Raw genomic sequence first — 54692 nt, 5'->3', positions numbered from 1 at the left:
GGACGCCCGACGGGAAGTGTTGCAGCCACGGCAGTTCCGTCGCCCGGAGCCGATTCGACCACCAGTGTTCCTCCTAACAGTGCAAGACGATCGCGCATCGCCCGCAGCCCGAATCCGCCGGCCTCGCGTTCGTCGAATCCGATGCCGTCGTCGACGATGTCGAGACGTACCTCGTCGGTGGCGTACGTCAGGGTCAGCCGCACGCGCCGAGCATGCGAGTGCAGGCGCACGTTCGCAAGAGCGCTCTGCCCCACCCGCAACAACGCGACATCGTAGTCCATCGGCAGCGGGACCGGATCGCCGTCGGTGAACAGTTCTCCGACGATCCCGGTGTGCTGTTCCAGCTGCTCCAGCTGTCGCCGCAGCGCCGACTCGAGCGGCGCGGACTCGAGATCCGACGGCCGCAGCGCATCCACCACCCGTCGCGCCTCCACCAGGTTCTGCTGTGCCGTGTCGGCGATCTGGGTGAAGGTCGGGGCCGTATCGGTGCCACGCAGGCCCGCACGAGCCAGCAGAAGGATCGACGAAAAACCCTGTGCCAATGTGTCGTGGATGTCGCGGGCCAGGCGCGCGCGCTCGGCGACGGCGCCGGACTCGCGCTGCAACGCGACCAGTTCGTCCTGTGCATCGAGCAGCTCGCGGTGCGCGTCGGTGAGCTCGTCGACCAACTGCTGACGCTGCGCCGCCTCACGGGCCAACTGCTGGTACACCATCGCCATGCCCGCGGCCACAGCCGAACCGAAGGTCGGACCGAGGATGGACGCCACCGTGTTGCTGTCGCCGTGCAGCAGACTCGCGGCGATCGAGACGACCGTGAGCACCACGGTCGTGATCAGCGCCACCGGGACCGACAGCAGGTGGAAGCACAGGAAGAACAGTGCGAAGACGACCCACACGAAGTTGGGATTCGACGCCACCAGAGCCAGCCAGCCCGCCACCAGCACCGCCAGCCAGACCTGGCCCGTCGAGCGCTGCACGACACCGCGGCGGCGCACGAACGACACGCCGCCGATGTACCAGGCGAGCTCCGCGAGCGCTAGCACCAGAATCCAGGCCTCGTGCGCGCCCTGCGACACGAGGACCCGGCCGATACCCACCGCGAGAAGCAGAACGAACAGGACGTGGGCGCCGATCTGCATCGCGCGCAACACCGGCGCGACGCCACCGGGAAGGGACACGTCGTGGGTCTGCATTGCATTCACGCTAACACCGCGGCACCACCCGCCGCCGCCGTGAACCGCTGTCTCCAACTTTCGATGGACCGGCGAAGTCAACCGATGCGCGATGCCCCAACCACCCCCTTCACGCGAAGCTGGATGACATGTTCCTCAGCATTCGAGATCTCCGCTTCGCCAAGGGCCGATTCACCCTGATGAGTTCGGCGCTGTTCCTGATCTCCCTGATGGTCGTGATGCTGTCGGGGCTCACCACGGGACTGGGCAACCAATCGATCGCCGCGGTCAAGCACCTCGGCGCCGACAACTTCGCGTTCGGCGAGCCGGCCGACGGGCAGTCCCTGTCTTTCGGGGAGTCCACCGTAACCGAGCAGCAGCGCGACGCCCTCGCCGCGACCGCCGGTGTCGACGAGGCCGCCGTCATCGGAATCGCCCCCGTCCGGATCTCCGCGGGAGACCGTGAGGTCGCGGCCTCGGCGTTCGGTGTGGACGGACACTCGTTCGCCGCCCCCGTGCCGCTCGACGCCGCCTCGGTCGCGGTCGACGCCGACCTGGCGAAGGACAACGGCTGGGGCGTCGGGAGCCAGATCACCATCGGCGCCGACACCTTGACCATCAGCGCCCTCGTCGACGACTCTCTCTACAGTCACCAGCCGGTCGTGTGGATGAACCACGACGTGTGGACACAGCTCCCGGCCGCAGGCGGCAGCGACGGCACCGTGATCGCGATGCGCACCTCCGGCGGCTTCGACGCCGACAGTGCGGCAGCCGCCACCGGCACGTCGATCACCGACGAGGGCGGCGCCCTCAACGCGATCGGCTCCTACACGTCGGAGCGCGGATCCCTGCTGCTGATGCAGGCGATGCTGATGACAGTCAGCGCCCTCGTCGTCGGCGCCTTCTTCACCGTCTGGACCATCCAACGCAGCCAGGACCTCGCCATCCTCAAGGCTGTCGGCGCCTCCACGAAGTACCTGCTCAAGGACGCCCTCGGGCAGTCCCTCATCGTCCTGACGCTCGGCGCCGGCCTCGGCAGCCTGGCCGCCCTGGGACTGGGCACGATCGCATCGAAGTTCGTGCCGTTCACGCTGACCGTCTCGGGCACGCTCGTCCCGTTCGTCGCACTGATCGTGATGGGCATGATCGGCGCCACGGCAGCACTGGCCCGGATCGTCTCGATCGATCCGCTGACCGCGCTCGCGAACGCGCGCTGAGCCCGGCGTCCGACAGAACTCGAAAGGACCTCCCATGAGCATCTCGCTCCGCAACGCCGTACTGACCTACCCCGACGGAGACACCCGCCTGCGCGCCCTCGACGACGTCGACCTGGACGTGAACCGCGGCGAACTGGTCGCCGTCACCGGGCCATCGGGCTCGGGAAAGTCGAGCCTGCTCGCGGTGGCCGGACTGCTGATCTCGCCCGAGTCGGGCACCGTCGCGATCGACGGCACCGACGTCACGGGCCTCGATCGCGCAGCGCGCACCGACATGCGCCGGGAGAAGCTCGGCTTCGTCTTCCAGCAGTCGAACCTGCTGCCGTCGCTCACCGCGACCGAGCAGCTGCAGATGATCACGCACCTGAACGGCGGTTCGGTGCGCGAAAGCCGCAAGCGGGCCCGGGAACTCCTGTGCAGCCTCGGACTCGAGGGCCAGCTCGACCGACGCCCGAACCAGCTCTCCGGCGGCCAGCGTCAGCGCGTCGCGATCGCCCGGTCGATCGTGAACGATCCCGCGGTCCTGTTGGTCGACGAGCCGACGTCGGCGCTGGACGAGGAACGCAGCCGCGAGATCGTCGCGCTGCTCGCCGAGCTGAGCCGCGAGCGTTCGGTCGCGACGGTGATGGTGACGCACGATCTCAGCCAGTTGGACCTGGTGGATGCCGCCTACGAGATGCACAGCGGTGCATTGCGTCCCCGCGGCGCTGGGATCGCTACAGCTACAGCTACAGCTACAGCTACAGCTACAGCAGCTTACTGAACTGGTCGTTCGCCTTCTGCATCACGAACTCGTACGGCGGAGCGAACTTTCGCGCCCACCAGTAGCCGAATCGGATGTCGTTGGACGTGTACACCAGATACCGGTTCTTCTCGATTCCGGCGATGATGCAGTCGGCGACCTTCTCCGGAGTCACGGCGCGCTTCTCGAATCGGTGCGTGAGCTTACGGATGCGGGGATCGTCGCGGTCCACACCGGCAATCTGCACAGTGCCCACCAACGGCGTCTTCACGCCACCGGGCACCACCAGGCTCACGCCGATACCGTGCCGCTTGAGATCGAACCGCAGGACCTCGGACACCCCGCGTAGACCGAACTTGCTGGCGCTGTAAGCCGCGTGCCACGGCAGCGCCAGCAGGCCGGCGGCCGACGACACGTTCACGAGGTGTCCGCCGCGCCCGGCCGCGATCATCGGGGGCACGAACCGCTCGATGATGTGAATCGGGCCCATCAGGTTCACGTCCACCATCGACTTCCAGTGGCGATGCTCGAGATTCTCGACGGTGCCCCAGGCCGAGATGCCCGCGATGTTCATGACGACGTCGAGGCTGCCGAACTGTTCGTGGATTTCGTCGGCGAACGCGGTGACCGCGTCGAAGTCGGACACGTCGAGGGCCCGCGAACACTCGATGGTGCCGCCGGCGTGCTCGCAGAGGCCGACGGTCTCCTCGAGTCCCACCGCGTCGATGTCGGTGAGGAACAACCGGGCACCTTCCGCGGCCGCCGCGAGAGCCGTGGCCCGACCGATTCCGCTGGCCGCCCCGGTGATCAGGCACTTCTTACCGTCGAGCGTCTTGATCGCCATCGCCTGCAGTTCCCCGCCTTCGATCGGTTCAGGTTCAGTCCGTTTCGGCAGTGTACGTGGCGCACACCGGAATCGGCGCCGGACGATCTGCGGCGCCGATTCGGGCAGGTTCGGTGGAGCCGCGTCAGAGACGCTGCGCCATCTCGTCCTGGTAGTCGCGGATGGTCTTCTCGAGCCCCTCCGCGTCCTCGGGACGACCGTGGCTGCGGGCCTCGTCGGCCCGGTCACGCAGCACGTGAATCGCCCGGCGCAATTCGTTGTCGCTCATTCTGCGGTCCATGCCTCCCAGTTTCCCCGTCGCGGGCGCCATTTTCCAGGCGTCGCGCGCTGGTGGTAGCGATTCGAGACCAAGCGGTTGGCCGTGAGCTACCACAAGGTTATTCGTATGCCAAGGCAGCGTTCCACCGTCCCGAACGGCGCCACGGCGGCAGGTTTCGAACGATTGATCAATCAATACATTCGAGCTACCCGCCGGTTATCTCCGGTGTTAAGATCGTCGCGATGTCTGACTTCGCCGCACGGCTCAACAAGCTCTTCGAAACCGTCCATCCACCGGGCCGGAAGCCGCATACCAATGCGGAAGTGGCGAACGCCCTCATCGCGGACGGCCACAAGATATCCAAGCCGTACATATCGCAGCTGCGCTCCGGCCAGAGAAGCAATCCCTCGGACGAGACCGTCGCGGCCTTCGCGAAGTTCTTCAAAGTGAAGCCGGCGTACTTCTTCAACGACATCTACGCCTCGAAGGTCGACCATGACCTCGAACTGGTCACGCAGCTCCAGGGCTACGGGCTGCGGCGGCTGGCGACCCGGGCATTCGATCTGTCCGAGGAATCGCAGACGCTGCTGACCACGCTCGCGGAGAAGCTGCGGGCGGCGGAAGGCCTGCCCGAGATCCCGCCGGACGCCTCGCGCTGACGGAACCTGCGGTACGCGACACGAGAAGTACCGGAACACGAAAGAGGCCCTCTCCCGAAGGAGAGGGCCTCTTCATTGTGGAGCTGAGGGGAATCGAACCCCTGACCTCTTCGATGCGAACGAAGCGCGCTACCAACTGCGCCACARCCCCGAACCACGATCCGCTTTCGCTGACCGCTCGGCAACTCTAACAGGACATGCTCCGAGATAACGAATCGCCTGGCCAGCGGCAAAAAATGGTCGAAAACGGCAGGGCGCCCGATCACCGTGGTGATCGGGCGCCCTGAAGCCGGAAGGGGAATTTGCCGGGAAATCACTGCCCGGACGCGCGCCTCATACCGTCGTCGCGGTAGGACACCTCGTAGTCGTCGTGCCGGCCACGGTCGCCACGCTCGACGAACTCCGCGTCGTAGTGGTCGAGATGATCGAACGCCGGGTCACCGTCGTCGACCTCGAGAACCACAGCGCCGGGCCGGCGCAGCCGCGCCGGGACCAGTCGCAGCTCCTCGTCGGAGTCCGATTCGACGCCCAGTCGCGAACGACCGAGGCGGGCCATGCGGCGACCGCGGATCTCCTGCTCGAGATGGACCTGCCGACGCAGGTAGGCGAGATAGCCCACGAGGGCGACCACCGAGAAGGCGGAGACCCACCACATCACGGGGGTCAACGCCACGGCGAGCGCGGCCGTCAGGATCGTCGCGAATATCAACCCGAGCACCGTGCGCTGACGGAACTGGTACCGGGCCGCGCTGGCGATCGCGTCGGCCTCGGGATCGAATCCACCCCGGCCGCGCCGATTCGGGACGTAGTCCCGGGCTGTGCCGCGCGTGCGGTCGATCGCATCGTCCATCATGCTCTCGTCGGCGTGAGCGTCCATTCGATCCTCCGCATCCGTGCCGTATGAGTCGTCGCCGTAGGTGTCACCGCGCAGCCGTACCGACGCCGGGCGCCAGTTCGGATCGCTCCGATGTCCGGCCGCGGGCCCGCGTGCCGGGCGTTCCGCGTCGCCACGATGCAGCACTCGAGTCGCGAGCGCCGCATCCGTCGTCTGCCGGATCCGGGGCCGCTTGCTGACAAGCATCGGAACAAGGACGAACAGCCAGACGGCAACCAGCGCGATCCAGATGATCGAGGAACTCGGCATACCGACGACCTCCTCCCATTCGTCTACCAGCACTGATGACGCCAATGACCTGCTCAGGCTAGTGGCATCCGCACCGTTGCCGTCGCAGGCGCGCCGACTCAGGTTTCGCAGGTGTCACACCCGTCACTCGATTATCACCTCTCGAGAAGGAAATTGCAGCCTCGAGATTCAAGTGAGCCCAAGACCACTCCCCGCATACCCGCGTCGCCGCCGGCACTCGGCCGCCTGCGACGCCGCCCGATACGGACCCCGGCGACCGACTGCGCCCGGCGCCCGAACCGGGCCGGCGCGTGGGCACACACCCGGACCCGCCTTTTCCCGACCGTTCACGCGAAAGTGATAACAGCGACAATTCGCCGTCGAAACAGAATCGTTAGCGTCTCTTTATCAAATTTGAGAAAACAAGTCGCCAAAACCTTACGGATCAGTGACAGAGAACCAATACTGCAACCGGGCGTCCACGATTGTCGTAGTCGTCCCGAACTCTGCCCGAGGCCGGCGCGCTCCGGTCGCGAACAATCGAAGACGAGGAATTCCCATGCACGTGAATCACCGGTCTTTTCTTCGCCGCAGGCTTACGCGATCCGCTTCTGCCGTCATTGCCGGAGCAGCCGCCGTGATGCTCACGGTTTCCGTCGGTTCCGCGGGCGCCGAAGCCACATTCCAGCAGGACACCTCCGCCCACGCCGTCAGTTTCGACGGCTGGGAGCTCCACATCGACCAGACCGGTCAATCGCTCAACAGCGTCGCCCCGCTGTCCGGCAATCAGTTCACGCGCGACATCTTCGCGAGCGGACGAGCGCTCGCGACTGTCAGCGGTAACGGCGGCTCCCCCTACACCGGCGGCGTGCTCGAGGTGGGATACCAGATCGGCTACCAGGCCGACGTCTCCAACGGTGCCGTCATCACCGGCAATGCCGGGCTGACCCCGGGCGTGGTCTACATCCCGGAACAGGCGGAGACCGTGCACCTCACCGCGGACCCCAACATCCCGCCGGTCGTCGACCTGTTCAACGGTCAGGCACTCGAGCTGGGTATCGAGACCCCGGTCGAGGGCAACCTGTCCACGCAGGTCGCGCCAGGCACCATCGCGACGGTTCCGGTGCAGAAGAAGGAGTGCAAGTCCACCCAGTGCGCCATCACGCTGCGTGATGTCCATCTCGAGGTCAACCACGCCCTCGGCTCGGTGTCGGTCCGCTCCTACGCCATCTTCACGGCATCCACCGATGTCGCGGACGACGTCGTCGTCAGCTACGGTCCGCCGGTCATCGTGTGACCTGTGGCCGAACGGCCTCGTCGGGCTCGGGCCCCGGCGGGGCCGTTCGGCTGTCCGGGCGCTCGCCCATCAGCTCCAGGTGGCCCGTCCGGCCCGCACCAGACGATCGGACACCGAACCGGGTACCTCCTCGACGGTCATCGCGACCAGCAGATGATCGCGCCACTGACCGTCGACGTCGAGGTACCGCCGCAGCAGTCCCTCCTCGCGGAAACCTGCATGCCGCAGTACCGCCTGACTCGCCAGATTCTCCGGACGAACGGTGGCCTCCACCCGGTGCAACCCCATCGGACCGAAGCAATGGTCGAGCCCCAGCGCGAGTGCAGCCGTCGCGATGCCCTGCCCGCCCACGTCCTTCGAGACCCAGTAACCGATCCACGCGGACGACAGCGCACCGCGGACGATGTTGCCGACGGTGATCTGACCGCACATGCTGCCGTTCAACTCGATGGCCATCGGCAGCATGCGACCTTTGCGGGCCTCCGAGCGAAGACTCGAACACAACCCCGGCCACGCCGTGATGTGATGCCGGTCCGCCCAGGGAGCCTGACCGGTCGGCTCCCACGGCTCGAGGTGTTCCTGGTTGGCGATGCGGAGCCGACTCCACACGGCAGCATCCCGCAGACGAACGGGCCGCACCGTCACGCGACCGCCGACAACCCCCAACGGTCCGAGCCGAGCCGGCCACCCCGGATGCACAGACACGGTTCTTTCAGCCCCGCTGCGCAAGGAAAGCGACTTCCACCTCTTCACCGGCGCGAACCTCAGTGACGTCCGGTTCGACGAGAACGAGGCAGTTGGCCTCGGCGAGCGTCGCAAGCAGGTGTGACGACGCTCCGGGCGCTCCGCCGAGCGCCTGCACGAGGTACTCCCCCGTCGACTCGTCACGCATCAGCTGGCCGCGCAGGAATCCCTTGCGATTGGCGATGGATGTGATCGGAGCGACCGTGCGGGCGGTGACGATCCGGCGCATGGGCTGACGGCGCCCCAGCGCGATCCGGATGAGCGGCCGCACCATCACCTCGAACACGACGAGCGCGCTCACCGGATTGGACGGCAGCAGGAAGGTCGGGACCTCGTCGCGCCCCAGCTGCCCGAAACCCTGGACCGAACCCGGGTGCATGGCGACCCGCTCGACCTCGAGGTCACCGAGATCGGCCAGCGCGTCCCGGACCTCGTCCGACGCCCCACCACCGACCGCGCCCGCGATGACGACGATCTCGGACCGGATCAGCTGGCCCTCGACGACCTCTCGCAGTCGGCGCGGATCCATCGTCGCGATGCCGACCCGGTTGACGTCGGCGCCGGCGTCACGCGCCGCGGCCGCGAGCGCGTACGAATTGACGTCGTAGACCTGGCCCGGTCCCGGGGTGCGGTCGATGTCGACCAGTTCCCCGCCCACCGAGATCACCGACAGACGCGGCCGCGGATGCACCAGGACCTTGTCGCGGCCCACCGCGGCCAGCAGGCCCACCTGCGCGGCGCCGATGATGGTGCCCGCCCGCACCGCGACATCGCCCGGCTGGACGTCGTCACCGGCCCGGCGGACGTAGTCACCGGAGCGGACCGGCTTGTAGACCTTGACTCGGGCGTGGCCGCCGTCGGTGCGGTCCATCGGCAGGACCGCGTCGGCGAGGGTCGGCAGCGGAGCACCGGTGTCGACTCGGACGGCCTGACGCGGCTGCAGCCGGATCGGCTGACGCGAACCCGCCGTCACCTCCCCGACCACGGGAAGGGTGAGTTCGGTGGGCTCGCCGTCCTCGCCGCGGATATCGGTACCCGCGGCGAGAACGTCGACACTTCGAACTGCGTAGCCGTCGATCGCGGCCTGGTCGAAGCCTGGCAGTGGCCGTTCGGTCACCACTTCTTCGGCGCACAGCAATCCCTGTGCCTCGGAGATCGCCACCCGGACCGGCCGGGGCGCCACCGCGGCAGCAGTCACTCTCGACTGCTGCTCCTCAACCGAGCGCATGTGGTTCCTCGTCCTCCCGACCCTGTCGACCCGACCGCGTACTGCTGACGTCTACTCGCCGGCCGGCTTCAGCCGCTCGACCAGCCATTCGCGCAGCGAGGGGCCGTACTCCTCGCTGTTCAACGCAAAGTCAACCGCAGCACGCAGGTAGCCGCCGGGATTTCCCAGATCGTGTCGAGATCCGCGGTGGACGACGACATGCACCGGGTGTCCCTCGGCGATCAGCAATGCGATCGCATCGGTGAGCTGCAACTCACCACCCGCACCGGGAGTGATCCGGCGCAGCGCGTCGAAGATCGCACGATCGAGCAGGTAGCGACCGGCCGCGGCGAACGTGGAGGGAGCGTCCTCCATCGCAGGCTTCTCCACCATGCCGACGACCTTCAGGACATCCGGGTTGGTGGCATCCGGGACGGTCTCGACGTCGAACACGCCGTAGGCGCTGACCTGGTCCTTCGGTACGTCGATCGCGCACAGCACCGAACCACCGCGCTTCGCACGAACCCGCGACATCGTCTCGAGTACGCCGCGCGGCATCACGAGATCGTCGGGCAGCAGGACGGCGATCGCATCCTCGTCGTCGTCGAGGACGGCCTCGGCACACCCGACGGCATGCCCGAGCCCGAGCGGCTCCTCCTGCACGACGGAATCGACCTCGAGCAGGCCCGGAGCCTTCCGCACCTTCTCGAGCAGGTGGTACTTGCCACTGGCTTCGAGCTTGCTCTCGAGCACCAGGTCCTCGACGAAGTGAGCAACGACACCGTCCTTGCCCGGCGAGGTCACGATGACCAGTCGGTTCGCTCCGGAGTCGGCCGCCTCCCCCGCCACCAATTCGATGCCCGGGGTGTCGACCACCGGGAGTAACTCCTTCGGAACAGTCTTCGTGGCAGGTAGGAACCGCGTTCCCATCCCTGCAGCGGGCACAACCGCCGTCCGAAAGCACCTGTTGTCGTTGGTGACGGCATCTGTCATAACTCACCACCCTATCCACCGGCCCCCGCGGCCGGTCGCACGATCCTATGGTGRCGATCATGAAATCGCTGTCCAAGACCGAATGGCGGAGCCACATCCTCCGGGAACGCCGAGCTGTGGACGACCGAACCCGAGTCTCGGAGGACGCGTCCTTGGTCTCGTTCGTCACATCCGCCGTGTCGACTCTGGCAGGGGCACGACCCGATCTCACGGTGTGCGCGTATGTCCCCGTCGGCACGGAGCCCGGGTCCGTCGACATGCTCGAGGCCCTCCGGCAGGCGGGATCGCGAGTGCTGGTGCCGGTTACCGGCGACCCCGGCCCCCTTGCGTGGGCCGAGTTCACCGGCCGCGACCACCTCGTCGCGGCCGGCTACGGGCTCCGCGAACCGAACGGCCCCGTTCTGCCGTCGGCCGAGGTCGGCGCCGCTTCGGTGGTGTTCATACCGGCGTTGGCAGTGGACGAGCACGGTGTCCGACTCGGTCGCGGGGCCGGCTTCTACGACCGGACGCTCGGGCTCGCGGATCCCACGGCGGCGTTGGTCGCCGTGGTCCGGGACAGCGAACTGGTGGCCGGACTGCCCGCCGATCCGCACGATGTCGCGATGGGGTGGGCGCTCACGCCGGGGCGTGGCCTGGTGCGCCTCGCCGCGCGCGATACCGAGGATCCGGGGGCTGCGCAGGAATAGGCATCTGGTTCGCACTGTTGGCACTGTCGACTGTAGAGTGCCAACACCTGCGGTTTGACTACACAATGCGGAGGAACCCAGTGCCCACCTATTCGTACGCCTGCACCGAATGCGACAACCGGTTCGACATCGTGCAGTCGTTCACCGACGACACCCTGACCGTGTGCCCGGAGTGCTCCGGCAAGCTCCGCAAGCTGTTCAACTCGGTCGGCATCGTCTTCAAGGGCAGTGGCTTCTACCGCACGGACAGCCGCGGCGGATCGAGCACGGCGAGCGAGCCCGCAAAGAAGTCCGAGTCTTCCTCGTCTTCCTCGACTTCGTCGTCCTCGGCTGCACCCGCGCCGTCCAGCGCCCCCGCCGCCGCCAGCTGACCAGGGGTCGGTCTGTCCACAGCCCGCCGCTCATCCACAGGCGGGTTCGCGTCGCCGTCGTGACGGGATCGGGTCTCCGCACCCCGGCCTAGCCTTCCCGTCATGCTGACCATCCCGTTTCGCCGACGCGTGTCCGACCGCAACGGACCGCTGGCCCCGACGCTCGGTGACCGACTCGGCCGGATGACGCGTCCGGGCTGGGCACGAACCGACGCCGCGCGGCGCACCACCGCGGTGGTGCTCGTCGTCGCCGCGGGGATACTCCTGGTCCGGGGCAATCCCGATGATGTCGGTGAACCTGTCGTCGTCGCTGCCCGGGACCTCACACCCGGCCAAGTCCTGTCCGACGACGACCTGCGCACGGTCGATCGCCCCGGAGCCGACACCCCTGCAGGCTCCGTCCCCGCACCAGATGCCGCACTCGGACGCACGGTGTCGTCGCCCGTCCGGGAGGGCGAGATCCTCACCGATGTCCGACTCCTGGGTCCCCGCCTCGCGGAGGCCGCCGTCGGATCCGCCGACGCACGGATCGTGCCCGTGCGACTGTCCGACTCCGGACTCGCCGCGCTCATCCGTGAAGGCGACCGGGTGGACGTCCTCACCGTCGACCAGTCGCGGCAGACCACCGACTCACGACCACCCTCGGCAGAGATCCTGGCCTCCGGCGCCACCGTCGTCCTGGTGTCCCCGGAGCGGTCATCGGGAACCGAGCGACGGGATCGCGTCGTGATGCTGGCGCTTCCGGCCCCCGCGGCGGGCGCGGTTGCCGCGGCGTCGCTGACCGATGCGATCACCGTGACGCTGCACTAGAGGCGCACGGCGCGCCGGTCCCGGCCTCTCTGAACTAGTCTCGACACGACCTCGAGACACCGACATCAGAGGGGATCCATATGCTGAAGGGGTTCAAGGACTTCCTGCTCCGAGGAAACGTTCTGGATCTTGCCGTCGCCGTTGTCGTCGGCGCGGCTTTCACGGCGATCGTGACCGCGTTCACCAACAACATCATCAATCCGCTCGTGGCCGCAGTCGGCGGATCCGACGAACTGGGCTGGGGCTTCCCGGTGATTCCAGGCAACGACGCGACGTTCGTCGACGTCGGCGCCGTGGTGACCGCGATCATCAACTTCGTCATCATCGCCGCCGTCGTGTACTTCGTGCTGATCGTGCCGGCGAACGCCGTCAAGGCTCGCTTCGCGACGGAGAAAGAGGACACGAAGGCCAGCGAGGCCGATCTCCTCATCCAGATCCGCGACATCCTCGCCGAGGGACGGATCGGCGAGGCAGCCGACTCGATCGATCCGGACGGCAAGCACTCCCGCGTCCCGGAATAGCCCGTTCCGACCCCGTTCCGTCCTGTTTCCCTGGGAAACGCGACAGCAACATCATCACCACTCGAGCCCGCCCGGTAATAACCGGGCGGGCTCGAGTGCTGTCAGCGAACCCCGTTGGAAGTCAGGCGATTCGGAGTGCTCAGAGAACCAAGGGCTTGCCGAACGTGGTGACGACGTCGCCGGCGGCGCTCTTGACCGTCACGTACGGCCGGATCGTCACCGGACCGACGACGCCCGTGGCACTGCCGTGAGCATTCGCGAACTGGATCTCGGTGGCCGCGCCGTCGAACTTGCCCTTGGCAACCTCGACGGTCTTCACTCCCCCGCCCGGCGCGAGCTCGAGATCCAGGCTCGGACCGAACGCGACCGACACGCCCGCACCACTCGCCTCGAGCTTGGGGACGAAGTTCATCTCGAGCTTGCCGCCCAGCGAGACCGGGTACGCGACCTGGTAGCCGGCGACGATCTCGCTGCCCTTGTACTTGTCGGCGCCGGAACCCTCGATCTTTTCGGCGGCCCTAAATCCGAACGGCCACCGGGATCACTCCAATTGCGCCGAAAGCACTCGGACTTCGGCATTTCCGAGCGGATCCCGGCCGAGATTGGACGGACCGGTCGCCCGGCCGCCAGACGCCAGTTCCCGTCGAAACGGGTTCACCATACGAACATTTGAACCGGTCAGTTTGTAAAGGCAGTTCGACGGCGTAGCCAATCCCTTCGGACCAAGATCGCTATGGTGCATCACACCCCCTCAACTGGGAAGGGGCCGAAATCACGCTGCGCATTGCGTGTGAGCTGATCCGGCGGCCGACGACCGATGCAACGCGGAACGCTCACCGCGCACACGAGAATGCGCCGGGTATGCGTGATGAATCACACATACCCGGCGCATTCCGGACTATTCCGAAAACAATCTATTGATTGAACTGAAGGTGGCGCGTCAGCCGTGGTGAGGGGGTACCTGACGCCGCAGCCATTCGTCCTGACCACCACTCGACGTCGAGGCCCCGTCGGAGGACCGTTCGTCCGAAGTCTGCTCGGGCAGCACGGTACCGAAGATGGCCTCGAGTCGGGCCCGGTCGACTCGCGACCGCCCACGAGGCCCCGACGTGGCCTTCGCCTCCGACGTCGACCCGGTATCCGTCTCGTCCGACATGGCTGGGGTGTGCACCCTTCCTACTCGTCGATGCTCGACAGCTGCCCGATGACGTGGCTAGCCAACGGAGTCAGCGTCGCCATCCCGTCGCGCACCGCGGCCCGCGAGGACGCGAGATTGACCACGAGGGTGCTGCCGGAGATCCCGACGAGTCCCCGCGAGATGACCGCATCCACAGCGCCCGCCGCGAGCCCGGAAGACCGCAGCGCCTCACTGATTCCCGGCAGCTCCCGGTCGAGGACCTCGGCGGTGGCGTCCGGCGTCACGTCACGCGGCGAGACGCCCGTCCCGCCGACCGAGATCACCAGGTCGACACCACCGATCACCGCGGTGTTGAGAGCGTTGCGGATCTCCACCTCGTCGGCGGTCACGGCAATCGTGGCATCCACCAGGAATCCGGCTTCGGTGAGCAGTTCGGTGACGAGCGGCCCCGTCGAGTCGACATCGCCGTGTGCGGTCCGATCGTCGACGATCACGACCAGCGCTCGTCCGGCCAACGGTGCTTCGAGTTCCATGGTCCCTACCGTAATGGCCGCATCCGAGTCAGTCGGGACCCGGCGGAGAATCCGTGTCAGCACCGGACGGTTTCCGGTCATCATCATCGTCCACCCGTGGTCGGCGCGGTGCCGAGCTGGACGTCGACCGTCTTCGAGTTACCCGAGGCGTCCTGATACGTCACGGTCACCTTGTCACCGGGCGCGTGGGAGCGGATCGCCGCGATCAGCGAGTCGCCACTCGTGATGATCCGGTCGTCGACCTTGGTGACGACGACACCCTTGGGGATGCCCGCCTTCTCGGCCGGGCCGCCCGCGGTGACGTCGACGACAGTCGCGCCGCCCGTGGACTCCTTGGCCGAGACCTGCACGCCGATGATCGCCTGCGTGGCCTTGCCCGTCTTGACCAGTTCGTCCGCGATAYGGCGCGCCTGGTCGACGGGGATCGCGAAGCCGAGGCCGATCGAGCCACCCTGGCCGCCGGCGGTCGCGATCGCGGTGTTGATGCCGACGAGCTGGCCGTCCATGTTCACGAGCGCGCCGCCCGAGTTGCCGGGGTTGATCGCGGCGTCGGTCTGGATGGCGTCGATGACGGTGTTCTGGTTGCCCGTCTCACCGGTGGTCGACACCGGCCGGTCGAGCGCCGAGACGATACCGGAGGTGACGGTGCCCGCGAGTCCGAGCGGCGAACCGATCGCGACGACCTGCTCACCCACCTGAATGTTCTCGGAGGTGCCCAGTTCGACGGGGGTCAGACCCGACTTGCCGTCCGCCTTGATGACCGCGATGTCCGAGGTCGGGTCGGTGCCGACCAGCGTGGCCGGCGCGGTGGTCCCGTCGGCGAACGCGACCAGCAGCTTGCCGTCCGGCCCGCCACCGGCAACCACGTGGTTGTTGGTCATGATCAGGCCGTCGGACGAGATGACGACGCCCGAGCCCTCGCCCTCGCCGCGGGTTCCGGCCACCTGGATCTGCACCACGCTCGGCAGCACCTTGTTCGCGACCGCCTCGACCGAACCCGCCGGCGCATTGGACGCCGGACTGGTCTCGGGCTTGGGGACGTCGAGCGCATTCGAGACCGGAGCATTGCTGCCACCGTTCGACGACGTGGCGATCGATCCGACCGCCCCGCCGATGCCGCCGCTCACCAGCGCGAGGGCGATTGCGCCGGCGACCAGCGCGGACCGACCCGACTTGCGCGGCTCGGTGTGCGACGGCGCCCCGGTCGTGGGCAGCGTGCCCGTCGTGCCGATGCCCGGAATCTGCTCGGTGGGCTGGTAACCGGCCTGGTATCCGCGCTGGGGGTAGCCCGAGCCGGGTTGTCCTGCGCCCTGGTAGCCCTGGTTCTGGGGGTTCTGGGAGTAGTAGCCGCCACCCGAACGCCACTGGTCCTGCGGGCCGGGCTGGTGTCCGGCCTGGTAGGGCGCACCCTGCTGGGGATCGCCGTGTCGGGGAGTTCCCTGGTTGGGATTGGGGTCGCCGTGGGGGTTACGGTCGTCGGTCATCGCACCGCCTTCATTCGTGACCGCCGGGGATGGGGCGGTCGCAGTGTCTCGATCGGTGGTCGATCCGCTGCCGCAGAAGCCGAGAAACTGCAGCGGCGATCCGACTCACCGAGATCCCGGATCCGGTCCGGTCGCTGAATCCAGATTGCCCGGCACGGCTGAGAAGCCGCTGAGACGCTGCTTTCAGTTTCCCGTGTTCCTGACGAAGTGGCCAGGATCACATCCCGGACGTTCGGATCAGCGGCTGTCGGCCTCGGGTTCGCCCGGCAGGACGATTCGGATACGGGCACCGCCTCGGTCGGACGTCTCCACCGCGATGGTGCCGCCGTGTTTGACGACCACCTGCCGGACGATCGCCAGGCCGAGACCCGATCCGGGCATCGAACGTGACACCGTCGACCGATAGAACCGTTCGAAGACCAACTCCCGATCCTCGAACGGGATGCCGGGGCCAGCGTCGTCGACGACGAGTTCGAGCAGGCGGTCACCGATCTGTCGCATCGTGACCTGCACACGCTCCCCCGTCGGACTCCACTTCGCGGCGTTGTCCAGGACGTTGAGGACGGCCCGCGAGAGCCCGGCCTGGTCGCCGTAGATGAACCACGGAGTGGTGACGGCTTCGAAGTCGATCTCGTTCCGTCGGCGACGGGCCTTCTCCAGGGACCGCTCCACGACCTCGCTGAGATCGACCAGCTCGAAGACGGTCTCGGGGGCATCCTCGCGCGCGAGATCCACCAGGTCCCCGACGAGCGTGGAGAGCTCCTCGATCTGGRCTACGACGTCGGCGCGCAGGTCCGCCATGTCCTCGGCCGGAATGCTCGGAGCCCCCGGGCGACTCGATGCGATGAGCAGTTCCATGTTGGTCCGCAACGAGGTGAGCGGGGTACGCAGCTCGTGTCCGGCGTCGGCCACGAGCCGACTCTGCCGGACCCGTGATTCCGCGAGGGCGCGCAGCATCGTGTTGAAACTGGTTGTCAGGCGAGCCAGTTCGTCGTTGCCGGTGACCGGAATCGGGGTGAGATCGTCGGTGCGGGCCACGCGTTCGGTCGCTGCGGTCAGTCGTCCGATGGGTCTCAGACCCGTTCGGCCCACTGTCGTGCCGGCCGCCGCGGCGAGGACGACGCCGCATCCACCCACCACGAACAGCACCCAGGCGAGCCGGTCCAGCACGTCCTCGGTCGGCTCGAGCCGCTGCGCGATCACCAGGGTGCTGCCGTCACGCGTGCGCTCGGCGAGCACCCGGTTGCCCTCGACGGTGCGCAGCGAGAAGTCGCGCTGTCCTCGGGCAACCGCCATCTCGGCCGGGCCGATCGGAACCACCGAGCCGGGCGGGATGTACTTGTTCAGGTCCGGAAAGATCAGCGCCACACTGATATCGCTGGTGTATAGCGTCGCGCCGGCGATGTACCGCGGGTCGAAGGTGATGAGGTCGTTGTCGACGATCGCGGATGCCCGCGAACGCAGCTGGTTGTCGACGTCGGCGTACAGGGCGCGCGAGACCACGGCATACGCCGCCAGCGCCATGACGGCGACCGCGACGGCCACGACGGACGCCGCGAGCAACGTCACGCGCCACCGCAGGGACACCGACCGGGTGAGCGGCATCGGTGGCCGCATCTCGTGCCGGGGTGGGGGCATGGGACCGATCTGCGGACCGGTCGGGTTCGGGTCGGCGCCCGCGCGCCCGAAGGGGGTGACCATCACGGAGGAGTCTCCCGCAGCACGTATCCGACGCCGCGGACCGTGTGGATCAGTCGGGGCTCGCCCTCGGCTTCGGTCTTCCGACGCAGGTAACCGACGTACACCTCGAGCGCGTTCCCCGACGTCGGGAAGTCGTATCCCCACACCTCTTCCAGGATGCGGCTGCGGGAGAGCACCCGCCGGGGGTTCGCCATGAGCATCTCGAGGAGCGCGAACTCGGTGCGCGTGAGACTGATCGACCGACCGGCGCGGGTCACCTCGCGGGTGACGGGGTCCAGGGTCAGATCCTCGAACGTCATCGCCTCGGAATCCTCACCGGCAGCCGGGGACGCGCGGCGCAGCAGGGCCCGCAGCCGAGCCAGCAACTCCTCGAGCGCGAACGGCTTGGGCAGGTAGTCGTCGGCACCCGCGTCGAGGCCGGCCACCCGCTCCGACACCGAATCGCGCGCCGTGAGAACGAGAATCGGAAGATCGTCACCCGTGCTTCGCAGGCGCCGGCACACTTCCAATCCGTCGAGTCTCGGCATCATGACGTCGAGCACCAGGGCGTCGGGACGCGATGCGGACACCTTCTCGAGCGCATCCACGCCGTCGACGGCGAGATCGACCGTGTACCCGTTGAAGCTCAGGGAACGCCGCAGTGACTCCCGAACAGCCCGGTCGTCGTCGACCACCAAAATGCGCATGCGGCCATTTTGGCCCCACCGACTGAGATCCCGCTGAGAGGATCCCGTTCACCAGACCGGCGTGTCGCGTCAGTCACGCGGCAGCCTCGGTCCCGGCAGGCTCCAGTGCCGCCACAACGCTGCCAACCGAACGGTCGTCGCGACCACGGTGCCGACCACCAACGCGGTGTTGCCGGTCAGGCCCGCCTCGGACCCGGCGACCACCAGCGTCGCACCGAGCAGCGCGGGAATCGCGTAGAAGTCGCGGTGCAGCAGCAACGGCACCTCGTTGACGAGCACGTCGCGCAGGATGCCGCCGCCGATGGCCGCGGTCGCACCGATCAGCACGGATGCGAGGGCACCGGCGCCCGCCCCGAGCGCGATCGTCGCACCCGTGCTCGCGAACAGTCCCATCCCCAGCGCGTCGAGCACGAGGATCTCGCGTCGCAGCCGCCCGATCGCCGAATGCACGAAGAACACGATCACTGACGTCGCCGCCGCGGTCCCGAACAGCGGCCAACTCGTGAGTGACGTCGGCGGGTGGATGCCGAGCAGCACGTCGCGCACGATGCCGCCGCCGATGCCGGTGAACACGCCGACGACACAGACCCCGAAGACATCGAACCGCTTGGTGACCCCGACCAGCGCGCCGGACGCGGCGAACACGGCGATGCCCGCGAGCTCGAGGATCTTCAGCAGCACGCGGACAGCGTCGCACGGACCGGCGCGCCAGGGGTCACAGTCGGCCGGGATCGATCCGGCCGAGCCGGACCGCACGGACCAGACGTCGGGGGACGCGATGAGTCCGGCCGTCGACGGTCACCGTCACCAGGTCCGGGGCGATCGCCTTCCACCGGGACCGTCGGCTGCGGGTGTTGGCACGCGACATGCGCCGCTTGGGTACCGCCATCGTTCAGCCCTCCCGGGGTCCGCGGCCGACACGGCGGCCGAACCGCCGCTCGAACTTCTCGACCCGCCCCTGCCGATCGACCAGACGACTCGTCCCGGTCCAGAAGGGATGCGAATCGCTCGTGACGTCGACGACGACGAGCGGCCGGACGGTGCCGTCGACCCATTCGACGGTGTGGTCGGTCGCCGCAGTCGATCGGGTGAGGAAGGCATGCCCGGTCGTCGAGTCCTGGAAGACCACCGGCCGGTACTCGGGGTGGATACCTGGTTTCATCGCTTCGTTTCTCCGTTCGTGTTTCGGTTTTCGGCGCTTCGTTGTTCGGTTCCGAGGCCCGCGCCGGCGATCCGACCGACCGGATCGGGGTCCGCGCACGGGTCCTCGTGGAACTCCCCGAACGGGTCTTCCCACGTGGACCATGCCGACTCGTCGGCCAGCTCCCGCTCGGTGAGCAGCGCCCAGTCGAGGGCGCCCGTCACCGCGTCCGGGTCGGCGTCGTGTACGAGCACCACGAGCGAGGTGTCCCGGTCGCCGAACCGCTCGTCCCAGCCCAGCGCCGCCATCGCACGCCGTTCGTCGTCGGCGGCCGCGAGTTCGTCCTCCGTCATCGCAGCCAGCCAACGGTCCGCACTCGCCACGCGCAGGCCCCCACCGGCGGATTCGAGCCAGAGCGCGACGTCGGATCGGGTCGCGAGCCACATGCGCCCACGCGCCGTGACGACACCGTCGAGCAGGACGTCGATCGCCTCGTGCAGCCGCCCGGGATGAAAGGGACGTCGGGCTGTGAACTCGACGAGTGACACCCCGTGCTCGGCGTGCAGTGGCGGGCCACCCCGCAACAGCGGCGCGTGCGTGCCGAAGATCCGGCCGCGTCGGGCGTCCGCCGGGATGAGCGGCAGCAACGCAGCTGCGTCGGGCGTCCCGGAGATCGGCGCACCCGGTGCGAGACGGGCGAGGACTGCACGCAGCCGGTGCGACAGCCACGGCTCGCCGGTGTCGTCGTCGACCACGAGCGCGTCAGCGAACGCCACCTGCCCGACCGCCACCTGGGCCACGGTCCGGTCATCGTCGAGGTCATCGTCGCCGGTGGCGGCAAGCCACCACTCCCCGGCGTCTAGGCACGTCACAACCGCATCCACGCGTACGTCGCGGACCGCGGGCCCGTCGAGTTGTCCGACCACGCCGACCACCGGGACGTGTTCGATCGCCCAACACACCGCCTCCGGTTCCAGTGCGTGGTCGAGCTCGAGCACGATCCGGTCCACCGAACTGCGCGCGTGGAGACGGCGCAACAGCGGCAACAGGTCGTGACGCAGCGTGCACGACACGCACCCGTGCGCGAGCTCGAGGATCTCGGTCCGCACCTCGGGGGCCTCGACCGATCCAGTCGTCACGGTGCGGCGGACCACCCCCTCGCGGAGCTGCCCGAGGTCGTGATGGATCACGACCGTGCCCACCCGACCGTCACCCAGCAGCGAGAGGGCCGTCCGATGGACCGGCCCGCTCCAGCCCGCGACGAGAACCAACGGTGTGCGGCCGTCCGGCACGTCAGCCACAGCCACCCCCTTCGAAAACGATTGTCATTACCGATTCACGAGGCTACACTTCGAACGCGCTTGTCGACAATCGTTTTCATTAATCGTTCGAGTTCGGCCCTCATGGACCGGAGAGGAAGTCCCATGCCCGCTCGCTGTCAGGTCACCGGACGCACCCCGGGATTCGGCAGGTCCGTGTCCCATTCGCACCGGCGCACCAGCCGCCGCTGGAACCCCAACATCCAGAAGAAGACGTACTTCGTGCCCAGCCGAGGCCGACGAATCACATTGACGCTGACCCCGAAGGGCATCCGCACCATCGACCGGGACGGCATCGAGGCCGTCGTCGCCCGCATGCGGGCCGCAGGAGAGAAGGTCTGACCATGGCAGGCAACGAGGTCCGCCCCGTCATCAAGCTGGTCTCGACCGCGGGGACCGGATATCGGTACGTCACCCGCAAGAACCGCCGCAACGACCCCGACCGGATGGTGCTGCGGCGCTACGACCCCGTGATCCGTCGGCACGTCGATTTCCGAGAGGAGCGCTGACGCGGTGGCAAAGAAGTCGAAGATCGCACGGAACGAACACCGTAGGGCCGTCGTCGCGCGGTACGCGCCGGTGCGCGCCGAACTGAAGGAGACAATCCGCCGACCGTCCAGCTCGGCCGAGGAACGCGCCGAAGCCCAGTACCGGCTTCGGCAGCTTCCCCGGGACGCGAGTCCGGTAAGATTGCGCAATCGAGACGCTGCGGATGGACGTCCGCGCGGTCACCTGCGGAAGTTCGGTCTGTCCCGCGTGCGGATGCGCGAGATGGCACATCGTGGGGAACTGCCAGGCGTACACAAGTCGAGCTGGTAAGGAAGAGCAATGGCAGTCAAGAGAGCACCGTCGAAGAAGGCGCGCAGCGAACAGGGCCGCCGTCCCAAGAAGAACCCGCTGATCACCGCGGGCGTCGAGACCGTCGACTACAAGGACATCAACCTGCTCCGCACGTTCATCTCCGATCGCGGCAAGATCCGCAGCCGCCGCGTCACGGGCCTCACCCCGCAGCAGCAGCGTCAGGTGGCCGTCGCGGTGAAGAACGCCCGCGAGATGGCACTGCTGCCCTTCACCAACCGGTAGCACACCCGCTCTGCCGAAAGGCCGCGCAGTCGAGGCGACTGTGCGGCCTTTCGTCGTTTCCGGCGTGGTCGCACCGCCGTCCGGGGGCCGCGCTAGATTCTCCGGGTGTCGTTCTCGCTCCGTACCGCCGTTCTCCTCACCGCGACCGCCCTGACCGTGGGTGGTGTCGCAGCCTGCTCGTCCGACTCGTCGACGACCACCGGCGACGGTGGCCGTGCCGATTGCATCACCGACTTCGATGCGAACACCGACTACTTCCCCGACAAGCAGACTGTCGACTACGCCGAGAACTTCGACATCGAGTACCACAACTCGTACCAGGTGGTCACCGTCCGCCAGCCCGGGCAAGCCGACGAGTCGTACGTGCTCACCCGCTGCGGCGCCCCGAAACCGGAGCTGACCGGCGACCTCGCCGGCGCTCAGCAGATCGCGACGCCGGTGACCGACCTGTTCGCCGAGTCGACGACCCACCTGCCCAGCCTCGAAGCCCTCGGCAAGCTCGACGCCCTCACCGGCTTCGCGAGCGCCGACTACGTCTACAGCGAGACCGCCCGGGCTCACATCGCCGACGACGACGTCACCCAGTTCGCGACCGCCGGACAGGTGGACGCCGAGGCCGTGGTCGCACAGGGCCCGCAGGCGTTCGTCACCGGCGGTTTCGAGGATCCGGCGTTTCCCGTGATCGAGCGGGCAGGCATCCCGGTCCTCGACAACTACGACTGGCTCGAGACCGATCCGCGGGGCCACGCCGAGTGGATCAAGTTCTTCGCGGCCCTGACCGGCACGGAGAAGCAGGCCACCGAGACGTTCGACGGGATCGTCACGGACTACGACAAGTACACGACGCTGGCGGCGAACCAGACGCCGGTCTCGATCGTGCCGGGCCTGCCCTACCAGGGTGCGTGGTCGGTGCCGCTCGCGAGCTACTCCAACGAGTTGTACGCGACGGCCCGCATCACCCACCCGTGGATGACCGATCCGGGCACCGGCAGCCTGCAGACCGACCTCGAGACGGTCTTCGCCCGCGCCGGGGACGCACCGGTCGCGATCAGCAACTCCTCCAACAGGACCAAGGCCGAGGCGATCGCCGCGGAGCCGCGGCTCGCCGAGTTCGCGGCCTTCCGCGACGGGCAGGTGTGGACGTCGTCGAAGCGGATCACCGACGCCGGCGCCATCGACATCTACGAGCAGGGCGTCCTGCGCCCCGACCTGGTGCTGGCCGACCTGATCGCGATCGCCCATCCGGACCTGATGCCCGGCCACGAGTTCACCTTCTACAGCCGCCTGCAGTGAACCGCACCGCAGCTGCGCTGACCGCACTGGCCGCGTTCGTCTTCGTCGCGGTCGTGCTCGCGGTGTCGGTGGGTTCGGTGACCATCCCGTTCGGCGCCACCGCACGGTACCTGTTCACCGGGGATGCGGGCAACGCGCGCTGGACCACGCTCATCGCGGACATCCGCCTCCCCCGCGTCGTCACCGCGGCGTGCGCGGGCGCCGCGCTCGCCGTCGCGGGCCTGCTGATGCAGACGCTGTTCGCGAACCCGCTCGCCGACCCGTACATCCTCGGGGTGTCATCCGGCGCGAGTCTCGGTGTCGCGCTGGTCGTGCTCGGCTCCGGGGCCGGTGCGGGCGTGTTCGCGGCGGTGGCCGGCACCGGACGCCTGGGGATCGCGGCGGCCGCGGCCATCGGCGCGCTCGTGGTGCTGCTCGTGGTGCTGGCGATCTCGCGATGGATCCGATCGGTCGTGACGCTGCTGATCGTCGGCGTCATGGTCGGCTCGGTCACCAGCGCCGTCGTGTCCCTGCTCGTCGCCTTCTCGCAGCCCGCGCAGATGCAGCAGTTCATCCTGTGGAGTCTGGGGTCGTACTCCGGCGCGTCGTGGTCCGATCTGCGCGTGCTGATCCCCGCCGTTGCCGTCGGGATCGTGTTGGCAGCCACCCTGGTGCGCCCGCTCAATGCGATGCTGCTCGGCGAGGACTACGCCAACTCGATGGGCGTGCACCTACTGCGCACCCGCACCGTCGCGATCACGTCCGCCGCACTGCTGGCCGGCGCCGTCACCGCATTCTGCGGGCCCATCGCCTTCCTCGGCATCGCGGTCCCGCATCTCGCGCGCCTCGCGCTCGGCACGTCCGATCACCGGGTGCTGCTGCCCGGCGCCGTTCTGATGGGGGCCGCGGTATCGCTGTTGTGCTCGGTGGTGGCGCAGTTGCCGGGTCGTGACGGGGTGCTGCCCCTCAACGTCGTGACGGCACTGGTCGGGGCGCCGGTCGTGATCCTCGTCCTGATGCGATCGCGGCAGACCAAGGCGGGCATGGCATGACCCTCGTGCTCGACGACGTCACGGTGGGCTACCCCGGGCGGCCACCGCGAGAGATCCTCAGCGGACTGCATCTCACCGCGCATTCCGGGCAGGTCACCGCACTGCTCGGCCCCAACGGCGCCGGCAAGTCGACACTGCTGCGCTCGGTGGCCGGTCTGCAGCGGATCCTCCACGGGTCGGCCCGACTCGACGACGTCGACATCACGAAGCTGTCTCCGGCCGAGCGGGCCCGTCGAGTCGCGGTGGTCCTCACCGACCGCGTCGACGGTGGACTGCTCACCGGCGGCGAGATCGCCGCACTCGGACGACTCCCCCACCAGGGCTTCGCGTCCCGCCTCAGCTCCGCCGAACGGCAGCTGATCGCCGACAGCCTCGACCGGATGGGCGCCGCAGACCTCACCGACGTCCGCCTCCACGAGATGTCCGACGGCCAGCGCCAACGGGTGCTGATCGCACGCGCGCTCGTGCAGCAACCGTCACTGCTGGTGCTCGACGAGCCCAGCGCCTTCCTCGACGTCGCAGCCCGCGTGGAACTGTTGGCACTGCTCGAGGAGATCGCCACCGACGCCGGCATCACGGTGCTGCTGTCGACGCACGACGTCGAACTGGTCCTGCGAACCGCACAGCACGTCTGGCTCGCGGCCGGAGACGGCACCGTGGTCGACGGCACCCCCACCGCCCTGATCGACTCGGGCGCGATCCGGCGGGCCTTCGACTCGCGGCGGGTCCGTTTCGACCCCACCGACGGCATCTTCCGGCTCGGCGAAAGCTAAGCGCCCGAACCGTTCTCGGCGTCCGGTCGTGGCGCGATCTCGTGCAGCATCGCGTCGGACGTGACCCATTTGCCGGTGCGGACGAGTTCCTCGATCACGAGGTCGAACGCGTCGACGAGCCACTCGTGCCGGGCCTCGACGAGCGCGACGTCTCCGCCGGTCTGTTCCTCGAAGAAGCGCACCAGCCAGATGTCCTGGGCGTCCGGGTCGTTGTTCAGACCGTGCTCGGAATTGGTGGCCAGCACGTACATGCTGAAGGCGAAGTCGACGCGGATCGCGTACTCGCCGCCGATGTTGACGACGCTGGTCGGCCGATGCGTCGCAGCCGCCAACGCGGTCATCGCGTCGGCGTAACGGTCGGAGTATTCCTGCGTGCGTGGCACTGGCGATCGTCCTTCGGGTAGGTGCAACTTCAGACGAGGTGCAAACTGAACGCTACACAGCCGACCCGATCGCCTCGACGGCCGACCGCAGACGTGCGTTCTCGGCCGTCAACTTCTCCTGCTCGTCCTCGAGCTCGAGAATGCGCCCGATGCCGGTGAGATTCACACCGAGGGAGACCAGTTCGCTGATCCGAGCGAGTCGATGCAGGTCGTCCTCGCTGTAGCGGCGGGTACCGCCACCGGTGCGCGAAGGCGCGATCAAGCCGCGACTCTCGTACAGACGCAACGTCTGCGGGCCGATACCGGCCAGTTCGGATGTCACCGAGATGCCGTACACACCACGCTTCGACCGGGTCGATTCATCCGGCGATTGGATTCCCACGCGACGAACGGTATCAGCGTCGCCCACAAGGAATCTGAGGTGGTTCGCATAGCTAACTTGCATGCGCGAGGTCAGAGCAACAGGTACGGGTGATAACAAACCGACCGGTCTTGTATTTTCTTGTCCGGCTGTTTACGCTCAGCAAAGTCGTTCAACTGTTCAGCACATGGACGAGGGGGCGACGCCTGTACCCATGGGGGGATCACAGGGGTGGCGTCGTAATTTTTCGACAGCGACGACGCCGCATCGACTAATGACATCCCGGACCGGCCTTCGGCCGCATCCGACCGGGGCGTCGAACCATGTCCACTACTCCCACAGAGGTGAGTGAAGTATGTCCAAGAACGCATTCCGCATCGGATCCGCTGCGGCGATCCTCGGCGCCGCCGCCCTCGTCGCACCCGCCCTCGCCGGCGCCTCGTCGACCGGATCGCTCGGCTCCACCGGATCGCTCGGCTCGAGCGAGGCGCCGGAAGGAATCGCCTGCGCAGAGCTGTCGACCGCGACCGCCCCCAATGGCTGGGGAATCCCGTTCGACGACGAGAAGCGGCAGATTGCCTACCACTCCGCCGAGAAGGTCCTCGACGACGACGGCTCGCTGAAGCTCGAGGTAAACGGCCCCGCCGACCGGTCGGTCAGCTACCACGAGGCCGGGGGCGTCAAGCTGTCCGACGCCGTCAAGCACGAGATCGGTTTCTCCGAACGCGCCGAGAACCCGACGGCCGCGTTCCAGCTCCGGCTGACCGGGACCAGCGAGAACACGAGTTTCGCGAACGGCTTCACGACCCTGGTCTGGGTCCCGGACGCCGGCGCTGTCGACACGTCCGACGGCGGCACCCACGTGAACCTGCAGGACGGCAAGTGGTGGAGCACGAAGAGCATCGCCGGCGCCAAGGACCGCGCGCTGGTGCCGCTCGCCGAGATCGCCGCGGCCAACCCGAACGCGGTCGTCGACCACTACGGCGTGAGCATCGGCCGCGGATCCGAGGCGACCTCGACACTGGTCGACGCCGTGAAGTTCAACGGCTGCACCACGAACTTCGCGCTCGAGGATCCGGCGCCGAGCGCGTCCGGTTCGCTGGGCTCGCTGGACACCGGCTCGCTCGGCTCCCTGGGGTCGACCAGCACCGGCTCGCTCGGTTCGCTGGACCTCGGCTCGCTGAACACCGGTTCGCTCGGTTCCTGATCCGATTGCGCGACAAGTAGGCCCCCACCTCGTCGGCGCGCCGATGAGGTGGGGGCTCGGTTGTCGTGTCGCAGACCGGCGAATCGGTGACTCGACGGGCGGACGCACGACCGGCGATTAGCGGCGGTAAGCTTCTCGAACTGGGTTGATCATGCAGGTCGGCGCCACAATTGAAGCGAAGGATGTAGGCGTGTCGGGCGTGGTGGCAGGGTTCACGGTCATCTTCGTCGTCATCGCTATCGGGTTCTTCCTGGGGCGCACCGGCACGCTCGGCGAGCACGGGCAGTTCGTCCTCAGCCGACTGGTGTTCTTCGTCGCGACACCGGCGCTGCTGTTCGACACCCTCGCCAACTCCGACCTGTCGGTGGTCTTCTCGCCGACCCTCGCGGTGGCCGCGGCCACGGCATTCGCGGTCGCGGGCATCTATCTCGTCATCGCGAGGCTGTGGCTACGCAGACCGCTTCCCGAACTGACGGTCGGCGCGCTCGCGTCGTCGTACGTGAACTCGGCGAACCTCGGCATTCCCATCGCGGTGTTCGTCCTCGGCGACGCGTCGTTCGTCGCACCCCTGCTGCTGTTCCAGATCATGATCTTCTCGCCGATCGCCCTGACGGTTCTCGACGTCAGCACGATGCGCGAGGGCAGCTCCCGGCTCGAGACGATCACCGCGCCGTTCAAGAACCCGATCGTGCTGGCCGGCGCCGCCGGACTGGCTGTCGCGGTGTCGAACTGGACGCCCCCGGAGGCACTGATGCAGCCGTTCCGGCTCATCGGCGGCGCCTCGGTCCCCGGCGCGCTGCTCGCGTTCGGGCTGTCGCTGTACGGCGTGCGCGTGCTCGAGAAGGGTGCGAGTCCGCGCCGCGATGTGGCACTCGCGTCGGTCCTCAAGATCTGCGTGCAACCGGTCCTCGCGTACGTGATGGCCCGCTTCCTGCTGGGCCTCGACGGGCACGAGCTGTTCGCGATCGTGGTCGTCTCCACCCTGCCGACCGCGCAGAACGTCTTCGTCTATGCGAGCCGCTACCAACGCGGCATGGTCCTGGCCCGCGACGCCGCCTTCGTCACCACCCTCGCGTCGATTCCCGCGATCGCCCTCGTGGCAGCGCTGTTGACCTGACGCCCGCAGCGTCACTCGATGCGATCGAAGTCGGCGGTCCACACCCGTTGCAGCATGTGCCAGTCGGCCGGGTGCGCGGCGATGCCTGCGGCGAAGCGGTCTGCCAATGCCTGTGTCGTGCACTGCACCCCGCCGACGGTGTCGACCGGGGCACCGACGTGGAAGCCCCAGCCGTCCGGGGTGAACCAGCAGTTCACCGGCAGCAGTGGTGCGCCGGTGTCGATCGCGAGCCGGGCCGGGCCGGCCGGCATCCGGGCGGATTCGCCGAAGAAGGAGACCGGCACGCCCGTGCCGGTCACGTCGCGTTCGGCGAGCAGCCCGACGATCCGCCCCTGCCGCAGCCGCGCGGTCAGCTGCTCGATCGGCGGCGTCTCGGTGCCGGTGAGTGGGATGATCTCGAAACCCAGCTGCTCACGGAACCGGACGAAGCGCTTGAACAGCGATTCCGGACGGAGCCGCTCGGCGACGACGACGGGAGGGCCCACCCGCTGCGCCACCCATACTCCCGCCAGGTCCCAGTTGCCGCTGTGCGGTAGGGCCAGCACCGCCCCGCTGCCACACGCGACCGCCTCGTGGATGTGTTCGAGCCCGGTGGCCGAGGATTCGATGCTCTCGGCCAACCGCACCGGATCCATCGACGGCAGCCGGAAGGCTTCGCACCAGTAGCGGGCGTAGGAGCGCAGGCTCGCGTGCACGAGGTCGTCGGGCACCTGCGCCGGCGTGGCGGACAGCACTCGGGCCAGATTGCGCCGCAACTGATCCGGACCTCCGTTGCGGGCCGCGCGATCGGCCGCAGCGTCGAACAGGCGCCTCGCCCACCGCTGGGGCAGGGCGCGCACCAGGCGCCAACCGGCCGCGTACCCGAGATCCCAGGCTCGATCCTTCGGCTTCATTGATCACCACCGGCGTCGTCGGCCGCGTCGGGACGACGATGCGGCGCTGCTGGCCACCGTACGACACGCCACCACCGTCGCGCCGGAGATGACGGCGGGTTCCTCGAGATGACCGAACAGGCTCGGTGCCACCCGCACCATTGACACGCAAGTAACCACTTGCCTATCGTTCGGTTGTGGGTGATCTGTTCAAGGCTCTGGCAGACCCGACGCGGCGCGCGATTCTCGACGAACTCGTCGACCGTGACGGGCAGACACTCTTCGAGCTGTGCGCCCGCCTCGTCACCAAGTACGGGCTCGGGTCGTCCCGGCAGGCCGTCTCGCAGCACCTCGCGGTCCTCGAGGACGCCGGACTGCTCCACACCCGCCGGGAAGGCCGCTACAAGTTCCACCATCTCGACACCACTCCCCTGCGGGCCATCGCCGACCGGTGGCCCGTACCCGACCCGGACCGCGACAGGCAAGGACAGGCACCGTGAAGATTCACCTGACCAGCGTGCACGTCAACGACCAGGACAAGGCGCTGGCGTTCTATACCGACATCCTCGGCTTCGTGAAGAAGCACGAGGTCCCGCTGGGCGAGCACAAGTGGCTCACCGTCGTCTCCTCGGACGCGCCGGACGGCACCGAACTGGTCCTCGAGCCCGACGCGCATCCCGCCGCCCAGGCCTACATGAGGGCACTCGTCGCCGACGGTATCCCGATCACGTCCTTCGGCGTCGACGACGTGCAGGCCGAGTACGAACGGCTGACGGCGCTGGGTGTGGTGTTCACCCAGGCTCCGTTGCAGATGGGTCCGGTCACCACCGCGGTGTTCGACGACACCTGCGGCAACCTGATCCAGATCGCGAGTCAGGCCTGAGCCGGATCACCGCGGTGGTCGGCGCATCCGCATGTAGTCGCTGACCACTGCCGCGCCGAGGCCGTCGAGGTCCGGAGCCACCACCCGGCCGCCGACCCGCTGCGCCATCCGGTCGACGACGCGGGCCAGGCCCGGGTCGTCGCCGAGGCGGAAGATCGTCACCTGCGCGCCCAGGCGGGCGAGGGTGTCGAGTTCGCGCACCGTCAGTCCCAGGGTCCGCACGCTCGGCGGATAGTCGAAGAACGCCTGCCCGTCGGGCTCGAGGTGCGCGGTGGGCTCGCCGTCGGTGACGATGAGCACGACGGGCTGTGCGTTGGGATGCCGGCGCAGGTGCCGGGCCGCGAGCAGCAGCGCGTGGTGCAGGTTCGTGCCCTGATCCCACGCTCCGTCGAGGCCGGCCAACTCCGCCGCGGTCAGTACCTCGGCGTGCCGCCCGAAACCGATGAGCTGCAACGCATCCCCGCGGAACCTCGTCGTCACCAGGTGGTTGAGAGCCAGCGCGGTACGTTTCATCGGCACCCAGCGGCCGTCCATCACCATCGAGAACGACGTGTCCACCAGCAGCGCCACCGCCGCCTGCGCACGCTGCTCGGTCTCGGCGATCTCGACGTCGGACACCGACATCCGAACCGGCACCCGGCCCGGATCGCGCAGCACCGCGTTGGTGAGCGTGCGGGTGACGTCCCACGGCTCGGTGTCCCCGAACTCCCACGGCCGCGACGCCCCGGTCGGCTCGCCCATCGCCCCCGCGCGACGGGTCTCCCGCTGACCACCGCGGTGCGACAGCCGACCCGCGACGTCGCGCAGCGCGGTCTGCCCCAACTGCCGCATCGCCTTCGGCGACAGCCGCCACTGGCCGTCCGGTGCACGGTCGAAGAAGCCCTGCTGCTGCAGTGCCCGCTCGAGATCGGCGAGTGTCTTCGCGTCRGCGACGGCCCCGTCGCCGAGTTGCCGGGCCAATGCCTCGGTGTCGATGTCGTCGAGCTGGGCACCCGGATACTGTTGCGACAGTTGATCGGACAGTCGCTCGAGCTCCGCGACGTCCGCGAGGGCGGACGTGCCCTCCCCCAACCCCATACCGTCGTCGCCGCGGAACTTCTCGCTGCCGGTCCAGTCCTCGCCGGGACGCGCGGCCTGCAGGTGCGCGTCGAGCCGGTCCAGTTGGCCCATCAACGACGGATCACCGAACGCCTGCTGCGCCAACGCGTCCAGCTCGGCGCGCTGGTCCGGGGTGAGCGAGTTCCGCAGACGTTGGGCCGCGGCCGCCCGACGCGCGAGCGAGTCCAGCAGTTCCTCGGTGTTGCGCGGGTTCTCGGGGAAGTACTCACCGTGCTTGTCCATGAACTCCCGGAACTGCTGCGTGGTGTCCTCGCCACGAGCGTGACTGTCCAGCAACGTGTTCAGATCCTCGAGCATCTCGCGGATCCCTTCACGGTCCGCGTCGGTGGCCCCTTCCAGGGCCTGCTTCATTCCGGCGAACCGCTGATCCAGCAGCTCCCGCCCCATCAGGTCGCGGATCTTCTCGTAGTCTTCGCGCGCCTGACTGCTCCGCCAGTCGTAGTCGACGAGATCGGACACCGCCTGCGCGGTCGACGGCGGAAGCTCCTCGATGCGCATCTCCGCGAAGCGCGCATCGTCGTCGAGAGCGCGGGCGAGGGTCTTGCGTTCCTCGAGCACCGCGCGGTCCAGAAGCTCACGGATCTCGTCCAGGGTGCCCGCGAGATTGTTGCGCTCCAACAGTTCCCGTCGGCGCCGATTCGCCTGCGCGGCGAGGTCGTCGAGCCCGCGCCGGTCACCGGCGCCGCGCCGCAGGAACTCACGCAGCGCCTGCCGCGGCGACGCACCCTCGAGGACGTCGTCGCCGATCGCGGCCAGCGCGTCACGCAGATCCACCGGCGGGGCCAGTGGATCGCCACCCTCGTACGGGCCGTAACGCGCACCGCGAGACATCCTGTCTCCCTTCACCACTGCCGACTACGAGTAGACGGCCTGGCCGTTCTCGTCGGGGTTCTTCGAGATCCGCCGGGCGAGATACAGACCCTCGAGCGCGAGTTCGGCGGCCGACGCCAGCTCGCCGTCGGATGCGGCGCCGAGCCGGCCCGCCACCTCGTCGAGCACCTCGAGGTCGGGCAGCTCGCCCAGTAGCGCCTTCGCGGTGACCCGCTCGCCCGTGACCACCGGCTGCCCCAGTTCCACCGCCGTCACCAACGGGGCGAGGTCGATGCCACCGAGGCGGATCCGCGCAGTGTCCGCGGTGGCTCGCCGCAGCAGGTGCTCGAGGACCTCGAGCTCGCGCCCCTCCTCACCGGACTCGAACTCGACCTTGCCGCGCAGCACCTCGACGACGGTGCCGAGGTCGATGGGCCGCGCCACCGGATCGGCCTCCCCGAGGACGGCGCTGCGGTGCACCGCCGCCGCGCTGACGGTCTCCGCGCCCGCCACCGCGAACCGGGCCGAGACGCCCGACCGCTGGTCCACCGACGTCGACTCGCGCAGCAGCCGCGTGAACCGGGCCAGCACCTCGAGCAGGTGGTGCGGCACCTGCGCCTGCAGGTTCGCCTCCTGCTGGATCACGGCGATCTCGTCCTCGAGCAACGACGGGTAGTGCGTGCGGATCTCGGCGCCGAAGCGGTCCTTGAGCGGGGTGATGATGCGTCCGCGGTTGGTGTAGTCCTCCGGGTTGGCGCTGGCCACCAGCACGACGTCGAGCGGTAGCCGCAGGGTGTACCCACGGACCTGGATGTCTCGTTCCTCCATCACGTTGAGCAACGACACCTGGATCCGCTCAGCCAGATCGGGGAGCTCGTTGATCGCGACGATCCCGCGATGCGCGCGCGGCACCAGACCGAAGTGGATCGTCTCCGGATCACCCAGGCTGCGCCCCTCCGCAACCTTGATCGGGTCGACATCGCCCACCAGATCCGCCACCGAGGTGTCCGGCGTCGCGAGCTTCTCCGCGTAGCGCTCGCTGCGGTGCCGCCACTCGACCGGTAGCGCGTCGCCCAGTTCGGCGGCCCGGCGCACCGAGATCGGGGTGATCGGCTCGTACGGGTGCTCGCCCAGCTCGGACCCGGCGATCACCGGCGTCCACTCGTCCAACAGCAGATACAGCGTGCGCAGCAACCGCGTCTTGCCCTGCCCGCGCTCACCGAGCAGGACGACGTCGTGCCCGGCGATGATCGCCCGCTCGAGTTGCGGCAGCACCGTCTCCTCGAAACCGACGATCCCGGGCCACGGGTCGAGGCCGTCCCGCAGTGCCGCGAGCAGGTTCTCGCGCATCTCGTCCTTGACCGGACGCTGGACGTGCCCGGACGCGCGGAGCTCGGCGAGGGTCCGTGGCAGATCGGCAGGCGATGTGGCAGTCACCACTCCAAGTTACGAGTGTTCGGGCGATTCGGCACGCGGTACCGCCGTCGCGTACGAAGTGGGTGCCCAGCTCTGATAAACACGGGGCATGGCCGATACCGAGATCACCTTTGCCGCCGGCGACATCACGCTGCACGGAAGCCTCCGCATCCCCGACGGCGCCGACTCGGCACCCGCGGTGCTGTTGCTCGCGGGCAGCGGCCCCACCGACCGCAACGGGGACAGCGCGCTGCTGCCCGGCTCGATCGGCACCCTCGAGTTCCTTGCCGACGTCCTCGAGGAGCACGGTTTCGCGAGCCTGCGCTACGACAAGCTCGGCAGCGGCTCCACCGGTCTGGGCCCGTACGACGTCGAGGACATCGGTGACCTCGGATTCTCCGTGTTCACCGACTCCGCCGCCGCCGCGTTGGACTTCCTCGCCGGCCGGTCCGCCGTCGACGCCGACCGGGTGTTCGCGATCGGTCACAGCGAAGGTGCCCTGATCGCCCTGGCGCTGGYCGCCAACGGCGCGAACGTCGCAGGCCTGGGCCTGCTCGAGCCGCTGAGCGTGCGGCTGCTGGACCTGCTCACCACCCAGATCGACGGCCAGCTCACCGCGGTCGTCGGGGCCGGACAGTTGCCGGTCCATCTCGCCGACGAGCTGCGTCTGGCGCTCGCCGGGGCGGTCGAGTCGCTGCGCACCGACGCGACGCTCAGCGACGACCTGCCGGACCCGCTGCGCGCCGCCGGCCTCGTCCCGGCGAATGCCCGCGCGCTCGCCGAGGAGGACGCGCTCGACCCCCGCGAGCTGGCCGCCCAGCTGCCGACGGGCATGCCGGTGATCACCAGCTGCTCCGCCAAGGACATCCAGCTCGACTGCGCCGACGTCGACGCGCTCGACGTCGCACTCGCCCACACCACGCTGACGCCGGTGCGGATGACGACCGCGAACCACGTGCTCAAGGAGATCGGCGATGCCGCCTCCACCGGCGCCGACTACATCGAGCCGCTGCCGTGGTCCGCCGAGTTCACCACCGGTTTCGAGGGCTGGCTCGCAACCCTCCGCTAGACACCCTGCGGGGCCGCCGGCGACACGCTCTCGCAAAAACGAGATGTCGCCGAGCGGTCACTGCTGTATGGTTCTCCGTTAACCAACGGGCACACACGAGAAGGGTACGGTCACGATGCGCGTCGAAAGCCCCGCGAAGTATGCAATGCAGCTTTGCAGCAAGCATTTTTCTCACGATCACGTATTTGCAGCCGTACCCGCGTGGCGCAGCCCCGCAGCCTTCGATCGACGGCACCGAGAATGAGTCACCCGTAACCGGAACCATTCTCGGGCACCCGAAGGCACACCGCCTCGGGTGCCTTTTCTTTTGCCTCTTTCACCCATACACAGTTCAGGAGAACCACCATGAAGCTTCGACTCGGCGCTCTGAGCGCCCCCCAGCAGGACCTGCCCGGTGACCTCACCGGACAGGTCGTCACCCTCGACCTCAGTCACATCGACGCCGACCAGAATGCGGCAGCGGCAGAACTGATCAGCCGGCTACTCGCCCGCGGCGCTGCCCGACTGGTCATCTCGGGTACCGACGACGCCAACGCCCGCGCGCTGGTCGAGTCCGCACAGCACAACGCTCCCCCGTCCGGGCTCGCGGCCTGAGCGGCACGCGAACCCCGGACGAGGGAGCGCAGTAGAGCAGTCGATCAGTGCGCGAAGTGGCGCGCACCGGTCAGGTACAGCGTGACACCGGCCTCGCGAGCGGCCTCGATGACCTCGTTGTCGCGGACCGAGCCACCGGGCTGGACGACGGCGCGGACACCGGCGTCGAGCAGGACCTGCAGACCGTCGGGGAACGGGAAGAACGCGTCGGACGCGGCCACCGAACCCTTGGCGCGGTCACCGGCACGCTGCACCGCGAGATGCGCGGAGTCGACGCGGTTGACCTGGCCCATGCCGACGCCCACCGAGGCGCCGTCGTTGGSGAGCAGGATCGCGTTGGACTTCACGGCACGGCATGCGCGCCACGCGAATTCGAGATCCGCGAGGGTCTTCTCGTCCGCGGCCTCGCCGACGACGAGCGTCCAGTTGGCCGGGTTGTCGCCGTCCGCGTCCAGGACGTCGCGCTCCTGCAGCAGCGTGCCACCGGAGATCGGGCGCAGCTCGATGCCCGTCTCGGTGGGAGCGGTGGCCTCGAGAACGCGCACGTTCTTCTTGCGCTGGAGGACACCGATGGCCCCGTCCGCGTACGACGGCGCGATGATGACCTCGGTGAAGATGTCGGCGACCTGCTCGGCCATCTCGACCGTCACCTCGCGGTTGGCGGCGATGACGCCACCGTATGCGCTGACCGGGTCGCAGGCGTGCGCCTTGCGGTGCGCCTCGGCGATGTCCGCGCCCACCGCGATGCCACACGGGTTGGCATGCTTGATGATCGCGACGGCCGGCTCGGCGTGGTCGTACGCGGCCCGCCACGCGGCGTCACCGTCGGTGTAGTTGTTGTACGACATCTCCTTGCCGTGCAACTGCTTCGCCTGCGCGAGGCCCGCAGGCTCGGAGGGGTTCTCGTACAGCGCAGCAGCCTGGTGCGGATTCTCGCCGTAGCGCAGCACCGCGGAGCGGTCCCACGTGGCACCGACCCACCGCGGGAACTGCGACAGTGCAGAATCTTCCGTCGCTTCGCTCGTCACGGACTCGACCAGCGTGGACGTCATCCAGGTGGCGACCGCGACGTCGTAGGACGCGGTGTGCTGGAACGCCTGCGCGGCCAGGGCGGTGCGCTCGAAGAGGTTGAAGCCACCGGCCTCGACCGCAGCGAGGACGCCCTCGTACTTCTTCGGGTCGACGACGACCGCGACCGACGGGTGGTTCTTGGCAGCAGCGCGCACCATCGACGGACCGCCGATGTCGATCTGCTCGACGCACTCGTCCGGGGTGGCGCCCGACGCGACGGTCTGCGTGAACGGGTACAGGTTCACGATCACCAGCTGGAACGCCTCGATGCCCAGCTCCTCGAGCTGCGCGAGGTGCTCCGGCTTCCGGGTGTCGGCGAGGACACCGGCGTGCACTCGGGGGTGCAGCGTCTTGACGCGGCCCTCGAGGCACTCGGGGAATCCGGTCAGGTCCTCGACCCTGGTGACCGGGATGCCGGCGTCGGCGATCTTGGCGGCGGTGGAACCGGTGGAAACCAGTTCGACACCGGCCTGGTGCAGGCCGGTGGCCAGTTCGACCAGGCCGGTCTTGTCGTAGACGCTGACCAGTGCACGGCGCACTGCCTTGCGTTCACTCACTTGGGATCACGGCCTTTCGTCCGTCGGAAACAACACCTCGGAGGGCGACGGAGGCCACGACCTCGGCCAGCAGTCGCCGTTCAACAATCTTGATGCGCTCGTGCAGCGTCGACTCGTCGTCGCCGTCGAGCACCACCACCGGCTCCTGCGCCAGGATCGGGCCGGTGTCGATGCCGCCGTCGACCAGGTGCACCGTGGAGCCGGTGACCTTGACGCCGTAGGCCAGCGCGTCGGGCACCGCGTGCGCGCCGGCGAACGACGGCAGCAGCGCGGGATGCGTGTTGATGATCCGGCCGCCGAAGCGTTCGATGAACGCGGGGCCGAGGACCTTCATGAAGCCGGCACTGACGATCAGATCGGGGCGGTGCGATGCGACGGCCTCGGTGAGCGCGACGTCCCATGCGGCGCGGTCCGCGTGATCGCGCAGCGCCACACGGAAGTGGTCGATGCCCGCGTCGTCGGCGTGAGCCGTTGCTCCGCAGTCGCGGTCGACGCCGACCGCGACGATGGTCGCAGGGTATCCGTCGGTGCGCGTGGCGGCGATGAGCGCCTGCAGCAGGCTGCCCGTCCCCGAGGCGAGTACGACGATCCGAGCGGGCACCGTGGGCCGCAGCTGGTCACGCGTGGCAGTCAGCGCACTACTCCTGGTTTTCGAGACGGTCGGGCCGCATCACGGGCCGGGTTAGAGCCTAGTCGCTGGGGGTCAGCGGACCGTCCGGCAGGTCGCCTTCTGCGGCCTCGGCTGCCTCGTCCGAGGTCGTCTCCGTCTCGTCCGTCCCCGGCGAGGTCTCCGGCTCGCCCGGCTCGTCCTGATCCTGCGGCACCGCCTCGACCTCCACGTCGATCACGTCGGTGTCGGCCACATCGGTCGGGCCGGCGGCGGAGTCGTCGACGAGTTCGCCCTCGAGCACCGTCTCCCCGGAGCCGTCGGAGGTATCGGGAGCGGCCGGCCCGGCCGCCGATCCCGGCTCGGATTCCGGTCCCGACTCCCTATCCGCGTCCGCGTCCGCTTCCGGCTCCGACCGGTAGCGCATCGACGGCAACGCGAGGCGCTTCACCTCGAATGCGAGTGCCGGGTCGTCCGCTCCGGTGTCCTCGAACGCTGCGGTCTCCGCAAACTTGTCGGACTTCTCGGTTCGTTCGATCTCGTCTCCGCCGTCCGACTCGACGCCGTTGCGCCGCGCGATGAGGGTCGCGACTGCGAGACCGGGCAGTGCCAGGAACCCGAAGGTGATCAATCCCAGCACGAGCGGCTCGACGCCGACGAATCCGTACACCCCCAGCTCGCCGCCCGCGACGAAACCGACGGCCGCAGCCACCACACCGACACCGGCGGCGGCGCACCCCACGGTGTACGCGGTCTCCTGCACGGGCAGGCGCAGACGACCGCAGTCCCGTCCGAGCAGTGCGCCGATCGCGAGCGGGACGATCAACAGCACCGGCCACGCGGTCCCGACGAGTTCGCCGGGGACCCCACCGAGCACCGGGACCGGCGGCACCGGGCCCGCGACGATGTCGAACACGCTCACCGAGGTGCCACCGGCGTGCGCGGTACCGCCCACCAGGACCGCGACCGCCCCGACAGCGACGTTCGGCAGGTACAGCACCGACAGGACGGTGAGCCCCAGCACGCCGACCGGATCCGAACCGTCACCGAGGAGTGTCCCGACGTCGGACCATGACCACACCAGCGATGCGACCGTCACCGCGGAACCCACCGCGAACAGGGCCAGCGCTGCTCGCGCTGCCGGGCGTGCCACCTCCGGAACCCAGGACGGGGCGCCTCGGCGCTCGCATTCCGCACGCCCCGTCGTCGCGACGACACCGGCCACCGCCGCGACGAGGTGGATGCCCACGACCCATGCGAGGGCCTCGGCCGCGTTCGGCGCCTCGAGCGCGACGACGGACGTCGCGTCGGTGACCACCGCGAGCGCGATGAGCGTCATCACGAACGGTCCCGCGACCGCCGCGGCAACCACCCGTGCGGCGTCACGCAGCGTCGAGCGCGCGGTGACCGCGCGGGCACATCCGCGGGCGACGGCCCACATCATCACGGCCGTCGGCAGCAGCGGAAGTACCCCGAGCGGAGCGTCCGTGATGGTCAGCGAAACCTGGTGCAGCGCCAGCCAGCACGCGGCGATCGCCCCGACCACCCCGGTCAGGTCGCTGTTCGACGCGACCAGCGTGACGATGACGACCGCACTGATCAGGACGATCGCGACACCGGTCGGGCGCAGCGCCACCCCGAGCAGCGCACGCACCTGATCGGTGTCGGGATCGGGTCGGTCGGAGATGTCGCGGCGAACACCGCGACCAAGCAGAGAAGTCATCGGTTCGAGGGTCGCACCCGTGCCCGGCGGCGGCGTTCAGGCGCGCCGAGGCGTGGCGTGGCCCACTCGATCACTTCTTCTCGTCGTCCGGGTTCTCGGTCTGGGCACCGAACGCCTGGGTGGGCGCGCCCGGCGAATCGGGAGAACCGGCCGGTGCGGCGGGGGGCGCCGACGGCGCCTCGTGCTCCGGCGTCTGCTGCTGCGGAATGTGCTGCGTCGGCTGCTGCGCCTGGTACGGCTGCTGACCGGCCTGGAACTGTCCGTAGCCGGCCGTGGGCTGCGACTGCTGAGGCTGCGCGTACCCCTGCTGCGGATAGCCCGGCTGCGGCTGACCGGCCTGACCGTAGGTCGGCTGCTGCGGGTACCCCTGGGCGTAGCCCTGCTGGCCACCCGGAACTCCGTACCCCTGCTGGGGCGCCTGGCCCGGGTATCCCTGCGGGTGACCGTAGGCGGCGGGGTGGACGTGGGTGCGAGTCGGTCGACCCTGCGGCTGCTTGACGAGTCCGGCACCGAACAGGAACACCGCCGTCGCGATCACCGCCTGGATGAACGCCAGGATCAGGATCATGACGCCGCCGCCGGCGAGGCTGCCGCCGGTGGGAATGTTGAGCATCAGGACGAACGACACGAGGAAGCCGACGAGCGAGGTCGCCGCAGCGGGGCCGGCGTAGGACTGCTTGGGCAGCAGCGTCAGACCGGCCAGCAGTCCGCCGAGAAGCAGGAAGCTGAGCGGGAGTGTGCCGTCGCTCTCGAACGCGTTCGCCGAGAATTCGAGGCCGTACCTGGAGCTCGTCGAGTTCTTCAGGTAGGGAGCGAACCCGAGGAGGAAGTTGACGACACCCAGCGCGAGGACCGCAATGCCGAGATAGAACGACAAACTCTTCGTGCCGTTCGCCGCCGGCGGCTGCGAGGGCTGACCGAAGCCGGACCCTCCGTCGGTGTAAGTCATGTCTGCTCCTAGTCGACGTATCAAACCCCATGAACGCTACCCTGATCATCCACGCGAATCATCGGGAAAGGTGTCGGCGAGACCGCGACGACTCCGGTGGCAGACACGCCGCGTGTCCGGTCGTGCTGCACCGCACGGGAAAATGGGCTCATGCCCTTCACGCTGCCCGCCGGTTCCGACGTCGAGACCGAGACCGAGGTCAAGCATTCGCGCTTCATCGCGGTGCTCCGGCGGATCGACGGCCCGTCCGACGCCCAGGAATTCGTCGACGAGCGGCGCCGCCGGTATCCCGACGCGCGGCACCACTGCTGGGCGTACATCACGGGCAACGGCCCGTCGGACCGGATCGAGCGGTCGAACGACGACGGCGAACCGGGCGGTACCGCGGGGATTCCGATGCTCCAGGTCCTGCGGGCCCGGGACCTCGTGGACGTGGCTGTGGTCGTCACGCGCTACTTCGGGGGCATCAAGCTCGGTGCCGGCGGGCTGGTACGCGCGTACTCGGGCGCTGTGGTCGCCGCCGTCGACGAGGCGGTCGCCGCGTCGGCGTTGCTGAGCCGGGAACGCCTCGAACTGGTGTCCGTCGAGGTGGGCCACGACACGGCCGGACGCATGGAGTCCGAACTCCGCGCCCGCGGGGTGAGCGTCGTCGACGCCGCGTACGGCGCCGCGGTCACCTTCACGCTCGCGACCCGCAATCCCACCCAGCTCGCGTCGATCGTCGCCGAACTGACTTCCGGCGCAGGTGAACTCACGCCTGCGGGGGTTCAGTGGGTGGACGCCTGACTGTGCCGCCCACCGAACGCGAACGGCGCTCGCGGCCAGGCGGAAGGCCTTGGCTGCGAGCGCCGTTCGTGTGATCGGACGTCGATCAGAGGTTCTTCAGGATCTCCCGAGCGAGAGCAGCGGTCTCGGACGGCGTCTTGCCGACCTTGACGCCGGCCGCCTCGAGGGCKTCCTTCTTGGCCTGCGCGGTGCCCGAGGAACCGGAGACGATGGCGCCGGCGTGGCCCATGGTCTTGCCCTCGGGAGCGGTGAAGCCCGCCACGTAGCCGACGACCGGCTTGGTGACGTTGGCCTTGATGTAATCGGCGGCACGCTCCTCGGCGTCGCCACCGATCTCACCGATCATCACGATGACCTTGGTCTCGGGATCCTTCTCGAACGCCTCGATGGCGTCGATGTGGGTGGTGCCGATGACCGGGTCGCCGCCGATGCCGATGGCGGTCGAGAAACCGTACTCACGCAGCTCGAACATCATCTGGTAGGTCAGGGTGCCCGACTTGGAGACCAGGCCGACCGGGCCCTTGCCGGCGATGTTCGCCGGGGTGATGCCGACCAGCGCCTCACCCGGGGTGATGATGCCGGGGCAGTTGGGGCCGATGATCCGGGTCTTGTTGCCCTTGTCGACGTTGTAGGCCCACGCGTAAGCGGAGTCCTGGACCGGGATGCCCTCGGTGATGACCACGAGCAGCGGGATCTCCGCGTCGATGGCCTCGACGATGGCGTCCTTCGAGAAGGCCGGGGGGACGAACGCGATGGAGACGTCCGCGCCGGTCTCCTTCATGGCCTCGGCGACGGTCGCGAAGACCGGCAGCTCGACGGCGTTGCCGTCCTTGTCGGTGTGCGAGACCGTGGTGCCGGCCTTGCGAGCGTTGACGCCACCGACGACCTGGGTGCCGGCCTTGAGCATCAGGGCGGTGTGCTTGGTGCCCTCGCCGCCGGTGATGCCCTGGACGATGACCTTGGAGTCCTTGGTCAGGAAGATAGCCATTGTTGTGTGTCCCTTACTTCGCTGCGAAGGCGAGCTCGGCAGCCTTGTCGGCAGCCTCGTCCATGGTTGCGACGACCGTCACCAGCGGGTGGTTGGCCTCGGCGAGGATGCGACGACCCTCTTCGACGTTGTTGCCGTCCAGGCGCACGACGAGCGGCTTGTTGGCCTCGTCGCCCAGGGTCTGCAGCGCACCGACGATGCCGTTGGCGACCGCGTCACACGCGGTGATGCCACCGAAGACGTTGACGAACACGCTCTTGACCTGCGCGTCGTTCAGGATGACGTCCAGGCCGGCAGCCATGACGGCAGCCGAGGCGCCGCCACCGATGTCGAGGAAGTTGGCGGGCTTGACGTTGCCGTGCTTCTCGCCTGCGTAGGCGACGACGTCCAGGGTCGACATGACCAGGCCGGCGCCGTTACCGATGATGCCGACCTCGCCGTCGAGCTTGACGTAGTTGAGGTCGTTCTCCTTGGCCTTGAGCTCGAGGGGATCGGTGGCGTCACGATCCTCGAAAGCCTCGTGGCCGGGCTGACGGAACGCAGCGTTCTCGTCCAGCGTGACCTTGCCGTCGAGGGCCAGGATCTGGTCGTCGGGCGTACGGACGAGCGGGTTGACCTCGACGAGGAGAGCGTCTTCCTTGATGAAGACCTCCCACAGCTTCTGGATCGTGTTGGCCGCGGCGTCGAGCACCTCGGCGGGCAGCTTGCCGGCCTCGGCGATGCTGCGCGCGAACGCGAGGTCGACACCCTTGACGGCGTCCACGGGGATCTTCGCGAGGGCGTCGGGGTTCTCCTCGGCGGTGACCTCGATCTCGACGCCACCCTCGACCGAGCACATGGCCAGGTACGTGCGGTTGGTGCGGTCCAGCAGGAAGGAGATGTAGTACTCCTCGGCGATGTCACTCGCCTCTGCGACCAGCAGCTTCTTGACGACGTGGCCCTTGATGTCGAGGCCCAGGATCGCCTCGGCGTTCGCCTGCGCGGCATCCGCGTCGGGCGAGTACTTGACGCCACCGGCCTTGCCGCGGCCGCCGACCTTGACCTGTGCCTTGACCATCACGGGCTTGCCGATTTCCTCGGCGATCTCGCGGGCACCGGCGACAGTGTCGGTAACACGGCCGGCCGACGTCGGCACGTCGTGCTTGGCGAAGAGTTCCTTCGCCTGGTATTCGAAGAGATCCATCTGCTCACCGTCTCGTCTGCGTTGACGCCCGCTCGAGGGGTAGGAGCGGGTCCGTGTCGGACTTTAACTAGTTCAATCAATCGACTATCGCTCGCCCACATGCTATGTGGCATATGTCACGCGTCGACAGTCGTCGCGGCACGACTCACCGCGGGTTGCGATACCCGGCGAGGGTCGCAGTCCCGGCGAGGAGCGCCACGGCAAGGATTGCAGGTGCGACGCCCGGGCCTGCGACCGGATCCGTCAGACGACCCGCCGACAGTGACCACGCCACGAGATGACAGGCCATGATCACGGCCGCACCTGCGAGAAGAGCGGCCGCGCGGGCCGCGCGGGCATGCACTGCGACCAGCACCGCAACGACGACGACCACGGCCGACAACGCCTGTCCCCACGCGTCCCATCCCCATGGGAACCGCCCGAGGGACGCGGCCGTTCCGTCGGCCCCGCGGTACAGCGGGAGCACGTAGGCGAGGACAACCGCGGTCGCTGCGAGGACGCCGACGACCACCACCGAACGGACCGGGTCGACGCGTTGCGACGTGTCGACGTCGTCGCGTTCGGCCGCGCCCGCGAATCCCGCCAGCAGCCCCGTCACGACCGCGACGAGCGCCGCGGCGGCCATGAGCCAGCTCCCCGCACCCAATCCGACTCCGGGGATCTCGAGGGCCGCCAGGGCGCTCTGCGCGACGCTCGCGACCGCGGCGACCACCGACACCCACAGCACGCCGACGACGGGACGGACGAGGGCCGCGAACTCCGACATCAGCAGCCACACGGCCGCGATCGCGATCAGCGCCGCCGCGACCAGCACGACTCGGGTCGCGGGCAACTCGGGAGCCGGGAGCGGATCCGGGACTGTCAGCACGGGCAGCAGCGCGCCGGCGCCGGCCAGCAACCCGGCGCAGATTCCCGCGACGCCCGTGGCGGTGTGCCATCGGCCGACGGTTTCCCGCGGTGTCGACCGGGCTACCGCACGATCCCGGTGCCCCGCGACGGACAACTCCGCCGCGCGCTGCTCGCGGTGTCGCGCGGCGACGGGGATCGACACCGCCGCAGCGATCAGCAGCACGGCGCCGACCGTGCCCCACACCGCGCCCGGGCCGGGAGCGAGGCGGTCGTCGACGAGCCCRGCGGCGAGCCGGCTGCCGACCAGCCCGAGCGCCGCCACACCGGCTCCCCCGATCGCCCCGGCGGCCACCGCGACGTCGGTCGACGCCAGCGCAGCGGCGACGACGATCAGAACGGCTACGGCGACGACCACCGCACCGATCGGGGTGGCACCGTCCGAGGCGATCGCGGCACGCACCAGGATCACCGGGTCGTTCGACGCCAGCGGGCGCACGAGCAGCGCGAGCGCCAGCGCACCCGCGGACACGAGAACGCCTGCAGTTAGCCCGAATCCGATCCGCGAGCCCGCGGGACGCCCGACCGCGTCCGGATCGGGCGATGCGCCGTGCCCGTCGGCGTGCGACGCCCGGTGCACCGTCAGGAGGCCGAGCGCCCCCGCCGCCACGGCGCCGAGGTGACCGGCCAGGATCAACGCGGCGCCGGGTCCGGTGGTGATGCCGGCGGCAGTCGCGGGACGGAACAGCTCCAGCCGGTTGGCGTCGATCGGATCGGTCCACAACTGGATGTCGAGGACGCACAGCCCGACCGTCACCGCGCCGGCGCCGGCCAGCAGTGCGCCCGCCGCAGCGGGCCACCGGGACATCAGCGCGGCGGCGACGGCCGGAACCGCGAGAGCGGCCACCACGGCGATCAGGGTCGCGCCACCCACTGCGGGGATGCGAGTGCCGTCCGCCGTCCGTGCCACCGCCGTCAGGGAGCCCGCAGCGACCCCGATCGCACCGATCGCCGCGGTCGTGACGGCGGCGATCGACAGCTTCCCAGCGATGCTGGGCGACGACCCGACGGCGGGCTCGCGCCGGGCCGCATCGGGGTGGGCTACTGCGGACACCGCGCGCGACTGGGTTGGGGATTCCACCCGCGCGACGCTATCTCGTGAACACGTCACCGCGTGGTGTGTAACACCGCCGTGTCATCCCGATATATGAACGAGACCATTCGGGATGTTCGACATCCGCCCAGCTCAGCTTGTGACGCCGGTCACATCTGTCGATTCGTCATGGGCTACAGGTTGCCCCGCCGCAACCGTTTCGTTACCGTCGCCAGGGTCTAAGTCACAGGCAGGTCACGGGCAGGAGGACGGCAGGGCACATGCACCACCGCGCTCAGTTCACGGCCAGTCGATTTGTGAAACAACACGCCGACCCGGAATCCATCGAGCCTTCGCAGGCATTTCGGACCGCGGCAGATCACGAGTTCGAGCGTTGCAATCCAGCAGCGGAGCCGTCTCCGGTCACGCTGCTACACCGAGTGGACGACGGCGTCACGCCCAGCTATCCGACGCCCCCGGAGGTTCGTTACTCCGAGGCCGAAAGTTCTGAGATTTGCAGCGCCATGCTCCACAATGAGAACAAGTCCGAAAACCTCGAAGACTCGACTCCTTTCGACGCCTTCACCCCCGCCGGATCCGCTGACGCGTCCCGCGATGTCGCCGCCCCGGCGCGACGCGGCGGCTTACACCGCCTCCCCACTCCCCCCTCCGCCCTCAAGGGCCGCGCCGCAGTCATCGCGGTAGCCGCCGGCGCAGTCGTCGCCGCGGGCCAGGCAGCAATCAGTTCGCCGGCCAAGGACTCCGATCACTCCGAGGTCTCCCTCACCGCTTCCGGCGCCGCCGCGACCACCGCCGTTCCGCAGGCCGCCCAGTTCAGCGACGTCGCTCAGAATCCCTCCTCCGACAGCTCGGCACCCCAGGTGCTCGCGGTCGCGAACCCCACCGATCTGGGGCAGTTCTCCAACCTCCTCGCGAAGGGCCAGCGTTTCAGCGAGGAGCGCGCGGCCCGCGAGGCCGCCGCCCGCCGCCCGCTGTTCGTCCTCCCCGCCAAGGGCACCTACACCTCGTCGTTCGGGGCACGTTGGGGCACACTGCACGCCGGTGTCGACATCGCCAACGCCATCGGCACCCCGATCTACGCGGTCGCCGACGGCGAGGTCATCGATTCGGGTCCGGCCTCCGGCTTCGGCATGTGGGTGCGCGTCCAGCACGCCGACGGCACCATCACCGTGTACGGCCACATCGACACCACGCTGGTCACGGTGGGCCAGAAGGTCATGGCCGGCGATCAGATCGCCACGATGGGCAACCGCGGCTTCTCCACCGGCCCGCACCTGCACTTCGAAGTGCACCTGGCCGGCGAGAACAAGATCGATCCGCTCCCCTGGCTCGCCACCCGCGGCATCAGCCTCGGCGTCGAGCAGCCCTGACGCTCGATCCCACGATCACGGCCTGCGTCACCACACTGAGCGGACGAGCCCGTCCCCGGCGACCGGCCCGCTCGAACGCCTCGGCGGTTGCTCGCGATTCAGAAGAGGTCCTGCAGCGCCCGCACCGATGAGGGCGTGGACGAGTGGGCCCCGTCGGACACTCGTCGTCGGTTCGACCCGAGGCGAATCCTGGAGCAGGGAACTGGGTTCCGAACCGAAATCTCGTTCGAGCCGTACTGCGCCCACCGGCCGACTTCTACAGTGTCGCAACGGATCCTGAGTGCAGTCCTCGACGACACCGGCAATCGGCTGGGGCGGATCGGTTCCCGCGCTGTGCGACCCACTCCGACTGGATGTTTCTACGAAGACTGCGTGAACCGCTCGCGCAGCGTCGCGAGTTGCTCGGCGGTGAGTCCGAGCCCGTCACGCGCGTAGTCCTCGACGGTGCCGAAGTGGGTGCGCATCTCGTCGAGAGCGGCATCGATGTAGCTCTCACGGACACCGAGGAGAGGACGGATCAGCTCCGGGTCGACACCCTTGCTCTCGACGAAGGCGAGGATCGGATCGGTCATGGGCGCCAGATCGGTGTTCGTTTCGAGGTAATCGGCGCGCACGTCGGTCTCGTCGGCGCCGAGGAGGAGCAAGAAGGAAGTCGCGGCCCATCCGGTGCGATCCTTGCCGGTGGTGCAGTGGAAGAGGGCAGCCCCGGCACGCTTCTCGTCGATCAGGTCGAGATAGAACGCGCGGTATGCGCTCAGCRCTGAGGGCAAACTGACGAAGTTTCGGTTCGCCTCCTCCATCTGCCCGATCCCGCGCCCGTCGTTGATCGTCCCGGCGTATGCGACCGGGTCCGTCATGAGAAGTCCGGTGGCCGCGGCGTTCTGGGCGTTGTCGGCCAGCACGTCGAGCCAGACCGTATGCACCGTGTCGGGAAGGCGATCGAGGGCACCTTCGCGCTCGGCAGCAGTGCGGAGGTCGTACACAGTCGCGACACCGAGGACCTCGAAGGCGGTGAGGTCGTCGTCGTCGAGCTTCGCGAGCGTCGCCGAGCGGTACAGCGCGCCCGGGCGGACGGTGCCGGATGCAACGGGAATGCCGCCGAGGTCACGGAAGTTCGGGGCACTCTCCAGGAGAACGCGACGGTCGAGCGGGTGAGCGGTCATAGCTGACTCCTACGGGGTTGGTTCCAGGACAAGGTATTTCGGCGGATCGTGGAGACAATTGTGAGGGACCGTCGAACCGCGCGACACCGACGAGGACGATCGCCACGGTCATCACTGCTGCGACAAGGAGCAGTATCAACCGTCACGCCTGATTCACACTGCGCACGAGCTTCTCTGCACTGCGTCGTTTGAGCCACCTGTCGATGACGAAGGCCATGAAGATCCACCCGCCGAGTGCCGTGATCACCCAGACAATGATCGGTGCGAAGATCCAAGACTGGACGCCGCTGATCTGAATGCCATCGGGGAACAGGGATGCAACCCACAGCGCGAGCAGCGTGGCGACCAGCCCGACACCACCCGCAAGCGGAGCGGCATAGCGCTGCGCCACGCTGAGCACGAACGGGCCGAGAATCATGTGGGCCAAGGTGAATACGCCGATTGCCACGAAGAATCCGGTGAAGCTCAGATCCACCCCGGGTAAAACGAAATGCACCACGATCAACGCCACCACACCGAGTACGCATTGCGAAAAGAGCTGGAACAGCAGACACATACGTCGTGCCTCCTTGATCAGTCGAGCCACCCGGCGACTACCCGGTGTTCTCGGAACAATAATGGGTTTGCCCTCCGACGATCATCGGTCCGAGGCGTCGCGGCGAGGAAGCCGAAACCACTACCCGCGTTTCTACCCGCCGAGTGCGCCCCCGTTGAAGTACTCCGTTGACGAGTCGGACCGCCCCGCAACCTATCTGCTGTCGGCTGCTTGAACAGCAGCACGACGTTTGGTCACACCCAGCTTGCGGTAGATCGAGCGAATGTGCGTCTTCACCGTGGGGTAGGCGATGCCGAGGTGCGCTGCGATCTCATCTGCAGTCATCGCGGTACGCAGATATGTGAGTATCTCCTTTTCTCGTTCCGTCAGGACTCCCGCGAGCAGTACCGACAGTTGGTTCCGTCGTTCCAGGATCGTGCACAAGAGCTCGTGATGTCTCGACCCCCGTAGTGCGTGAGCGTTCAAGAGATCGACAATCACCGGATCGTCAGAGAGAAATGGGGCGAGAATCCGTTCGGGGAGTGCAGCCTCCAGCGCACGATCCAACTGCTCATGCGCTTGGAGACCATGCCCTGATACGGAGTTCAGTGCGGCTGAGGTGACGAGTGTGCTCACCAGCGCATATCGCGGCAGCCCGGCCGATGTTGCGAGGCGAAGCGCTCGAGCCGACGGTTCCGGATCCCCCAAGACTCGATAGAGTTCCGCGAGAAGCGCATGAGCAACCGCAGCACCTGTGCGGGTAAGAACAGGCCTGGCGATACGGCGAGCTTGCTCGTCCTGCCTTTGCGCGTGGGCGAGCCAGGCCGTGGTGACGCGCCGCAGCGTATCCCAAGGAATGCCATGCTTGTCCGCAGTGCTCACGCCTCGCAGCAAACGCGCCGCGGTGTGGTATCGGTCTTCCCGGTTCAGAGCGATCAGGCTCATCACCAAGTAGAGACGGGCGAGCGCCTCGAAGTTGGTTCCGGGGCTGCCCTCTACGATGACGGAGTCGAAGTGAGCGATCGCCTCCTCGAAGTCGCCGCGCCAGAAAGCGATGCACCCTCGATTCGACTGTGGGAGACCACCTTCGAAGCGTTCCCAGTCGGACGCCACCTCCCTGGAAGGGAGCCCGTCGAGGATCTCTTCGGCTTCGGTGAATGCTCCCGCGTGGGTGAGCGCAAAGGCCAGATTGGATTGCGCGAGACGCAACGTCTCCGCACGCGACTGCAACTGCGCCTCATCGCTGGCGGAGCGAAGTAGCGCGATAGCACGAGGGAGATCGCGACGAAGCCTGACCTCGGTCCATCCGAGGAGGAAAAGCGCGGATGGGTAATCGTCCTCCGGTTCGCACTGGGCGAGCGCGTGGCGCGCGCGATCGGCGATGACGGCCTTGGTCGAGGAGTCTGGAGCGAGCAGCAGGTCAGTGAAGCAGACGACGAAATCGTCAGACGCAACCCGTAAACCCTGTCCGCGGAGAAACTCCGCACCGTACGGGTCGCCACTGAGGTCGCGGCAGCACGCCCGTATCAGCAGGATGTGCGGGTCGTGCGGATCAGGATGGGCAAGGCAGAGCTGCTCGAGTTCCCTCGTGTGAGATTCGAGAATCAGACGGAGCCAGTTCTTCCGTAGGACGCTTCGAGCCTGCTCTGCCTCACCGGAGGCGAGTGCCTCACGCACGGCTTCGATCATGTGTCGAAGATACTCGAGACGAGCGTTCATCGGCCATAGAAATCCGGTCTCATCCGCTGCGGATGAGACCGCGATCGAAGCCTGCAGGAACCGGTGAGAATTGCCGCAATGAACGGAATTGCCGGGTTGAGCCGGCGGAATGTCGGGCGGGAGTTCCTTGCCGGAGTCACACTGCTCGCGTTCAGCTGGGTGCGCAGCGGCGCGCTTCCGCGGCTGGGCCGTTTCGAGGTCGTGCGCGAAGGAGATCCGATCCACCCGACGAACCGGGCCGCCGTCGCCGAACTCGCAACCGCTCCCACCGACGCGACTGCTACGTAGGGGAACTGACCATGTTGGGTTCTGTCATCGGGGAGACGCTGCCGCTCGCGCTTGGCATCGCGATCAGCCCTTTCACGATCATCGCGGCCATTCTCATGCTGCTTTCCTCGAGCGCTCGCCGCACCGGCCCCGGATTCCTGATCGGTTGGATCCTCGGGATCGCCATCGCGGTGACGGCGTTCGTGTTGCTCGCCGGCCTGCTCACACCCCACGGCGACTCGGGTGGATCGAACGTGCCGCGTGCAATCGTGCAGCTCCTGCTCGCGGCCCTGTTGCTGCTGCTCGCGGTCAGGCAATGGCGAGGCCGACCGAAGCCCGGCGTGGATCCCGCACTCCCGAAATGGATGGCCGCCATCGACGGCTTCACGTTGAAGCGCGCATTCGGCCTCGGCCTCTTGCTTTCGGCACTCAACCCGAAGAACCTCCTCATCGCCGCGAGCGCCGGAGTGACCATCGGAGACGCCGGTCTCGCCGCCCTCCCGGCAAGTATCGCGACGGGGGTCTTCGTCCTGTGCGCCACCTCGACGGTGTGGGTGCTGGTCTCGGCGTTCATCGTCGCTTCAGAGCAGCTCCGGGGACCGCTGGATGCCCTGCACCGGTGGCTCGTCCGCGAGAACAACGTGGTCATGACCGTACTCATGGCATTCATGGCGGCACTCATCCTCGGCAAGGCCATCGCCTCCCTCTGACCTCTGCTTCGCCACTCTCCCTCATCAATCGGCCGCGAACCCCGCGGCCCCTTACACGAATCGGACAACACACATGAACTTCTGGGAAAGCCTCGGCTGGATGCTGTCGGCGACCGTCTTCATCGGATATCTCTTCGCGCTGTTCGCGATCATCGCCGACCTGTTCCGCGACCATAAGCTGAACGGTTGGTTGAAGGCCCTCTGGGTGTTCTTCCTGCTCTTCCTGCCCATCGTGACAGCGCTCGTCTATCTCGTCGCCCGCGGCGAAGGGATGACGGAACGCAGCAACAAGGCCGCACGCGACGCGGAGAACGCTGCCGAATCGTATATCCGCGAGGTCGCAGGGAAGAGCCCCAGCGAGGAGATCGCCACAGCCGCAGCACTCCTCGAAGCAGGAGCCATCAACGAGGACGAGTTCACCGCACTGAAGCTGAAGGTCCTCTCGTGAGCGGCGACGTGGTGAGTGYTGCGCGTTTCGGACCTGTCGACTTCTATCTTCTCGGCCTGCCCGGGGAGAGCCTCGACTCGGCCGCACTCTCCGCGCTCACCGACCTTGCAGATACCGGCCTGGTGCGACTGCTCGATCTGATCGTCATCTCCAAGTCCGAGGAGGGCGAACTCACCCTCATCGAGGTCGAGGAGTTGCCGAACGGCTTCGAGATCAATGTCGAGATGCTCGGCGCGTCCGGTCTCCTCGGGCATGAAGACATCACCGAACTCGCGGCGGCGATCCCCGCCGGCGCTGCGGCGCTGCTGGTCGCGCTCGAGCTGGTCTATCAGCGTGAGCTCGCCACCCGGACCGCCGAGTCGGGCGCGGTGCTACTGGGCTACGAGCGGATTCCCGCCCCGATCGTCAACGCCCTCATGGACACGATCACCCCGAAACTGGAGGTCTGACATGCCGTTCATCCCGAGAACCGGTCGACCCGGACTGCTGGGCCTTGCCGCGCGCACCGCGATCGTGACCGGTACCGCGACCGCCGTCAGCGACGGTATGGCCACCCGCCGGCAGCGACGGGCCCAGGCCGAGTACGAGCAGGCCCAGTACGAGTTGGCCCAGCAGCAGGCAGCACGCGCGATGACCACACGCGCGCCCGCTGCCCCGGTCGATCTCGTCGCCGAGTTGCAGAAACTCGGCGATCTCAAATCACAAGGCCTGCTGAGCGATGCCGAGTTCGAAGCCGCGAAAGCGCGACTGCTCGGCTGAATTCCCCGACGGGGCGAGGGATACCCGCTCCCGTGCCGTACCCGACACCGAATGGAACCCGCTATGTCCGCGATTCCCGTCAACGTCCTGAACTTCAATCGGGCCGAATCCGATCTCATGTTCGCTCGCCTGGCGGCGGGCGTCGGCCTGGGCACCTGGAACCACACTCGTGAGCTCGAGCCGCTGGACAACCAGCCGATCATCCGCCAGAACCGCGACACCCTGTACAGCAGCAGCATCATCGACGTGCGCGAAGACGTCACGATCACGGTGCCGGATACCGGCAAGCGCTACATCTCCGTGTGGGTGATCAGTCAAGATCATTACGGTCCGGTCATCCTGCGCGATCCGGGAGAGCACGTGCTCACGCGCGAACTGGTCGGGACCGACTACGCCGCACTCATCGTGCGCATCCTCGTCGATCCGAACAGTCCCGAAGACGTCGCCGAGGTGAACCGGCTGCAGGACGTCCTCGCCATCGACGGCGGCGGAACAGGCGAGTTCCCGTTGCCCGGCTACGACGAGCAATCGCAGAACGAGACCCGCGACGCGATCCTCGCACTCGCTCGCGGCGTCAGCAAGTACGACCGATCATTCGGCACCGCAGCAGAAGTCGATCCGATCATGCACCTGCTCGGCACCGCCTCCGGCTGGGGTGGCCTCCCTGAACAGGAGGCCACCTACGTCAGCGTCGACGAACGCCTCCCTGTCGCGGAATACCGTCTCCGTCTGAACGACGTTCCGGTGGATGCGTTCTGGTCGGTGTCGCTGTACAACGCGGCCGGCTACTTCGAGGAGAACGCCCTGGGCGTGAACAGCATCAACAGCCTCACCGCCACCCCCGACGCCGACGGCGGTACCACCATCCGCTTCGGCGTACACCTCGACGGTGTCGCGAACGCCCTGCCCATCATGCCGGGCTGGAACTACGTGCTGCGGCTGTACCGCCCCCGGCCCTCCGTGCTCGACGGCACCTGGACGGCGCCGCGTCCCGAAGCGCTCTAGCGGGGAGCGGGGCCACTGCCCCACCGGGTGGCGCAGCACCGGCATGCGATCCCACTCGGACTCACCATCGATACCCAGGCCCGCGCAGACACCACTGGAGTTGGTGCCCTTCACAAGTCGCCGTCACTCATACCGCCCAGCAGCACCGTCCCCTCGCCGAGCACCGCTCTTCCGGCAACCTCGTCAGAGGACCGAGCGCGTGCGAGACAGACCTGAACGGGGATCTACCACAATTCGTCAGCCACCTCACAAGGAGCGAGATGCCTTCATTGAAAACGTTCGTAGCTGCGGCGGCGCTGACCGCGATCACAGCGTTGCCCGGGACCGGGTCCGCGGTCGCTGCGCCGGCGATTGGATCGGTCGATCTCGGTTCGTCGAGCGGATCCGGATTCGGATCCGTCGATCCCGGTTCGAGCGGCCCCGATCCCGAGCATCCGGTGTCGACCTGCTTCTGGTCCGTGCCAGTCAATCCCGAGCTCGCAGACCCGCAGCTCAACTACGCCTTCCCCGACACCGCGGCGGTCTATTGGGCTGCGCAGTTCACTATCCCGGAGGATGCCGAACTGGTCATCCGGGGACAGTACGCGCACGCGCGTTACCAGTCGTTGAACTCGTACAACGCCGGCACCGCGATGCCGACCGCCGTCCTCAACGACATTTCGACCGCCCCGGACGCCGGTTCGCAGAACACCTATCTTCCGGGCGCCGACCGCCTGAATGAAGACGGCAGGTCGTATACGGTCTCTGTGCTCGACGAGACGCCGCCGGCTGAGCCGCGACACAACACTCTGTATGCCGGTGTGCCAGGACAGGATCGGATCAGCCTCCTCTACCGCATTTACCTTCCCGACAATGGACGTGATCTCACCGGCGGCGTAGGACTACCGGATCCAGAGTTGCACCTCGCCGACGGTCAGGTGCTGCGCGGCGAAGCACTGTGTTCGGCGGTCGACGCGGACAATGCGATCTTGAAGCCCACTCCACTGCCGCTGGACACGTACAAGGCTCTGCGCGACCAGCCGGGCAAGCCGGCGACATTCCCTGCGGACCAGACACCTGTGTGGCGGGCCTACTACAGCGCCGAGTTCACGCTCGGGTGTACCTATCTCGGCAAGTGTGATGGCACACCCCAGCGGGTGGGCGGACAGTACTCCAACATCGACAACAGCTACGTCACGGCCGAAGTCAACCGCGGGTTCGGCGACGTTCTGGTACTTCGTGGCGAACTGCCGCGAACTCCGAAGACGACGACGGGCACGCAGCATATGAACGGCAATGTCGACATGCGGTTCTGGTCGATGTGCAACAACGAATCACTGGCAACGACGAAGGTGATCGCATGCCTGTACGACGAGCAGGTGACCACTGATGCGGCCGGTCGTTACACAATCGTCGCGTCGCTGCCTGAAGACCGACCCGCAAATGCCACCAAGGAGTGCGGGGTGTCATGGCTGCCGCTCTCGCCGACTGGCGATGGCGCCGGGCATCCCGACGATTCCCTCCTGATCATGCGGAACATGCTGCCGTCCAAGGACTTCAGCCATGCCGCGCATGATACCGAGACTCCCGGCGATGAAAAGGCCGTCATGGGGCAGTACTTGCCGGAAGGACAGTACACGGCCAAGTCCGCATTCGAGGCGAGTGGCTGCGCCGAGTAGTCGGACATCTGAACGAGCCGCGCGCGTCTCAACTGTCCATCACCGACACGTCACGGACCAGGTTCACGGGTTGGTCTGCGGCCTGACGCTTCTGGCCGTCGTGCGGCCGCAGCCAACCCGCGATGGCGCCTGACGAGTGCTGGTGAAAGGTAACTCCGAGACCGAGAGTATGCATGCATGATTGGGAATGCCGGACGCCGGCTTTCCCGTGCGAGTCGCGAGGCTCGTACACAGGTGCTGGTGCGTGACCGGGTGATCCGCCTGGTCGAGGGGGACGCTCCGCAACGACGGCTCCGCATCCTGCGCGGACCGTTGGGTGCCGGGAAACCTCGACGGGCTGCCCGCAGTGCTGCAGGTGTCGCTGGTTCCCCCGCTCACGGAGGCAGAGAGACGCACCCTCGAGGCACTCCGAAACGGGCGAACCACCCGGGAAGCGGCGGCCGAGCTGTTCATCTCACAGGACACCGTGAAATACCGACTGAAGAGCATCTACCGGAAGTTCCAGAGCGCCGATCGCGCAGACATCCTCTACCGTGCCGAACGCGCTGGTCTCCTCAGGCGATGACCTGCCTACCG

The 54692-nt window shown here is 68.0% G+C and carries 62 protein-coding genes, 1 tRNA gene and 1 pseudogene (1 of these 64 running past the window's edge); 31 read left to right on the top strand and 33 right to left on the bottom strand.

The features are described 5' to 3' along the window. Window positions 1-1193, bottom strand: partial view of a sensor histidine kinase gene (locus tag AB4Z09_RS16495; protein WP_114718225.1) — the 5' portion only. The gene continues 7 nt to the left of window position 1, outside the view; the window shows 1193 of its 1200 coding nt (coding positions 1-1193); its start codon is at window positions 1191-1193; its stop codon lies beyond the left edge, outside the window. Window positions 1194-1321: 128 nt separating this feature from the next. Between AB4Z09_RS16495 and AB4Z09_RS16490 the strand changes: the two genes are divergently transcribed. Beyond that, complete coding sequence (locus tag AB4Z09_RS16490; protein ID WP_174908809.1) at window positions 1322-2389, top strand: ABC transporter permease; 1068 nt, start codon at window positions 1322-1324, stop codon at window positions 2387-2389. Window positions 2390-2423: 34 nt separating this feature from the next. Further along, entirely contained in the window at window positions 2424-3152 is a 729-nt protein-coding gene (locus AB4Z09_RS16485; protein WP_442240201.1) for an ABC transporter ATP-binding protein, read from the top strand. Here the strand turns inward: AB4Z09_RS16485 and AB4Z09_RS16480 are convergent. Then, window positions 3136-3975 carry an SDR family oxidoreductase gene (locus AB4Z09_RS16480; protein ID WP_174908806.1) on the bottom strand — a complete coding sequence of 280 codons (840 nt, stop codon included), beginning with the start codon at window positions 3973-3975 and terminating at the stop codon, window positions 3136-3138. The two genes, AB4Z09_RS16485 and AB4Z09_RS16480, sit on opposite strands and share 17 nt — an antisense overlap. Before the next feature lie 124 nt (window positions 3976-4099). Next, on the bottom strand, window positions 4100-4243 hold the full coding sequence (locus AB4Z09_RS16475; RefSeq protein ID WP_174907146.1) for a hypothetical protein: 144 nt from the start codon (window positions 4241-4243) through the stop codon (window positions 4100-4102). Window positions 4244-4476: 233 nt separating this feature from the next. On the opposite strand from AB4Z09_RS16475, the gene AB4Z09_RS16470 reads away from it, so the two are divergent. Beyond that, on the top strand, window positions 4477-4893 hold the full coding sequence (locus tag AB4Z09_RS16470) for a helix-turn-helix domain-containing protein (protein ID WP_114718220.1): 417 nt from the start codon (window positions 4477-4479) through the stop codon (window positions 4891-4893). Window positions 4894-4971: 78 nt separating this feature from the next. Here the strand turns inward: AB4Z09_RS16470 and AB4Z09_RS16465 are convergent. Next, window positions 4972-5044 (bottom strand) — tRNA-Ala (locus AB4Z09_RS16465). A gap of 162 nt (window positions 5045-5206) precedes the next feature. Further along, window positions 5207-6037, bottom strand: coding sequence for a divisome protein SepX/GlpR (gene sepX / locus AB4Z09_RS16460; protein ID WP_442240200.1), 831 nt, complete (start codon window positions 6035-6037; stop codon window positions 5207-5209). A 619-nt stretch (window positions 6038-6656) separates the two neighbouring features. On the opposite strand from sepX, the gene AB4Z09_RS16455 reads away from it, so the two are divergent. Then, entirely contained in the window at window positions 6657-7313 is a 657-nt protein-coding gene (locus AB4Z09_RS16455) for an MspA family porin (protein WP_254622835.1), read from the top strand. Between the two features lie 69 nt (window positions 7314-7382). Here AB4Z09_RS16455 and AB4Z09_RS16450 read toward each other — a convergent pair whose 3' ends face one another. Genes AB4Z09_RS16450 through AB4Z09_RS16440 form a run of 3 tightly spaced genes read right to left on the bottom strand, consistent with a single transcriptional unit; the run spans window position 7383 to window position 10257 of the window. Beyond that, complete coding sequence (locus tag AB4Z09_RS16450; protein ID WP_114718217.1) at window positions 7383-8018, bottom strand: GNAT family N-acetyltransferase; 636 nt, start codon at window positions 8016-8018, stop codon at window positions 7383-7385. A gap of 7 nt (window positions 8019-8025) precedes the next feature. Next, window positions 8026-9285 carry a molybdotransferase-like divisome protein Glp gene (gene glp, locus AB4Z09_RS16445; RefSeq protein ID WP_114718216.1) on the bottom strand — a complete coding sequence of 420 codons (1260 nt, stop codon included), beginning with the start codon at window positions 9283-9285 and terminating at the stop codon, window positions 8026-8028. 51 nt (window positions 9286-9336) lie between these two features. Beyond that, on the bottom strand, window positions 9337-10257 hold the full coding sequence (locus AB4Z09_RS16440) for a UTP--glucose-1-phosphate uridylyltransferase (protein ID WP_114718215.1): 921 nt from the start codon (window positions 10255-10257) through the stop codon (window positions 9337-9339). 59 nt (window positions 10258-10316) lie between these two features. Between AB4Z09_RS16440 and AB4Z09_RS16435 the strand changes: the two genes are divergently transcribed. From AB4Z09_RS16435 to mscL, 4 genes are all read left to right on the top strand, one after another. Continuing rightward, window positions 10317-10943 carry a 5-formyltetrahydrofolate cyclo-ligase gene (locus tag AB4Z09_RS16435; RefSeq protein ID WP_114718540.1) on the top strand — a complete coding sequence of 209 codons (627 nt, stop codon included), beginning with the start codon at window positions 10317-10319 and terminating at the stop codon, window positions 10941-10943. An 80-nt stretch (window positions 10944-11023) separates the two neighbouring features. Then, window positions 11024-11314: an FmdB family zinc ribbon protein gene (locus tag AB4Z09_RS16430; protein WP_429516653.1), complete on the top strand. Its 291-nt coding sequence runs from the start codon at window positions 11024-11026 to the stop codon at window positions 11312-11314. 102 nt (window positions 11315-11416) lie between these two features. Further along, complete coding sequence (locus tag AB4Z09_RS16425; RefSeq protein ID WP_174908796.1) at window positions 11417-12124, top strand: SAF domain-containing protein; 708 nt, start codon at window positions 11417-11419, stop codon at window positions 12122-12124. An 80-nt stretch (window positions 12125-12204) separates the two neighbouring features. Then, window positions 12205-12645: a large-conductance mechanosensitive channel protein MscL gene (gene mscL, locus AB4Z09_RS16420; protein WP_174908794.1), complete on the top strand. Its 441-nt coding sequence runs from the start codon at window positions 12205-12207 to the stop codon at window positions 12643-12645. Window positions 12646-12784: 139 nt separating this feature from the next. On the opposite strand, the pseudogene AB4Z09_RS16415 reads toward mscL, so the two are convergent. The 10 genes and pseudogenes from AB4Z09_RS16415 to mrf form a co-directional block, all read right to left on the bottom strand. Then, a pseudogene (locus AB4Z09_RS16415) lies at window positions 12785-13153 on the bottom strand (MspA family porin); the annotation flags it as partial. A 432-nt stretch (window positions 13154-13585) separates the two neighbouring features. After that, complete coding sequence (locus tag AB4Z09_RS16410; RefSeq protein ID WP_174907144.1) at window positions 13586-13801, bottom strand: hypothetical protein; 216 nt, start codon at window positions 13799-13801, stop codon at window positions 13586-13588. A 20-nt stretch (window positions 13802-13821) separates the two neighbouring features. After that, window positions 13822-14316, bottom strand: coding sequence for a MogA/MoaB family molybdenum cofactor biosynthesis protein (locus tag AB4Z09_RS16405; protein ID WP_254622834.1), 495 nt, complete (start codon window positions 14314-14316; stop codon window positions 13822-13824). Between the two features lie 83 nt (window positions 14317-14399). After that, entirely contained in the window at window positions 14400-15800 is a 1401-nt protein-coding gene (locus AB4Z09_RS16400; protein WP_442240199.1) for a S1C family serine protease, read from the bottom strand. A 237-nt stretch (window positions 15801-16037) separates the two neighbouring features. Beyond that, window positions 16038-17501 (bottom strand): HAMP domain-containing sensor histidine kinase, encoded by a 1464-nt coding sequence (locus AB4Z09_RS16395; protein WP_442240198.1) that lies wholly within the window; start codon window positions 17499-17501, stop codon window positions 16038-16040. Next, window positions 17501-18187, bottom strand: coding sequence for a response regulator transcription factor (locus AB4Z09_RS16390; RefSeq protein WP_114718207.1), 687 nt, complete (start codon window positions 18185-18187; stop codon window positions 17501-17503). Before AB4Z09_RS16390 ends, AB4Z09_RS16395 begins: the two co-directional genes overlap by 1 nt. A 69-nt stretch (window positions 18188-18256) precedes the next feature. Next, entirely contained in the window at window positions 18257-18868 is a 612-nt protein-coding gene (locus AB4Z09_RS16385) for a trimeric intracellular cation channel family protein (protein ID WP_174908790.1), read from the bottom strand. Window positions 18869-18902: 34 nt separating this feature from the next. Then, entirely contained in the window at window positions 18903-19076 is a 174-nt protein-coding gene (rpmF, locus tag AB4Z09_RS16380) for a 50S ribosomal protein L32 (RefSeq protein WP_114718206.1), read from the bottom strand. Window positions 19077-19079: 3 nt separating this feature from the next. Further along, window positions 19080-19349 carry a type B 50S ribosomal protein L31 gene (locus tag AB4Z09_RS16375; RefSeq protein ID WP_174908788.1) on the bottom strand — a complete coding sequence of 90 codons (270 nt, stop codon included), beginning with the start codon at window positions 19347-19349 and terminating at the stop codon, window positions 19080-19082. Continuing rightward, window positions 19346-20635 (bottom strand): ribosome hibernation factor-recruiting GTPase MRF, encoded by a 1290-nt coding sequence (gene mrf, locus AB4Z09_RS16370; protein ID WP_441346802.1) that lies wholly within the window; start codon window positions 20633-20635, stop codon window positions 19346-19348. The genes AB4Z09_RS16375 and mrf overlap by 4 nt, the downstream gene beginning before the upstream one ends. Window positions 20636-20752: 117 nt before the next feature. On the opposite strand from mrf, the gene rpmB reads away from it, so the two are divergent. The 7 genes from rpmB to AB4Z09_RS16335 all read left to right on the top strand — a co-directional run bounded on the left by rpmB (window position 20753) and on the right by AB4Z09_RS16335 (window position 24827). Next, on the top strand, window positions 20753-20989 hold the full coding sequence (rpmB, locus tag AB4Z09_RS16365) for a 50S ribosomal protein L28 (RefSeq protein ID WP_114718203.1): 237 nt from the start codon (window positions 20753-20755) through the stop codon (window positions 20987-20989). Between the two features lie 2 nt (window positions 20990-20991). Beyond that, on the top strand, window positions 20992-21156 hold the full coding sequence (rpmG, locus tag AB4Z09_RS16360; protein ID WP_114718202.1) for a 50S ribosomal protein L33: 165 nt from the start codon (window positions 20992-20994) through the stop codon (window positions 21154-21156). A gap of 4 nt (window positions 21157-21160) precedes the next feature. Then, window positions 21161-21466, top strand: a complete 306-nt coding sequence (gene rpsN, locus AB4Z09_RS16355; protein WP_114718201.1) for a 30S ribosomal protein S14 — start codon at window positions 21161-21163, stop codon at window positions 21464-21466. Window positions 21467-21475: 9 nt separating this feature from the next. Then, window positions 21476-21730: a 30S ribosomal protein S18 gene (gene rpsR, locus AB4Z09_RS16350; protein WP_174908784.1), complete on the top strand. Its 255-nt coding sequence runs from the start codon at window positions 21476-21478 to the stop codon at window positions 21728-21730. Between the two features lie 105 nt (window positions 21731-21835). Next, the gene (locus AB4Z09_RS16345; protein ID WP_174908782.1) at window positions 21836-23023 is read left to right on the top strand and encodes an ABC transporter substrate-binding protein; all 1188 of its coding nucleotides are present in this window, start codon (window positions 21836-21838) and stop codon (window positions 23021-23023) included. Next, complete coding sequence (locus tag AB4Z09_RS16340) at window positions 23020-24054, top strand: iron ABC transporter permease (protein WP_114718198.1); 1035 nt, start codon at window positions 23020-23022, stop codon at window positions 24052-24054. Before AB4Z09_RS16345 ends, AB4Z09_RS16340 begins: the two co-directional genes overlap by 4 nt. Next, on the top strand, window positions 24051-24827 hold the full coding sequence (locus AB4Z09_RS16335) for an ABC transporter ATP-binding protein (protein WP_174908781.1): 777 nt from the start codon (window positions 24051-24053) through the stop codon (window positions 24825-24827). The genes AB4Z09_RS16340 and AB4Z09_RS16335 overlap by 4 nt, the downstream gene beginning before the upstream one ends. Here the strand turns inward: AB4Z09_RS16335 and AB4Z09_RS16330 are convergent. Both AB4Z09_RS16330 and AB4Z09_RS16325 read right to left on the bottom strand, forming a co-directional pair. Next, window positions 24824-25210 carry a hypothetical protein gene (locus tag AB4Z09_RS16330; RefSeq protein WP_174908779.1) on the bottom strand — a complete coding sequence of 129 codons (387 nt, stop codon included), beginning with the start codon at window positions 25208-25210 and terminating at the stop codon, window positions 24824-24826. The genes AB4Z09_RS16335 and AB4Z09_RS16330 overlap by 4 nt on opposite strands. A 52-nt stretch (window positions 25211-25262) precedes the next feature. Next, complete coding sequence (locus AB4Z09_RS16325) at window positions 25263-25592, bottom strand: MerR family transcriptional regulator (protein WP_254622833.1); 330 nt, start codon at window positions 25590-25592, stop codon at window positions 25263-25265. A gap of 334 nt (window positions 25593-25926) precedes the next feature. Here AB4Z09_RS16325 and AB4Z09_RS16320 point away from each other — a divergent pair, with 334 nt between their 5' ends. Further along, a complete protein-coding gene (locus AB4Z09_RS16320; RefSeq protein WP_254622832.1) occupies window positions 25927-26778 on the top strand; it encodes a hypothetical protein in 852 nt (283 codons plus the stop codon). A 190-nt stretch (window positions 26779-26968) separates the two neighbouring features. Next, window positions 26969-27895 (top strand): AEC family transporter, encoded by a 927-nt coding sequence (locus tag AB4Z09_RS16315; protein ID WP_114718537.1) that lies wholly within the window; start codon window positions 26969-26971, stop codon window positions 27893-27895. A gap of 11 nt (window positions 27896-27906) precedes the next feature. Here the strand turns inward: AB4Z09_RS16315 and AB4Z09_RS16310 are convergent, their stop codons facing one another. Then, entirely contained in the window at window positions 27907-28788 is an 882-nt protein-coding gene (locus tag AB4Z09_RS16310) for a phosphatidylinositol mannoside acyltransferase (protein WP_174908775.1), read from the bottom strand. 176 nt (window positions 28789-28964) lie between these two features. On the opposite strand from AB4Z09_RS16310, the gene AB4Z09_RS16305 reads away from it, so the two are divergent. Further along, entirely contained in the window at window positions 28965-29267 is a 303-nt protein-coding gene (locus AB4Z09_RS16305) for an ArsR/SmtB family transcription factor (RefSeq protein WP_174908773.1), read from the top strand. Then, complete coding sequence (locus AB4Z09_RS16300) at window positions 29264-29650, top strand: VOC family protein (protein ID WP_114718192.1); 387 nt, start codon at window positions 29264-29266, stop codon at window positions 29648-29650. The genes AB4Z09_RS16305 and AB4Z09_RS16300 overlap by 4 nt, the downstream gene beginning before the upstream one ends. A 6-nt stretch (window positions 29651-29656) precedes the next feature. Here the strand turns inward: AB4Z09_RS16300 and AB4Z09_RS16295 are convergent, their stop codons facing one another. Beyond that, window positions 29657-31600 (bottom strand): vWA domain-containing protein, encoded by a 1944-nt coding sequence (locus AB4Z09_RS16295; protein WP_174908771.1) that lies wholly within the window; start codon window positions 31598-31600, stop codon window positions 29657-29659. 24 nt (window positions 31601-31624) lie between these two features. Then, entirely contained in the window at window positions 31625-33016 is a 1392-nt protein-coding gene (locus AB4Z09_RS16290) for an ATP-binding protein (protein WP_174908769.1), read from the bottom strand. Window positions 33017-33104: 88 nt separating this feature from the next. Between AB4Z09_RS16290 and AB4Z09_RS16285 the strand changes: the two genes are divergently transcribed. Beyond that, entirely contained in the window at window positions 33105-34064 is a 960-nt protein-coding gene (locus tag AB4Z09_RS16285) for an alpha/beta hydrolase family protein (RefSeq protein WP_442240197.1), read from the top strand. Between the two features lie 345 nt (window positions 34065-34409). Next, window positions 34410-34658 (top strand): hypothetical protein, encoded by a 249-nt coding sequence (locus AB4Z09_RS16280; protein ID WP_114718189.1) that lies wholly within the window; start codon window positions 34410-34412, stop codon window positions 34656-34658. A 44-nt stretch (window positions 34659-34702) separates the two neighbouring features. Here the strand turns inward: AB4Z09_RS16280 and purH are convergent, their stop codons facing one another. The 4 genes from purH to AB4Z09_RS16260 all read right to left on the bottom strand — a co-directional run bounded on the left by purH (window position 34703) and on the right by AB4Z09_RS16260 (window position 39565). Beyond that, complete coding sequence (purH, locus tag AB4Z09_RS16275; protein ID WP_442240196.1) at window positions 34703-36286, bottom strand: bifunctional phosphoribosylaminoimidazolecarboxamide formyltransferase/IMP cyclohydrolase; 1584 nt, start codon at window positions 36284-36286, stop codon at window positions 34703-34705. Next, window positions 36279-36887 carry a phosphoribosylglycinamide formyltransferase gene (gene purN / locus AB4Z09_RS16270; RefSeq protein WP_442240195.1) on the bottom strand — a complete coding sequence of 203 codons (609 nt, stop codon included), beginning with the start codon at window positions 36885-36887 and terminating at the stop codon, window positions 36279-36281. Before purN ends, purH begins: the two co-directional genes overlap by 8 nt. An 88-nt stretch (window positions 36888-36975) precedes the next feature. Beyond that, entirely contained in the window at window positions 36976-38616 is a 1641-nt protein-coding gene (locus AB4Z09_RS16265; RefSeq protein ID WP_442240194.1) for a cell division protein PerM, read from the bottom strand. 70 nt (window positions 38617-38686) lie between these two features. After that, the gene (locus tag AB4Z09_RS16260) at window positions 38687-39565 is read right to left on the bottom strand and encodes a DUF5336 domain-containing protein (RefSeq protein WP_442240193.1); all 879 of its coding nucleotides are present in this window, start codon (window positions 39563-39565) and stop codon (window positions 38687-38689) included. 150 nt (window positions 39566-39715) lie between these two features. Here AB4Z09_RS16260 and AB4Z09_RS16255 point away from each other — a divergent pair, with 150 nt between their 5' ends. Then, the gene (locus AB4Z09_RS16255) at window positions 39716-40351 is read left to right on the top strand and encodes an IMPACT family protein (protein WP_442240192.1); all 636 of its coding nucleotides are present in this window, start codon (window positions 39716-39718) and stop codon (window positions 40349-40351) included. Window positions 40352-40436: 85 nt separating this feature from the next. On the opposite strand, the gene sucD is transcribed toward AB4Z09_RS16255, so the two are convergent. The 3 genes from sucD to AB4Z09_RS16240 form a co-directional block, all read right to left on the bottom strand. Next, the gene (gene sucD, locus AB4Z09_RS16250; protein WP_442240191.1) at window positions 40437-41339 is read right to left on the bottom strand and encodes a succinate--CoA ligase subunit alpha; all 903 of its coding nucleotides are present in this window, start codon (window positions 41337-41339) and stop codon (window positions 40437-40439) included. A gap of 13 nt (window positions 41340-41352) precedes the next feature. Further along, window positions 41353-42522, bottom strand: a complete 1170-nt coding sequence (gene sucC, locus AB4Z09_RS16245; RefSeq protein WP_114718182.1) for an ADP-forming succinate--CoA ligase subunit beta — start codon at window positions 42520-42522, stop codon at window positions 41353-41355. Window positions 42523-42667: 145 nt separating this feature from the next. Next, window positions 42668-44509 carry a hypothetical protein gene (locus AB4Z09_RS16240; protein WP_442240190.1) on the bottom strand — a complete coding sequence of 614 codons (1842 nt, stop codon included), beginning with the start codon at window positions 44507-44509 and terminating at the stop codon, window positions 42668-42670. 233 nt (window positions 44510-44742) lie between these two features. Between AB4Z09_RS16240 and AB4Z09_RS16235 the strand changes: the two genes are divergently transcribed. Continuing rightward, window positions 44743-45852, top strand: coding sequence for a M23 family metallopeptidase (locus tag AB4Z09_RS16235; protein ID WP_442240189.1), 1110 nt, complete (start codon window positions 44743-44745; stop codon window positions 45850-45852). Window positions 45853-46211: 359 nt separating this feature from the next. On the opposite strand, the gene AB4Z09_RS16230 is transcribed toward AB4Z09_RS16235, so the two are convergent. From AB4Z09_RS16230 to AB4Z09_RS16220, 3 genes are all read right to left on the bottom strand, one after another. Then, window positions 46212-47015, bottom strand: coding sequence for a tyrosine-protein phosphatase (locus AB4Z09_RS16230; protein WP_442240188.1), 804 nt, complete (start codon window positions 47013-47015; stop codon window positions 46212-46214). 142 nt (window positions 47016-47157) lie between these two features. Next, window positions 47158-47571: a phage holin family protein gene (locus tag AB4Z09_RS16225; RefSeq protein WP_442240187.1), complete on the bottom strand. Its 414-nt coding sequence runs from the start codon at window positions 47569-47571 to the stop codon at window positions 47158-47160. Between the two features lie 192 nt (window positions 47572-47763). Then, window positions 47764-49239, bottom strand: coding sequence for a LuxR C-terminal-related transcriptional regulator (locus tag AB4Z09_RS16220; RefSeq protein WP_442240186.1), 1476 nt, complete (start codon window positions 49237-49239; stop codon window positions 47764-47766). Between the two features lie 108 nt (window positions 49240-49347). On the opposite strand from AB4Z09_RS16220, the gene AB4Z09_RS16215 reads away from it, so the two are divergent. The 8 genes from AB4Z09_RS16215 to AB4Z09_RS16180 all read left to right on the top strand — a co-directional run bounded on the left by AB4Z09_RS16215 (window position 49348) and on the right by AB4Z09_RS16180 (window position 54681). Further along, window positions 49348-49557: a hypothetical protein gene (locus tag AB4Z09_RS16215; RefSeq protein ID WP_442240185.1), complete on the top strand. Its 210-nt coding sequence runs from the start codon at window positions 49348-49350 to the stop codon at window positions 49555-49557. Between the two features lie 11 nt (window positions 49558-49568). After that, window positions 49569-50246: a GAP family protein gene (locus AB4Z09_RS16210; protein WP_442240184.1), complete on the top strand. Its 678-nt coding sequence runs from the start codon at window positions 49569-49571 to the stop codon at window positions 50244-50246. A gap of 73 nt (window positions 50247-50319) precedes the next feature. Beyond that, a complete protein-coding gene (locus AB4Z09_RS16205; RefSeq protein ID WP_114718176.1) occupies window positions 50320-50694 on the top strand; it encodes a PLDc N-terminal domain-containing protein in 375 nt (124 codons plus the stop codon). Continuing rightward, window positions 50691-51143 (top strand): DUF6325 family protein, encoded by a 453-nt coding sequence (locus tag AB4Z09_RS16200; RefSeq protein ID WP_442240183.1) that lies wholly within the window; start codon window positions 50691-50693, stop codon window positions 51141-51143. The genes AB4Z09_RS16205 and AB4Z09_RS16200 overlap by 4 nt, the downstream gene beginning before the upstream one ends. Window position 51144: 1 nt before the next feature. After that, the gene (locus tag AB4Z09_RS16195; RefSeq protein WP_174908748.1) at window positions 51145-51453 is read left to right on the top strand and encodes an SHOCT domain-containing protein; all 309 of its coding nucleotides are present in this window, start codon (window positions 51145-51147) and stop codon (window positions 51451-51453) included. Window positions 51454-51516: 63 nt separating this feature from the next. Continuing rightward, window positions 51517-52458, top strand: a complete 942-nt coding sequence (locus AB4Z09_RS16190; protein WP_442240182.1) for a DUF1214 domain-containing protein — start codon at window positions 51517-51519, stop codon at window positions 52456-52458. Window positions 52459-52916: 458 nt separating this feature from the next. Beyond that, window positions 52917-54116, top strand: a complete 1200-nt coding sequence (locus AB4Z09_RS16185) for a hypothetical protein (protein WP_442240181.1) — start codon at window positions 52917-52919, stop codon at window positions 54114-54116. A gap of 316 nt (window positions 54117-54432) precedes the next feature. After that, window positions 54433-54681 (top strand): response regulator transcription factor, encoded by a 249-nt coding sequence (locus AB4Z09_RS16180; protein ID WP_174908743.1) that lies wholly within the window; start codon window positions 54433-54435, stop codon window positions 54679-54681. Window positions 54682-54692: the final 11 nt, after the last annotated feature.

Origin of the sequence: Rhodococcus sp. TAF43 (genome assembly GCF_052113525.1) — a bacterium.
Lineage (GTDB): Bacteria > Actinomycetota > Actinomycetes > Mycobacteriales > Mycobacteriaceae > Prescottella.
This window is presented reverse-complemented; position numbering and strand designations above follow the sequence as displayed.

Excerpts from the sequence above, each read along its gene's own strand:
- sepX (WP_442240200.1), bottom strand. The coding sequence starts at position 6,037 with ATGCCGAGTTCCTCGATCATCTGGATCGCGCTGGTTGCCGTCTGGCTG.
- AB4Z09_RS16195 (WP_174908748.1), top strand. The coding sequence starts at position 51,145 with ATGCCGTTCATCCCGAGAACCGGTCGACCCGGACTGCTGGGCCTTGCC.
- AB4Z09_RS16320 (WP_254622832.1), top strand. The coding sequence starts at position 25,927 with ATGTCCAAGAACGCATTCCGCATCGGATCCGCTGCGGCGATCCTCGGC.
- AB4Z09_RS16260 (WP_442240193.1), bottom strand. The coding sequence starts at position 39,565 with ATGACTTACACCGACGGAGGGTCCGGCTTCGGTCAGCCCTCGCAGCCG.
- AB4Z09_RS16205 (WP_114718176.1), top strand. The coding sequence starts at position 50,320 with ATGAACTTCTGGGAAAGCCTCGGCTGGATGCTGTCGGCGACCGTCTTC.
- rpmB (WP_114718203.1), top strand. The coding sequence starts at position 20,753 with ATGCCCGCTCGCTGTCAGGTCACCGGACGCACCCCGGGATTCGGCAGG.
- AB4Z09_RS16480 (WP_174908806.1), bottom strand. The coding sequence starts at position 3,975 with ATGGCGATCAAGACGCTCGACGGTAAGAAGTGCCTGATCACCGGGGCG.
- AB4Z09_RS16335 (WP_174908781.1), top strand. The coding sequence starts at position 24,051 with ATGACCCTCGTGCTCGACGACGTCACGGTGGGCTACCCCGGGCGGCCA.
- AB4Z09_RS16390 (WP_114718207.1), bottom strand. The coding sequence starts at position 18,187 with ATGCGCATTTTGGTGGTCGACGACGACCGGGCTGTTCGGGAGTCACTG.
- rpmG (WP_114718202.1), top strand. The coding sequence starts at position 20,992 with ATGGCAGGCAACGAGGTCCGCCCCGTCATCAAGCTGGTCTCGACCGCG.
- AB4Z09_RS16425 (WP_174908796.1), top strand. The coding sequence starts at position 11,417 with ATGCTGACCATCCCGTTTCGCCGACGCGTGTCCGACCGCAACGGACCG.
- AB4Z09_RS16470 (WP_114718220.1), top strand. The coding sequence starts at position 4,477 with ATGTCTGACTTCGCCGCACGGCTCAACAAGCTCTTCGAAACCGTCCAT.
- rpsR (WP_174908784.1), top strand. The coding sequence starts at position 21,476 with ATGGCAGTCAAGAGAGCACCGTCGAAGAAGGCGCGCAGCGAACAGGGC.
- rpmF (WP_114718206.1), bottom strand. The coding sequence starts at position 19,076 with ATGGCGGTACCCAAGCGGCGCATGTCGCGTGCCAACACCCGCAGCCGA.
- AB4Z09_RS16435 (WP_114718540.1), top strand. The coding sequence starts at position 10,317 with ATGAAATCGCTGTCCAAGACCGAATGGCGGAGCCACATCCTCCGGGAA.
- AB4Z09_RS16410 (WP_174907144.1), bottom strand. The coding sequence starts at position 13,801 with ATGTCGGACGAGACGGATACCGGGTCGACGTCGGAGGCGAAGGCCACG.
- AB4Z09_RS16235 (WP_442240189.1), top strand. The coding sequence starts at position 44,743 with ATGCACCACCGCGCTCAGTTCACGGCCAGTCGATTTGTGAAACAACAC.
- AB4Z09_RS16190 (WP_442240182.1), top strand. The coding sequence starts at position 51,517 with ATGTCCGCGATTCCCGTCAACGTCCTGAACTTCAATCGGGCCGAATCC.
- AB4Z09_RS16280 (WP_114718189.1), top strand. The coding sequence starts at position 34,410 with ATGAAGCTTCGACTCGGCGCTCTGAGCGCCCCCCAGCAGGACCTGCCC.
- AB4Z09_RS16440 (WP_114718215.1), bottom strand. The coding sequence starts at position 10,257 with ATGACAGATGCCGTCACCAACGACAACAGGTGCTTTCGGACGGCGGTT.
- AB4Z09_RS16265 (WP_442240194.1), bottom strand. The coding sequence starts at position 38,616 with ATGACTTCTCTGCTTGGTCGCGGTGTTCGCCGCGACATCTCCGACCGA.
- sucC (WP_114718182.1), bottom strand. The coding sequence starts at position 42,522 with ATGGATCTCTTCGAATACCAGGCGAAGGAACTCTTCGCCAAGCACGAC.
- AB4Z09_RS16210 (WP_442240184.1), top strand. The coding sequence starts at position 49,569 with ATGTTGGGTTCTGTCATCGGGGAGACGCTGCCGCTCGCGCTTGGCATC.
- AB4Z09_RS16225 (WP_442240187.1), bottom strand. The coding sequence starts at position 47,571 with ATGTGTCTGCTGTTCCAGCTCTTTTCGCAATGCGTACTCGGTGTGGTG.
- AB4Z09_RS16405 (WP_254622834.1), bottom strand. The coding sequence starts at position 14,316 with ATGGAACTCGAAGCACCGTTGGCCGGACGAGCGCTGGTCGTGATCGTC.
- AB4Z09_RS16310 (WP_174908775.1), bottom strand. The coding sequence starts at position 28,788 with ATGAAGCCGAAGGATCGAGCCTGGGATCTCGGGTACGCGGCCGGTTGG.
- mscL (WP_174908794.1), top strand. The coding sequence starts at position 12,205 with ATGCTGAAGGGGTTCAAGGACTTCCTGCTCCGAGGAAACGTTCTGGAT.
- AB4Z09_RS16475 (WP_174907146.1), bottom strand. The coding sequence starts at position 4,243 with ATGAGCGACAACGAATTGCGCCGGGCGATTCACGTGCTGCGTGACCGG.
- AB4Z09_RS16490 (WP_174908809.1), top strand. The coding sequence starts at position 1,322 with ATGTTCCTCAGCATTCGAGATCTCCGCTTCGCCAAGGGCCGATTCACC.
- glp (WP_114718216.1), bottom strand. The coding sequence starts at position 9,285 with ATGCGCTCGGTTGAGGAGCAGCAGTCGAGAGTGACTGCTGCCGCGGTG.
- AB4Z09_RS16375 (WP_174908788.1), bottom strand. The coding sequence starts at position 19,349 with ATGAAACCAGGTATCCACCCCGAGTACCGGCCGGTGGTCTTCCAGGAC.
- AB4Z09_RS16255 (WP_442240192.1), top strand. The coding sequence starts at position 39,716 with ATGCCCTTCACGCTGCCCGCCGGTTCCGACGTCGAGACCGAGACCGAG.
- AB4Z09_RS16455 (WP_254622835.1), top strand. The coding sequence starts at position 6,657 with ATGCTCACGGTTTCCGTCGGTTCCGCGGGCGCCGAAGCCACATTCCAG.
- AB4Z09_RS16220 (WP_442240186.1), bottom strand. The coding sequence starts at position 49,239 with ATGATCGAAGCCGTGCGTGAGGCACTCGCCTCCGGTGAGGCAGAGCAG.
- AB4Z09_RS16215 (WP_442240185.1), top strand. The coding sequence starts at position 49,348 with ATGAACGGAATTGCCGGGTTGAGCCGGCGGAATGTCGGGCGGGAGTTC.
- AB4Z09_RS16485 (WP_442240201.1), top strand. The coding sequence starts at position 2,424 with ATGAGCATCTCGCTCCGCAACGCCGTACTGACCTACCCCGACGGAGAC.